Source organism: Mesorhizobium sp. M4B.F.Ca.ET.214.01.1.1 (assembly GCF_004791545.1).
Lineage (GTDB): Bacteria > Pseudomonadota > Alphaproteobacteria > Rhizobiales > Rhizobiaceae > Mesorhizobium > Mesorhizobium abyssinicae.
The window spans coordinates 226,018-283,688 of sequence record NZ_SRUX01000006.1 but is presented as its reverse complement, the minus strand read 5'-3'; the positions used below and the strand labels follow the sequence as shown (position 1 = coordinate 283,688).

44 protein-coding genes and 6 pseudogenes (1 of these 50 running past the window's edge) are annotated in these 57,671 nt (G+C 58.9%); 28 read left to right on the top strand and 22 right to left on the bottom strand.

The window, feature by feature from the left end; genetic code table 11:
* The 3 genes from EN857_RS14845 to EN857_RS14835 form a co-directional block, all read left to right on the top strand.
* Nucleotides 1–704, top strand: partial view of an adenosylmethionine--8-amino-7-oxononanoate transaminase gene (locus EN857_RS14845; RefSeq protein WP_091595819.1) — the 3' portion only. The gene continues 562 nt to the left of window position 1, outside the view; the window shows 704 of its 1,266 coding nt (coding positions 563–1,266); the start codon falls outside the window, past its left edge; its stop codon occupies nucleotides 702–704.
* Complete coding sequence (locus tag EN857_RS14840; protein ID WP_091595821.1) at nucleotides 701–1,684, top strand: beta-ketoacyl-ACP synthase III; 984 nt, start codon at nucleotides 701–703, stop codon at nucleotides 1,682–1,684. The genes EN857_RS14845 and EN857_RS14840 overlap by 4 nt, the downstream gene beginning before the upstream one ends.
* 173 nt (nucleotides 1,685–1,857) lie before the next feature.
* A complete protein-coding gene (locus tag EN857_RS14835) occupies nucleotides 1,858–3,501 on the top strand; it encodes an MFS transporter (RefSeq protein ID WP_029354881.1) in 1,644 nt (547 codons plus the stop codon).
* A 230-nt stretch (nucleotides 3,502–3,731) separates the two neighbouring features.
* On the opposite strand, the pseudogene hemN reads toward EN857_RS14835, so the two are convergent.
* Both hemN and EN857_RS14825 read right to left on the bottom strand, forming a co-directional pair.
* A pseudogene (gene hemN, locus EN857_RS14830) lies at nucleotides 3,732–5,059 on the bottom strand (oxygen-independent coproporphyrinogen III oxidase).
* A gap of 495 nt (nucleotides 5,060–5,554) precedes the next feature.
* A complete protein-coding gene (locus tag EN857_RS14825; RefSeq protein WP_091595902.1) occupies nucleotides 5,555–5,911 on the bottom strand; it encodes a hypothetical protein in 357 nt (118 codons plus the stop codon).
* A gap of 682 nt (nucleotides 5,912–6,593) precedes the next feature.
* Here EN857_RS14825 and EN857_RS14820 point away from each other — a divergent pair.
* The gene (locus EN857_RS14820) at nucleotides 6,594–7,733 is read left to right on the top strand and encodes a porin (protein WP_091595823.1); all 1,140 of its coding nucleotides are present in this window, start codon (nucleotides 6,594–6,596) and stop codon (nucleotides 7,731–7,733) included.
* Between the two features lie 489 nt (nucleotides 7,734–8,222).
* Here the strand turns inward: EN857_RS14820 and EN857_RS14815 are convergent, their stop codons facing one another.
* From EN857_RS14815 to EN857_RS14800, 4 genes are all read right to left on the bottom strand, one after another.
* A complete protein-coding gene (locus EN857_RS14815; protein ID WP_091595825.1) occupies nucleotides 8,223–10,094 on the bottom strand; it encodes an acyltransferase family protein in 1,872 nt (623 codons plus the stop codon).
* An 84-nt stretch (nucleotides 10,095–10,178) separates the two neighbouring features.
* Nucleotides 10,179–10,739, bottom strand: coding sequence for a CpaD family pilus assembly lipoprotein (locus tag EN857_RS14810; RefSeq protein WP_236473720.1), 561 nt, complete (start codon nucleotides 10,737–10,739; stop codon nucleotides 10,179–10,181).
* A 12-nt stretch (nucleotides 10,740–10,751) separates the two neighbouring features.
* The gene (locus EN857_RS14805) at nucleotides 10,752–12,173 is read right to left on the bottom strand and encodes a type II and III secretion system protein family protein (RefSeq protein WP_051695798.1); all 1,422 of its coding nucleotides are present in this window, start codon (nucleotides 12,171–12,173) and stop codon (nucleotides 10,752–10,754) included.
* 71 nt (nucleotides 12,174–12,244) lie between these two features.
* Entirely contained in the window at nucleotides 12,245–12,931 is a 687-nt protein-coding gene (locus EN857_RS14800) for a response regulator transcription factor (protein ID WP_029354874.1), read from the bottom strand.
* Between the two features lie 607 nt (nucleotides 12,932–13,538).
* On the opposite strand from EN857_RS14800, the gene EN857_RS34745 reads away from it, so the two are divergent.
* The gene (locus EN857_RS34745) at nucleotides 13,539–14,027 is read left to right on the top strand and encodes a hypothetical protein (RefSeq protein ID WP_164747350.1); all 489 of its coding nucleotides are present in this window, start codon (nucleotides 13,539–13,541) and stop codon (nucleotides 14,025–14,027) included.
* A 580-nt stretch (nucleotides 14,028–14,607) separates the two neighbouring features.
* Here the strand turns inward: EN857_RS34745 and tdh are convergent.
* The 7 genes from tdh to EN857_RS14755 form a co-directional block, all read right to left on the bottom strand.
* Complete coding sequence (gene tdh, locus EN857_RS14790; RefSeq protein ID WP_126057764.1) at nucleotides 14,608–15,642, bottom strand: L-threonine 3-dehydrogenase; 1,035 nt, start codon at nucleotides 15,640–15,642, stop codon at nucleotides 14,608–14,610.
* Nucleotides 15,643–15,707: 65 nt separating this feature from the next.
* The gene (locus tag EN857_RS14785) at nucleotides 15,708–16,847 is read right to left on the bottom strand and encodes an adenosine kinase (RefSeq protein WP_236370636.1); all 1,140 of its coding nucleotides are present in this window, start codon (nucleotides 16,845–16,847) and stop codon (nucleotides 15,708–15,710) included.
* Entirely contained in the window at nucleotides 16,822–17,997 is a 1,176-nt protein-coding gene (metK, locus tag EN857_RS14780) for a methionine adenosyltransferase (protein WP_063169265.1), read from the bottom strand. Before metK ends, EN857_RS14785 begins: the two co-directional genes overlap by 26 nt.
* 57 nt (nucleotides 17,998–18,054) lie before the next feature.
* Nucleotides 18,055–19,392: a serine hydroxymethyltransferase gene (glyA, locus tag EN857_RS14775; protein WP_091595829.1), complete on the bottom strand. Its 1,338-nt coding sequence runs from the start codon at nucleotides 19,390–19,392 to the stop codon at nucleotides 18,055–18,057.
* Between the two features lie 37 nt (nucleotides 19,393–19,429).
* Nucleotides 19,430–19,774: a helix-turn-helix domain-containing protein gene (locus EN857_RS14770; RefSeq protein ID WP_091595831.1), complete on the bottom strand. Its 345-nt coding sequence runs from the start codon at nucleotides 19,772–19,774 to the stop codon at nucleotides 19,430–19,432.
* A 1,056-nt stretch (nucleotides 19,775–20,830) separates the two neighbouring features.
* The gene (locus EN857_RS14760) at nucleotides 20,831–22,642 is read right to left on the bottom strand and encodes an HrpF/NolX family T3SS translocon protein (RefSeq protein WP_236370748.1); all 1,812 of its coding nucleotides are present in this window, start codon (nucleotides 22,640–22,642) and stop codon (nucleotides 20,831–20,833) included.
* 427 nt (nucleotides 22,643–23,069) lie between these two features.
* Complete coding sequence (locus EN857_RS14755) at nucleotides 23,070–23,768, bottom strand: secretin N-terminal domain-containing protein (RefSeq protein WP_091595837.1); 699 nt, start codon at nucleotides 23,766–23,768, stop codon at nucleotides 23,070–23,072.
* Nucleotides 23,769–23,954: 186 nt separating this feature from the next.
* Between EN857_RS14755 and EN857_RS14750 the strand changes: the two genes are divergently transcribed.
* The 12 genes from EN857_RS14750 (at nucleotide 23,955) to EN857_RS14695 (ending at nucleotide 33,512) form a co-directional block, all read left to right on the top strand.
* Nucleotides 23,955–24,464 (top strand): nodulation protein NolB, encoded by a 510-nt coding sequence (locus EN857_RS14750; protein WP_029354864.1) that lies wholly within the window; start codon nucleotides 23,955–23,957, stop codon nucleotides 24,462–24,464.
* Nucleotides 24,465–24,473: 9 nt separating this feature from the next.
* Nucleotides 24,474–25,337 (top strand): type III secretion inner membrane ring lipoprotein SctJ, encoded by an 864-nt coding sequence (gene sctJ / locus EN857_RS14745; protein WP_091595839.1) that lies wholly within the window; start codon nucleotides 24,474–24,476, stop codon nucleotides 25,335–25,337.
* Nucleotides 25,282–25,977: a nodulation protein NolU gene (locus EN857_RS14740; protein ID WP_268931536.1), complete on the top strand. Its 696-nt coding sequence runs from the start codon at nucleotides 25,282–25,284 to the stop codon at nucleotides 25,975–25,977. The genes sctJ and EN857_RS14740 overlap by 56 nt, the downstream gene beginning before the upstream one ends.
* Entirely contained in the window at nucleotides 25,974–26,597 is a 624-nt protein-coding gene (gene sctL, locus EN857_RS14735) for a type III secretion system stator protein SctL (protein ID WP_091595841.1), read from the top strand. The genes EN857_RS14740 and sctL overlap by 4 nt, the downstream gene beginning before the upstream one ends.
* On the top strand, nucleotides 26,594–27,952 hold the full coding sequence (gene sctN, locus EN857_RS14730) for a type III secretion system ATPase SctN (protein WP_024505372.1): 1,359 nt from the start codon (nucleotides 26,594–26,596) through the stop codon (nucleotides 27,950–27,952). Before sctL ends, sctN begins: the two co-directional genes overlap by 4 nt.
* Nucleotides 27,928–28,440, top strand: coding sequence for a hypothetical protein (locus tag EN857_RS14725; RefSeq protein WP_091595843.1), 513 nt, complete (start codon nucleotides 27,928–27,930; stop codon nucleotides 28,438–28,440). Before sctN ends, EN857_RS14725 begins: the two co-directional genes overlap by 25 nt.
* 53 nt (nucleotides 28,441–28,493) lie before the next feature.
* A complete protein-coding gene (sctQ, locus tag EN857_RS14720) occupies nucleotides 28,494–29,558 on the top strand; it encodes a type III secretion system cytoplasmic ring protein SctQ (protein WP_036267419.1) in 1,065 nt (354 codons plus the stop codon).
* On the top strand, nucleotides 29,551–30,216 hold the full coding sequence (sctR, locus tag EN857_RS14715) for a type III secretion system export apparatus subunit SctR (protein ID WP_029354851.1): 666 nt from the start codon (nucleotides 29,551–29,553) through the stop codon (nucleotides 30,214–30,216). Before sctQ ends, sctR begins: the two co-directional genes overlap by 8 nt.
* Nucleotides 30,217–30,218: 2 nt before the next feature.
* Nucleotides 30,219–30,494, top strand: a complete 276-nt coding sequence (locus EN857_RS14710) for an EscS/YscS/HrcS family type III secretion system export apparatus protein (RefSeq protein ID WP_024505375.1) — start codon at nucleotides 30,219–30,221, stop codon at nucleotides 30,492–30,494.
* A gap of 8 nt (nucleotides 30,495–30,502) precedes the next feature.
* Complete coding sequence (sctT, locus tag EN857_RS14705; RefSeq protein WP_091595845.1) at nucleotides 30,503–31,321, top strand: type III secretion system export apparatus subunit SctT; 819 nt, start codon at nucleotides 30,503–30,505, stop codon at nucleotides 31,319–31,321.
* Complete coding sequence (locus EN857_RS14700) at nucleotides 31,318–32,355, top strand: EscU/YscU/HrcU family type III secretion system export apparatus switch protein (RefSeq protein WP_029354843.1); 1,038 nt, start codon at nucleotides 31,318–31,320, stop codon at nucleotides 32,353–32,355. Before sctT ends, EN857_RS14700 begins: the two co-directional genes overlap by 4 nt.
* A 356-nt stretch (nucleotides 32,356–32,711) precedes the next feature.
* Nucleotides 32,712–33,512, top strand: coding sequence for an Effector protein NopP (locus EN857_RS14695; protein WP_091595847.1), 801 nt, complete (start codon nucleotides 32,712–32,714; stop codon nucleotides 33,510–33,512).
* A gap of 542 nt (nucleotides 33,513–34,054) precedes the next feature.
* Here EN857_RS14695 and EN857_RS14690 read toward each other — a convergent pair.
* Nucleotides 34,055–36,169: a hypothetical protein gene (locus tag EN857_RS14690; RefSeq protein WP_029354840.1), complete on the bottom strand. Its 2,115-nt coding sequence runs from the start codon at nucleotides 36,167–36,169 to the stop codon at nucleotides 34,055–34,057.
* 1,346 nt (nucleotides 36,170–37,515) lie between these two features.
* Between EN857_RS14690 and EN857_RS34740 the strand changes: the two genes are divergently transcribed.
* From EN857_RS34740 to EN857_RS14660, 6 genes are all read left to right on the top strand, one after another.
* Nucleotides 37,516–37,845 (top strand): hypothetical protein, encoded by a 330-nt coding sequence (locus tag EN857_RS34740; RefSeq protein ID WP_091595908.1) that lies wholly within the window; start codon nucleotides 37,516–37,518, stop codon nucleotides 37,843–37,845.
* Nucleotides 37,846–37,917: 72 nt separating this feature from the next.
* Nucleotides 37,918–38,160, top strand: coding sequence for a nodulation protein NopA (locus tag EN857_RS35705; protein WP_224570034.1), 243 nt, complete (start codon nucleotides 37,918–37,920; stop codon nucleotides 38,158–38,160).
* 116 nt (nucleotides 38,161–38,276) lie between these two features.
* The gene (locus EN857_RS14675) at nucleotides 38,277–39,167 is read left to right on the top strand and encodes an EscD/YscD/HrpQ family type III secretion system periplasmic domain-containing protein (RefSeq protein WP_029354836.1); all 891 of its coding nucleotides are present in this window, start codon (nucleotides 38,277–38,279) and stop codon (nucleotides 39,165–39,167) included.
* 232 nt (nucleotides 39,168–39,399) lie between these two features.
* Nucleotides 39,400–41,463 (top strand): type III secretion system export apparatus subunit SctV, encoded by a 2,064-nt coding sequence (gene sctV, locus EN857_RS14670; RefSeq protein WP_029354834.1) that lies wholly within the window; start codon nucleotides 39,400–39,402, stop codon nucleotides 41,461–41,463.
* A gap of 53 nt (nucleotides 41,464–41,516) precedes the next feature.
* The gene (locus EN857_RS14665; RefSeq protein ID WP_101918715.1) at nucleotides 41,517–42,050 is read left to right on the top strand and encodes a tetratricopeptide repeat protein; all 534 of its coding nucleotides are present in this window, start codon (nucleotides 41,517–41,519) and stop codon (nucleotides 42,048–42,050) included.
* Between the two features lie 466 nt (nucleotides 42,051–42,516).
* Nucleotides 42,517–42,987 (top strand): MucR family transcriptional regulator, encoded by a 471-nt coding sequence (locus EN857_RS14660; RefSeq protein ID WP_029354830.1) that lies wholly within the window; start codon nucleotides 42,517–42,519, stop codon nucleotides 42,985–42,987.
* Between the two features lie 222 nt (nucleotides 42,988–43,209).
* Here the strand turns inward: EN857_RS14660 and EN857_RS14655 are convergent, their stop codons facing one another.
* Entirely contained in the window at nucleotides 43,210–43,422 is a 213-nt protein-coding gene (locus EN857_RS14655) for a cold-shock protein (RefSeq protein ID WP_008874821.1), read from the bottom strand.
* Nucleotides 43,423–45,111: 1,689 nt separating this feature from the next.
* Between EN857_RS14655 and EN857_RS14650 the strand changes: the two are divergent.
* The 3 genes and pseudogenes from EN857_RS14650 to EN857_RS14640 form a co-directional block, all read left to right on the top strand.
* Nucleotides 45,112–46,416 (top strand): annotated as a pseudogene (locus EN857_RS14650) (pitrilysin family protein); the annotation flags it as partial.
* A gap of 9 nt (nucleotides 46,417–46,425) precedes the next feature.
* A complete protein-coding gene (locus EN857_RS14645) occupies nucleotides 46,426–47,691 on the top strand; it encodes a pitrilysin family protein (protein WP_348629325.1) in 1,266 nt (421 codons plus the stop codon).
* 405 nt (nucleotides 47,692–48,096) lie between these two features.
* The gene (locus EN857_RS14640; RefSeq protein WP_135858819.1) at nucleotides 48,097–49,572 is read left to right on the top strand and encodes an NAD-dependent succinate-semialdehyde dehydrogenase; all 1,476 of its coding nucleotides are present in this window, start codon (nucleotides 48,097–48,099) and stop codon (nucleotides 49,570–49,572) included.
* A gap of 738 nt (nucleotides 49,573–50,310) precedes the next feature.
* On the opposite strand, the pseudogene EN857_RS14635 reads toward EN857_RS14640, so the two are convergent.
* A pseudogene (locus tag EN857_RS14635) lies at nucleotides 50,311–51,443 on the bottom strand (IS256 family transposase).
* Between the two features lie 298 nt (nucleotides 51,444–51,741).
* On the bottom strand, nucleotides 51,742–52,257 hold the full coding sequence (locus EN857_RS14630; RefSeq protein ID WP_245329899.1) for a DUF2285 domain-containing protein: 516 nt from the start codon (nucleotides 52,255–52,257) through the stop codon (nucleotides 51,742–51,744).
* Between the two features lie 815 nt (nucleotides 52,258–53,072).
* Between EN857_RS14630 and EN857_RS14625 the strand changes: the two genes are divergently transcribed.
* Both EN857_RS14625 and EN857_RS14620 read left to right on the top strand, forming a co-directional pair.
* Complete coding sequence (locus tag EN857_RS14625; RefSeq protein WP_281007607.1) at nucleotides 53,073–53,549, top strand: transposase; 477 nt, start codon at nucleotides 53,073–53,075, stop codon at nucleotides 53,547–53,549.
* A 550-nt stretch (nucleotides 53,550–54,099) separates the two neighbouring features.
* Nucleotides 54,100–54,759, top strand: a complete 660-nt coding sequence (locus EN857_RS14620) for a tyrosine-type recombinase/integrase (protein WP_135897638.1) — start codon at nucleotides 54,100–54,102, stop codon at nucleotides 54,757–54,759.
* Here EN857_RS14620 and EN857_RS14615 read toward each other — a convergent pair.
* The 5 genes and pseudogenes from EN857_RS14615 to EN857_RS35245 all read right to left on the bottom strand — a co-directional run.
* Nucleotides 54,722–55,357, bottom strand: coding sequence for a hypothetical protein (locus EN857_RS14615; protein ID WP_127239674.1), 636 nt, complete (start codon nucleotides 55,355–55,357; stop codon nucleotides 54,722–54,724). The two genes, EN857_RS14620 and EN857_RS14615, sit on opposite strands and share 38 nt — an antisense overlap.
* Before the next feature lie 192 nt (nucleotides 55,358–55,549).
* Nucleotides 55,550–55,867, bottom strand: a pseudogene (locus EN857_RS35700) (ATP-binding protein); the annotation flags it as partial.
* Nucleotides 55,800–56,080: pseudogene (locus EN857_RS35695) on the bottom strand (IS21 family transposase); the annotation flags it as partial. The pseudogenes EN857_RS35700 and EN857_RS35695, both read right to left, overlap by 68 nt.
* Nucleotides 56,081–56,609: 529 nt before the next feature.
* Complete coding sequence (locus EN857_RS14595; protein WP_127239674.1) at nucleotides 56,610–57,245, bottom strand: hypothetical protein; 636 nt, start codon at nucleotides 57,243–57,245, stop codon at nucleotides 56,610–56,612.
* 192 nt (nucleotides 57,246–57,437) lie between these two features.
* Nucleotides 57,438–57,671: pseudogene (locus EN857_RS35245) on the bottom strand (ATP-binding protein); the annotation flags it as partial.

Here is a 57,671-nt window from a genome sequence, read left to right as displayed (position 1 = left end):
ACCGGCGCGCCGCCGCGCTGATCGTCGAGCCGCTCGTGCTCGGCGCCGGCGGCATGCTCATGTATCCGGCCTGGGTTCTGACCGAATTGAAGAGGATCACTGAGGCCGCCGGCACGCTGCTGATCGCCGATGAAGTGATGACCGGCTGGGGGCGCACCGGAACCATGTTCGCCTGCGAACAGGCGTCCGTCTCGCCGGACATCCTGTGCACCTCGAAAGGTCTGACCGGTGGTACCATCCCGCTGGCCGCCACGATCGCCACCGATGCCATCTTCCAGGCTCACTATTCCGAGGATCGCAAGAAGACGTTTTTCCATTCGAGCTCCTACACCGCCAATCCGATTGCATGCGCGGCGGCACTTGCCAATGTCGAGATCTGGCACGACGAGCCGGTGGCCGATCGGATCGCGGCCTTGAGCGAGCGACAGGCCGCCGGGCTTCGACGCTTTCGCGACAACCCTCGCTTCACCGATTGCCGGACAACCGGCACCATCGCGGCACTCGACCTACGCACCGGCTCAGCCGGTTATCTGGCCGAGATCGGGCCAAAACTGCGCGCTTTTTTTCTTGAGCGCGGCCTGCTCGTGCGCCCGCTCGGCAATGTCCTGTACCTTCTGCCGCCCTATTGCATTACCGGCAACGAGTTGGATGGGCTCTATGACGCCATCGAGGAGGCCGGCGAACGCTTCGGCTCAAAGCCATGAGCCGATCATCGCGCATTCTCGGGCTTGGCCATCATGCGCCCGCGCGCAAGGTGGAGAATCCGGAAATCGAAGATCGTCTCGGGCTTGAACCCGGCTGGATCGAGCGGCGCACCGGGATACGGTCGCGCTTCTGGGCAGCGGACGAAGACACGCTGTCGGCCCTTGCCGCGCACGCCGGCGACATGGCGCTGACCAATGCCGGTATCGACCGCGGCGACATCGGCCTGCTGTTGCTCGCTACCTCCACACCCGATCATCTTCTGCCGCCAAGCGCGCCCCTGGTCGCACATCGGCTGGGACTAGGTCGCGCCGGCGCGATCGACCTGACCGGCGCTTGCGCCGGCTTCATCTATGCGCTGATGTTCGCCGACGGGTTCACTCGCCTGCATGGCAAAGCGAGCCTTGTCATTGCCGCCAACATCCTCAGCCGCCGCATCAATCCGGCCGAGCGCGCCAGCGCCGTGCTGTTTGCCGATGCCGCCGGCGCGGTGGTGATCGGTCCGTGCGATGACCCGGATCGAGGCATTCTCGGCGCTTCGGTGGATTCGGACGGCTCGCGTTACGGGCTGATCCAGATTCCTGCCGGTGGAAGCAACAATCCGTTCCATGGCGGCCTCGACCTCGAGCAGACCCGGATGACGATCACCGATGGCCGCGAAGTGTTCGCCAAGGCCGTGGAGATGATGACCGCCTGCTCGAGAGATGCGCTCACTGCTGCCCGACTGAGGCCGCAAGACCTCGATCGTTTCGTGCCGCATCAGGCCAATGCTCGCATTTTCGACGCGGTCGGCAGGAACCTCGGCATCACAGATCACTCGATGGTCAAGACGATCGCCGAATATGGCAACTCTTCCGCCGCGACGATCCCGCTCTCGTTGTCGCTCGCCCATCGGGCGCAGCCGTTTCGGCCTGGCGAGAAAGTCCTCTTGGCGGCAGCGGGTGCGGGTCTCAGCGGCGGCGCGCTTGTCGTGGGAATTTAGCAAAGCAACGCTTGCGCATAGGACTGCTCATGAATGAGACTATGAGAATGGCTCAATACGCAAATAGTCGCCGGCAAGCTCCATAGAGCTGGGTTCCGTGCGGTGCTCCGCGATGTCTAAGTATCGACCCACTTGCTCAAATCGCAGCGCTCATCGAAGGCCAGCAAAACCTCATGCAGAGCGAAAATCCTCAACCGCCCGTTTCAAAGACGCTCGCCCCATTTCGAAACAAGGTGTTTCGCTCAATTTGGACGGCCACCCAGATTTCCAGCCTCGGTTGGCTAGTGCAAACGGTCGCCATCAGTTGGCTTATGGCAACGATTTCAGCGTCCGACCTTATGGTGGCTCTCGTCCAGGCCGCATCCACACTGCCGGTGTTCTTCCTCTCAGTTTTCGCCGGAGCCATTGCCGACAACTTCAGCCGCCGGTGGGTGATGTTTGCGGGACACTGCCTGATAGCATCGGCGTCGATGACGCTGATGATTTCTGTGGGTCTGGGATTTGTCAGTCCTTGGCTGATTCTCGGGTTAGGTTTCCTGGCCGGCTGCGGCTTTGCCTTGAATGATCCGGCCTGGCACGCTTCGGTCGGCGATATCCTTCACAAACGCGACATTCCGGCCGCAGTGACGCTTATGTCCGTCGGATACAACATTGTGCGCAGCGTTGGTCCGGCCTTAGGGGGCGTGATCCTGGCCGTCTTTGGGCCGCTGGCCGCTTTCGCCTTGGCTGCGGTGAGTGATCTGGCGCCTATAAGCGCGATATGGCGCACCAAATGGGAGGTCCGCTCTTCGCCTCTCCCTCGTGAGAGAATGACGACGGCAATTCATGACGGAGTGCGCTTTACGGCGATGTCTTTGGAGATCAGGGCAGCGACCGCCCGAGCAGCTCTTTTCGGATTGGCAAGCATCTCCATTCTGGCGTTGCTCCCTCTCGTCGTCCGGGATCAGTTGAAGAGTGGGCCAATTGTCTACGGTATCTTATTGGCCGGCTTCGGCATGGGTGCTTTCATCGCGGGCATGGGCAACGGCTTCTTGAGGAAGGTCACGTCTCAAAACAGGCTGGTGGCCTTCGCCTCTGTGGCTTGTGCAGTCTGTTGCCTCTCCCTTGCCCTGACATCGTCGGTTCCTGTGGCGGCCATTTCGCTGGCGCTCGGCGGAGCGGGTTGGCTTATCACCTGGACGGGCATTGACGTGTCGGTGCAGTTGGCAAGCCCAAGGTGGGTTGTAGGCCGCACGCTCTCCATTTACTACGCCTTGAGCGCAGGCGGTATGGCTGCTGGCAGCTGGATCTGGGGTTCTGTCGCGCAAAACTATTCCTTGACCTCAGCATTGGAGGGCGCCGCGGGCGCTCTGTTGCTGGTTGCAGCAGCGGGGATCGTGTTGCCGGTCCGTCCCTGGGAAGAAACGGATCAAGAAAGTTCAGTTTTTCATCCGCCGGACGTGGCTCTCGATCTGAAACCCAGAAGTGGCCCTATCGTGGCCAAGGTCGAGTATTTGATATCGGAGGAAAATATCGAGGCCTTTCTGGGCTACATGCGCACGCGGCGACACGTCCAGAGCCGTGCCGGTGCACGAAACTGGACGCTCCAGCGAAATCTGCAAACACCGTCACTTTGGACGGAGACATTCCGCACCCCCACCTGGATGGACTTTCTCCGCCTAAATCATCGACTCACCGCAGCAGATAAGGAAGTCGGCCAGCATCTCCTGTCACTGCATGAAGGAGAGGTGCCTCCGCAGACAGTGCTTTCGATTGAACGAACGACCGAGGCAATTCGTACCCGTACCTCGACAATCTTTTCTCGTCCTCCAAGATGACGCCATCAAGCTGCTATCCAGGGACAGGGTGGATCACCGGTGCTTTGCAGAGCACAGCCTCACGCCGAGAGCAGCGTGCTCCGAGTTGTGCGATCGAGCGCACCCAGGCGAGATGATGATGAACGCGGCGTCAAGTGGAGTCCCCTGCATGCGCTTGCGGAGTCTTCTGCGAGAGCCCATGCCGACGAGCGCCAAACAAGGTCTGATGCCTTCGGAGTCGTGGCCTCAACTCATCGATTCGCGAGAAAAGCATCGAATGCAGCAGCAACGGCGCGAACAACAAAGCGGTGCTCCGGCCGCACGCGGATGAAGCCGTTTTCGACGTCCACGATCCCCTCCTCAGCCAGCGTCACCAAACGCTCAACTGAATCGAGAAAACGAGCTGGTTCGATTTCGTGGGCGGCACAGATGGTCGGCACGTCGGCCTCCAAATCGCACATCAGTCGCTCGATGATTGCTGCGCGCACCCGGTCATCGTCGGTCAGCCGGTGGCCCTTTGATGTCGCCAGACGTCCACTTGCGATGTGCCGGGCGTAAGAATCCCGTGTTACTTCGTTCTGAACGTACCCCTCGCCGACTCGGCCAATAGCCGACGCGCCGAAGCCGATCACGGTTTTGCAAGTATCGGCCGAGTATCCCAGCGAATTACGCCGCAGGCGCCCGGTCTTCTGCGCTAGCGCGAGTTCGTCGTCCGGCAGAGCGAAATGATCGAGCCCGATCTCCCGGTAGCCGGCGCCAACCAGTGTCTCGGCGACAGCTGCAGCCTGTTCGGCGCGAACATCGCCGTCCGGTAGACCTGCCTGCTCGATTAGGCGCTGATTCTTTATCACGGAAGGAATATGCGCGTAGCCGAACACCGCAAACCGGTTGGGGCGCATGGCGACCGCAGCCATCGCGGTCTGGATGCAGGACTGCACAGTCTGTTTCGGGAGACCGAAGATGAGATCGAAGTTGATATGGCCAACGCCATGCCGGCGGAGATTTTCGACGGCAGCGGCCGTCTGCACCTTACTCTGGATCCGATTGATCGCCTTTTGCACATCGGGATCAAAGCTCTGCACGCCGATGCTCGCGCGGTTGACACCGGTAGCTGCCAAGGGTTCGGCCATTTCCGGTGTGAACGTTCGGGGATCGATCTCCACGGCGATCGCAGCAGTTTTGCTGAAAGCGAAGTGGCGGCGTAGAAATTCCATCAGCGCCAAGTGCTCGGCTGGCCCGATAAGGTGAGGCGTTCCGCCGCCGAAATGCACATCGCTCACCGGCAGCCCTTGCCGAACTTGCTCCGACACCAAACTGATCTCCTGACGCAGCACGCCAAATAATTAAGGATCGGGCCGTTGCGACGGGTGACGGCGGTAGGGAAGCCGCAATACCAGCACATGGATCGGCAAAACGGAATGTGGAAATAGAGCGACACCGATTCGTCGGCCGGGAGGCCCCCCAGCCATTCCTCATAATCGTCAGCACCAACCGCCGCAGAGAAGTCTGGCACAGTCGGATAGATGGTATACCAAGGCGGCCGGGGGTCCCGGTACTTTGTCAGGATTGAGGTGTGCAAGGAGCTGTCGTCCCACGTCGCTGATCCATCATTGTTTCGTTGCGCGCTCGTCCTGTCTCTGACCTAAGTCAGTGCGTCCCGCTTTCTCCGCGTTTTCAAGGCGGAGGCGGCGATGTCGCAGTCTCGCTTGGACAGGACGGTATCAACCGAGCGCGCGTGCCATGGTCCGCCTGAGGTGATGGTGCGGTGCCGCATTCAACGTTTGAGTACGTGACGCCGATGCAGTGTGCTTGAGGCGTCTGCGGAAGAACTTTGCAATGCGAAATTCATGTCCGACGCCAAACGTCGCAACGCACCTGTCAAGCCTCGGTCAGACGCCATCCAGGTCCAGCCAGCGGCCTTCCCTGCCGGCCGAAAAACCATACCGGCTTTAGCCACCGAGACGCTCTAAAGCTGACGTCCGCTCATTTGATGAAAGGAAGGCGCCGCTAGGGGGTGCACAAGGCTCCCCAGCTTGACGTCGCTTCGAGCGATGAGCGGCGGTGTGGCTTGTCGTCAAGCGCCGGGCAGCGTGCCCCCTACCGATATCCCGAAAAGATCGACCAAGATCGCCATCCCGACGCCACACGCGGTCTGGATGAGGCCGACCATGAAAATGCGATTGGCGCGTTCGTAGATGGGGCGGCGCAAGGAACTCATGTCGAGCAGCATGGACAGCGCTCTCATCTGCAGTGCGATGCCGAGCAGGATCGGCACTACGGCGAACAGATCGTAGAGTTGCCATGGCAAGGGGTTCGCCGCCCAATGAGTGAGGAAGCCGAGCGAAAAGGCAAGCAGGATACCCACGGCAGTGATTGTGCCGTTGCGGAAAATGGTCTCGATCAGTTCTTCCTTCGGATCGTGCTCGTCCAAGCGGCTTCCTTTCGTTGCTCTTTCCGTCGAGACTAAGTTCTCGAGAATGCTGTTCATCGCCAATTACTCGAGGCGAGCCCTAGGCAACCGTTTCAGGGTGCGATCCCTTCTCGCTATCGGCCGCGCAATGTACCTGCACGGCGAACTTACAGCGGCGAAAAGGTGCTTCGGCCACCATGCGACACATCGGACGTGGACGCCCTCTGTTCCTGGCGCAGCCCTTGCGGACCGCACGCGCGCAGTAATCCTTCTCGGTAGCGCATGAAGCGGCCTCCGTTGCGGTCAGACGGGAAGCCGTCGCTGTTAAACGAGACTGTCACATATCGAACATGGCGAACCGTGTCGCACATTGCTTTTCGCAGTGACCCTCAAAAAAAGTGATTCCAGCGAGACGAAGGCGCGTCGGCCCAATTTTGGTGTCGGCCGCATCTACGCTTCAGGTTGGCATGTCGCTTGCTGCTCTATTCCGAGGCTGCAGCGGTCTGACCGGAGTGTTTCACATATAAACGATAATGAATCTCCTAGCAGAAAACACTATTCTAAGTACATGTGGCTTTTACGCTGGATAACCTCCCATGTCAAGCGCTTTTACGTCCACAAATTGGAGACAACACGCACAAAATTTAGAGTAAAGCTTGCTCTTACGCCTCTATCCTTTTTATTCCTTCATGGAGATCTAGACATGTACATCAAGATTCGTCTTCTCGGCTTAACTGCTCTGATCGCCGCCTCCGTCGTTCGAGCAGCTGGCGCCGAGCGGGAACCGGCCGAGTACATCAAGATCTGCGACGTCCTCGGCTCGGGGTATTTCTATATTCCCAACACCGAGACCTGCCTGCGCATCGGCGGCTATGTCCGTTATGATATCGGCCTGGGTGATGTCCGATCGTATGACAGCGCAAGAACCTCGGATGTGAGAACTGGCGAGGACCAAGGCACTTGGCGAAACAACACACGCTTCACGTTCAAAACTTGGAGCGGCCAGCAGACCGAGCTCGGCGCGTTGACGACCTATACCGAAACCCACGTGAATTTTGGCAATAGCGCTAACTCGCGTGACAGTCCTCAGAACTATGGTTTCAACAGCGGCCTCGCACTGGCTTCTGCCTGGGTCGAGCTGGGGGGCCTGCGAGTTGGCAAGGACGGGTCGGCCTTCGATACGTTTGTAAGCTACGCTGGCAACGTTCTCGATAGTATGCTCGTTCGGTCGGCCGGCTTCGACACCAACGTGGCTCAGTACTACTTCGACGCCGGCAACGGCATTTCGACCGTGATTTCGCTCGAACAAGGATCGGGCTCAGCCGGTACTATCGACAGCTATATTCCGCACGTTGTCGCCGGCTTGAAATACACGCAAGGCTGGGGCTCGATCACCGGCGTCGCGGCTTATGACAGCAACTACGAAGCTTTGGCCGGCAAGATCCGTGTCGACGTCGCTGTCACAAACCAGCTGTCGCTGTTTGGACTGTTCGGCTACGGTTCCAATGGCAGTCTCAACGAGGACTCAAACGGCGCAATCGCCAATCATGTGCGCGGCTCGTACAAAATCTGGAACGGCCAGTGGGCTTTCTGGGCGGGCGCCACCTACGAGTTTGACGAGAAAACTTCGTTCAACTTTCAGGTCTCGAGTGATCAGCTCAAGAATTCTGGTTTGGCTGCAAACGTCGTCTATATGGTCGTTCCTGGCTTCACGGTCACAGCCGAGGTCGATTACGACCGCTACGGCAACTTTGGCGTCGGCCCTGCCGACCCTACCACCGTCAAGGGCACGAGCAAGCCGAACAGCGTCGGCGGCATTCTCCGCTTCCAACGCTCATTTTGAAATCTCTCCAGCCGCGAGCATCTCTGGCAAAGGCACTTGCCTCGACAACGCACGCATAGAGAGCTTCTTTCGCCATCCTTGAAGTCTGCATCGACCGTCCACGGCCCATCGTACCAACTTGAGACTGAAAGGGGTGAGCCCTGTGTAATACAGCCTAGCCCTTGACCTGCCCAATGAACCGGCCAGGGGTGGTCAGTTCAAATTCGGGGCCGTTTAGAGGGCAGTGTGAGGCCGTGTCAGGTAAGTGCCACTGCTATGTCGGGACCGCGACACGCCTGTCGCTGTGGATGGCTGGAATTGCCCTTCGCGGCGCCATTCATTCTCTCAACATTTACGTGATAATGCACGCTTAGTCCGATCCGCGTGGCAGCACCCATCCTAGGTCGCTATCGGGTGGCCTTAAACCTGAACAGCTCCATCGTCGCGGCTGCTGCCGAAGCAGGAGCAATCACAGGGACCCGCACTGGTGCTTGTCAGCCGTCTGACCCGCTACTTCGTCTTAGGAAGAGCATTGTCTTTGCCAAAAGCCGGCCAGTATTTCGAGATTGCCAGTGTGGCGCCGGCTGAAGAGAAATGACCATAGTCGAAATACATAAACTCTCCTCTGTCGGAATAGGGGCAGCGTCCTGCGCTGCACAGGAATTTCAGCGGATCGATGAATGTGGCGCCTTTGGTAAATGAGCGCACACGTTCGTTGATGCCGGGGTCCATCGCCATCGGCCAGGACGTATCGTCCAGATTTTGGCGCTTGGCGAAGAACGCAATTTTCCGGACGTCAGTTGGGAACTGCGGAGACTGGCCGATGACAAACACGCGCACGCCCAGGGCACGAAGCGTATCGATTGTTTGCTGAAGACCGTCGAAGCCTCTGACCTCATAGTCACTCCATTTACCGCTGAGGATAACCGTCTTGATGTCCGCTTCCAAGATGATGTCCAAGGCCTTGCGATTGAACCGGACACAATCAAGACGAGCGTAAGAGTAGTAAGAGAGTATCGGCGGGCAGCCGGCGTACGTATATTCCACGATGTTCGCCTGCAACCGATTTATGTTAGCACCCAGGCCGGAAACATAGTGCGCGGCGAAGGAGTCGCCCCACAAAAAAACCGTTGTTGGAAAACCGCGAGTGCGCGTGCAATCCTCCATATTCCAGCTTTCGATCCGGCTGGTGCCCTCGTTGAAACAGATGCCATTCCTCCAGTCCCCGACGGAAATGCGCCGCTGGACATAGTCCGGAAACCGTTGCGGAAAGCCGTTGCCGAGCGCCCCCGCCGCTCCGCCGGCACAAAGAACAACGATCGCGAGCGCTGAAAAGGCAAAGATAGGCCCCGGGGCGGTGAAGGCCCTCTTCTGTCGAAACGGCTGCTCTACAAACTTCCAGGAGAATGCAGCCAATGCGAGGCTTGCTACCAACATCGCACCGGTCATCAAAGGATCGAGTTTTTGGAACGAAAGATAATGCGCGAACGCATTGAGCGGCCAGTGAACAAGATACAAAGAATACGAGATGAGCCCAATCCAGACCAGCGGCCGGACTTCGAGCATGCGGCTGGCGACCGTCGAGGGGGAATTTTGGCCAACATAGATCAGAAGGGCCGTTCCGATGCATGGATACAAGGCGTTGTAGCCTGGGAACGGGTCGCTCTCCGAAAGCGCGAAGAACCCGATGGCGAGAAGGCCAAATCCGGCCAACCCCACCGACTCCATCAGGAATCTGTTGCCCAACGGCGGGGGGCGTTTGAGCATGAGCAGGGCGCCCAACATGAGTTCCCAGATTCGGGTCGGCAGCAGATAGAATCCGGCGGTGGGCGCCAGCGATGTCGCCATCACCGCCATTACGAAGCTGCAGAGAATTATCGGAAGAAGTGTCGTCAGCCAGCGCTTCCCGATGTAGCGATAGATTAGGAACATCAGGATTGGGGCGAAGATGTAGTACTGCTCCTCTACGGAAAGCGACCAGGTGTGCAACAGTGGTCGAAGCGCGGCATCGATCGAGAAGTAACTTGACGTTTTCCAGAAAAAAACGTTCGACCAGAAGGTCGAGGCAGCTATGATGCTAAGACCGAATTCGCGCAGATCCGATGGCAGAAGAATGAACAATGCGGCAATGCAGGTGAGAAGCATCACAAAGACGAGAGCCGGCAGAATGCGCCGGGCACGGCGCCAGTAGAAGTTGACGATCGAAAATTGGCCGCGTTCAAGGTCATCCAAGAGGCTTCCGCTGATAAGGTAGCCGGAGATGACGAAGAAGATATCAACCCCGCTAAAGCCACCCGGGATCGCCGAAATTCCGAAATGAAAGAGTACGACCGGAAGTACAGCAACAGCCCTAAGGCCCGCGATATCGCGCCTATATTGCATCCAGCGGTTCCTTTGATTTTAGATCAGGACGAGATTGGAAGCTTTCAATCTCCGGTAGGAGTGCTGCCAAGATAAGGGCCGGTATCAGCCACCTTTATCCGTCCCGAACGTTCTGTAAGTGGCAACTGGTACAGAAGCACGATCGCCATCGCCGGACTTGACGGCCTGATTGTCGAGCAGATCGCGCGGATCGTTGACCATCACGGCCAGGTTAAATCCTGTCGAACAACCAAGCGGCTGTTTGAAGGATTCTTCATTGGGTAAGGCACCATATGAGGGACAGACCGGCGGACGGGCGTGATAGACAATCGCCTCAATTCGCACTGAGCCGGCGTCGTGTTGATCGAGCAATTGAATGTTGTCTGCTTCGATTGCCAACTGCCTGGCCTGATGGGCTACCCCTGCGCTGAGCTGGGGCGAACCGCTGATGAGGAGGTGGAGGGCATCGAATCGGCCGCGACTGGCCTTGTTTAGGAAATCACGCAAACGCTGCCGTTCGGAAGCGCGCAGGCTTTGCAACGTCAGGAGGGTGGTCTCCTCTCGGACAAGCATTGATGCCGATGGTTCGACATCAACTGGCGTAGTGCTTGTGCAGCCACTTACGCTTGGTGCCAGAGCGACAAAGAGGACTATAAAACGCAACATCATTGGACGACACTATTCGATGATGAAGCCGAGACCGCCCTGGGCGCTTGGCGCGCCCGCACGGATAGCAGCGCGGTCTCGCGGGGGACTTGCCACGGAATTCGTCGGAGCGCCCCCTCCGTTCAAAGCCGGTGCCGCCCGCTCCGTAGGTGCGCTCATCTGGTTTGGGTTGGAGCCTGGTCTTACAATGTAAGGCGTAACTAGAATGACCAGTTCTGACTCCTCTTTTTGAAACGAGGACGAGCGAAAAAGCGGTCCCAGGATCGGCATTTCTCCGAGCCAGGGAAAGGCCCTGACATCATTGTTGACGTTCCGCCTGATTAGACCGCCGATTGCGAAGCTCTGCCCACTGGCGAGTTCGACGACCGTATCGGCTCGGCGCGTGGAAACTGCCGGCACGGAAATTCCGTTGATTTGCACGGCACCTTGCGTCGACAGTTCACTGACTTCGGGCGTTACGTGAATGTTGATTTGATTGTTGCTGAGAACTGTCGGCACAAATTCCAGACTGACGCCGAAGTGACGGAATTCAACCGATACCTGCCTGTTTTCCTGCAGGACAGGAATGGGAAATTCGCCGCCAGCTAGAAAGCTGGCTTTTTCACCCGACATAGCGGTGAGGTTCGGCTCAGCCAGGACGGAAGCTATATGCTCCTTGGCGAGCGCGTCGAGAACCGCGCTGACGTTGACGACACCGTTGTCGAATCCGATTTCTGCTGTACCGCCACCCTGGGTTGAACCAGATCCAGCGCTTGCACCGCTTCCGCTTAGAACGCCCACTTTGAAATTGCCGATTTGACCGAAGGCGGACAGGTTGACGCCAAGTGACTTCATGGCGCTGCGTGAGACTTCGGCTACGCGCACGCTGAGGTTAACTTGCAGGGATCCAGCGACCTTGATGTTGTTGACGACTTGCGCTCCGTCGCCCAGATATTGCTCAGTGACTCTTTTTGCGGTGTCGGCGACCTCTGCGTCGGGCGCCGTCCCGCTAAGGATTGCGCCGCGCGGCGTATAGTTGACGCGGATGGGATAGTCGCCGACCTGCTCCCGCAACATGGCGCGTAAATCCCCGATCGGTTGCGTGACAACGATACGCAATTCGGCGAGAGGCTCGCCGTTGCCGTCCAAGGCGAATAGGCTGGTCCGCCCCGATTTCTTGCCAAAGACGAAGATTGTTTTGCTCGATGGTGCCTGAAAATCCGCGATCGTCGGGTCAGCAACAAAGATGGTCGTGGCTGGCGCGGGCAGATGAACGGTCTCCCCGAGCGAAGAGGAAAGGGTCAGCGTGGCATTGATGCTATTCGAAGCCGCACGCGGCGCGCCTTTGTCCTGCTTGTTTTGCGCCGCGACACCAAGTGGGAAAGTCACAATAAGCGCGCAGAGGAGATGGCCCAGGTAACGGGGCACTGCAGGTCTCGGAACCTTGATGGCGATCGCCCGCCAATTGAGCGCAGGGCAAGGATGTTGAAGGATCAGCAAAATAGATCTTCTTTCGATTCGACAAACTATGCGGATGACGCGTCAGTCAATTCTAGAATGTAGCCAATGCCACGGATGGTCTTGATCCGTGGCGTTGCACCTGATCTGGTCAGATGTCCACGTAAACGATAGATTCCGACTTCAAGCGCGTTGGCAGACACGTCGTCGTTGAACGAATAGAGGTGATCTTCCAACTGCGCACGGGGCACGATGCGGCCTGCCCGGTTAAGCAGATGCTCTAGAATACAGAGTTCGCGACGTGCGATCATCATTGGGTGCCCAGCAACGAAAACCTGCCGGGCGACCGGATCGAAGTTGAGATTGCCAAATACGAGCCTCAGGTCGGTCATCTGTGACGCCCGGCGCAGAATGGCTCTCATTCTGGCGATAAGCTCATCGGTAGAGACGGGTTTGAGCAGAAAGTCGTCCGCACCACCGTTGAAGATCGCAATTCGCTTATCGAGATCGTTAAGGCTGCTCATAATGACGGCAGGAACTGAATGCCCGTGGGTCCTCAACTGCCTCAGCCAACCCAAGCCATCGCCATCTGGCAGAGCCAATTCCAGCAGGAGAATTTCATAGCTGGCGCAAGAAAATGCACTCGAGGCCAGTTCCAGAGTACCAACGACATCAACGACGAAGCCGCCATCCCCGAGCGCAAGTCGCATGGCGCGCGCAAGATCCGCATGATGATCCACGAGCAGCGTTCGCATTTCATCTCCTATCGAAGAGAGACGCGTCACCGGCGGCCATCTGATCGGAGCACACGGCGCACAACTCGTCGCATCTCTCGGAACAGGTCCGAGTTGGAGGGACATGCAAGTCGCTCGGTGGCAATAGGCGCGGGTGAGGACCAACTGACGGGCTCAAATACGCCGGTCGGCGAACCCACGACGCCAGCAACCCGCGTGCGATTTCTCGTTGCATCATCTCTCCTACGTGCAGCCCCTGCGCTCGCAAGGCAGCGTCGCGGCCCAGAGCCCGATTCCCACAGAGGGTAGGGTTAGCTTTCGAGAAACTGATTGAACAAATCGATTATTTGGATCGAATGCATCCACGGTATGGATGCAGCGCCGCATCTTCAACGACTGCGGCTTCCTGATGGATTGTTGTGTCTGTCGTGCTCTGCTATTTCGCTGTCCTTCAAGGCTGGCGAGTCTGGTGGAACCTGCGCGTCATTGGCTGTGGTAGCTTGATGCTCAAAAATGGAGCGCCCCGCGGAAAGCCGCTCTCAGATTTCCAAAAAGCCTTGCTGGTCCAAAAGAGCACTTCGCATCTCGACACCAAAATGGGCGAGGAAAACTGACGTCTGACAGGGATGTGTATGCAACAGCCGATTTGCGGCACCAGGAAACGACCGCGTTCAGGCTGGAGATCGACGACCAACGGCTCCTCGATTTCCGCATTCAGGCCACGACGATCGACCGCTTTCCAAGCTCTTCCTGTGCGGGCGGATGCCGGCAAACAGCAGCACAGGGTCAGGGAAACCGCGAGCGGGCCTGCTTGATCGCCATGATCACATTGCCGCTGTTGCGCGTGCGGACCGGAATGCATTCGGTCCAGCCGGTGGCAATTTCGGTCAGCACCATCGTCTGCACGAAGCTCCCCGACCAAGACGTGCCCGAATGCGCTCAACAAAGCCGGGCGGCGGATCTTTCCAATCGCCGAGGTGCGGGCTTGCACCGAGCGGCGAACTGCCGAACTCATTCCTGCCCGGCGGCGCTGGCCGCCGCGAGCGACGATGCGGACCTCAGCCGCTCCGAAGCCTCCCACAACACGATGAGCGCCTCGCGGACATCGCTGCCGTAACAGCGGCTGCGGCTCTTGCTCGCAGACGGCCTCTGCTCACGACGGTTCATAAGACGGATCGCGCGCGCTTGCGATAATAGCCGATTACCGCCCCGAACTCATTCAGAATGCGCCGCTTGTCAACGCCGCGATAACGCTCCACGATCGCCGCTTCAGTTCCGACCGTGTCGCCATGCTGAGCCGCGCCATACTTCCCCCGAACCGGAATGGCACGACCTGTCCAATGCGGCTCGTTGCCTTCGTTAATTCGCTGACCGGAAAGGTACCGGAAGTCGTCTAACGCATCTTACCCGCTGAAACGGCGGCAACACCTCGACCTCAATCGCAGATCTTAGGAAATAGACGATCGCGTGGGGGCCTGTGAGCATCCGTTCACCGGATTTCCGTCATCGGCTGAGGCGAATTGCCACCATCGACCGTTATCGGATGGGCCGCGATACGTCGCCGTATCATGATTAGGGGGCGCACCTAGCGGAGCCATAGCTCTCCACCCAGCCATGTTCCCCTCGTTGGAAGATGTCCGGCGGACCAGAGGGGTGCTGTCCCGTCAGCTTTTCCTGAAGAGCGGCCAAGGCAATCCCTACCAATCCATCACCACCTTCCCCGAATTGCCGCTCTTCATCGCCTCGAAACCGTCGAGGTAGTCATCGACCCCGATGCGGTGTGTGATCAGGCCCGACACGTCGAGAGGACCCTGCACCAGCGCGATCATCTTGTACCAGGTCTCGAACATCTCGCGGCCGTAGATGCCCTTGAGATGCAGCATCTTGAAGATGACCTTGTTCCAGTCGATCTCGAAGCCGGTCCGCGCAATGCCCAGAATGGCGATCTTGCCGCCATTGTTCATGGTATCGATCATGTCGCGGAAGGCGGGGGCTGCGCCCGACATTTCGAGGCCGACGTCAAACCCCTCGGTCATGCCGAGCGCCGGCATGACGTCGCGCAGCTTTTCCTTCGAGGCGTCGACGACATGCTGGACGCCGAGCTTTTTCGCCAGTGCCAGCCGCACCGGGTTGATGTCAGTGATGACCACTTTGCGCGCACCGACGCATTGGGCGACGAGCGCGCCCATGATGCCGATCGGCCCGGCGCCAGTCACCAGCACGTCCTCGCCGACCAGATCGAAGGACAATGCGGTGTGGACGGCATTGCCCAAGGGATCGAAGATCGCGGCAATCTCATCGGGCACATCGTCGGGGATCGGCACGACATTGTGCTGCGGGATCGCCAGATACTCGCCGAACGCGCCCGGACGGTTGACGCCGACGCCGAGTGTGTTGCGGCACAGATGCCCTCGCCCGGCGCGACAGTTGCGGCAATGGCCGCAGACGATGTGGCCTTCGCCCGATACACGCTGGCCGACCTTGTATTCGGTGACCGCTGCGCCGAAATCGGCAACGGTGCCGACGAATTCATGGCCCGTCACCATCGGCACCGGCACCGTCTTCTGCGCCCACTGGTCCCAATTGTAGATGTGCACGTCGGTGCCGCAGATCGCCGTCTTCTTGATCTTGATCAGCACGTCGTTGGGGCCGATTTCCGGCACCGGCACCTCTTCCATCCAGATGCCCGGTTCGGCCTTGGCCTTCACAAGCGCCTTCATCATGTTCGACATCAGGATTTCCCTATTCCGTGATTGCGCTTCTGGCGAGATAGCCTGCACAACGGGAAGGTAGGCCACTAACTCGTTTGAACGTCCGGAATGGTCAGCCCCGCCTGCTCGGCCTCGCGGCGCAAATTCTGACGGGGCCTGGGGCCGATCTGCTGGATCACCAATCCGGCTGCCAGTGAGCCAAGGTCGCCGCAGGTCTGCAAGTCACGGCCTTGCGTGTAGCCATGCAGGAAGCCGGCGGCATAGAGATCGCCGGCGCCCGTCGTGTCGATCAGCTCCTTGATGGCGGTCGCCTTGATCACCACGGTCTCGTCGCCGCGCACGATCACCGAGCCTTTTTCCGATCGGGTCACGGCGGCGATGCGGCAATCCTTGCGAATCTGCGCCAGCGCTTCGTCGAACGACGCCGTCTGGTAAAGCGATTTGATCTCGTGGCTGTTGGCAAAGACGATGTCGACGGTACCCGAACGCATCAGCTCGAGGAACTCGTCGCGGTAGCGGTCGACGCAGAACGAATCCGACAGGGTCATCGACACTTCGCGGCCTGCCGCGTGCGCCAGCATCGCCGTCTGGCGGATTGCTTCCTTGGCGCGCGGCGGATCCCACAGATAGCCTTCGAAATAGGTGACCTTGGCGCCAGAGGCCTTGTCCGCCTCGACATCCTCAGGCCCGAGCTCGACGCAGGCGCCGAGATAGGTGTTCATCGAGCGCTCGCCGTCGGGCGTGACGAAGATCATCGAGCGCGCCGTCGGCGGTTCACCCTTGAGCGGCGTGGTGTCGAAGGCGACGCCTTGCGCATGGATGTCGTGGGCGTAGATTTCGCCCAGCGCATCGTTGGAGACCTTGCCGAAGAAGGCGGCGCGGCCGCCAAAGCTGGCGACGCCGGCCGCCGTGTTGCCGGCGCTGCCGCCGGAGGCCTCGATCGCCGGACCCATGCGGCTGTAGAGCAGCTCGGCGCGCCTTGTGTCGATGAGGTTCATCGCTCCCTTGATGATGCCGTTGGTCTCGAGGAATGCCTCGTCGCACTGGGCGATGATGTCGACAATGGCATTACCGATGCAGAGCACGTCATAATCCGCATCAAAATCTCCGCCAAAAACCCGAGCCGGCTTCTTGCCATGCCGGCCGGGCGTGGTCTCGCGAGTTGAAATGGGTTGCCGCATGCGCTTGATCCAGCCGCCCTCACGCAGCTGCCGGTCCTGCTTCACGCAGCAAATCGTCAGCTTTGTCCGTCTTCTCCCAGGTGAACTCAGGCTCTTCACGCCCGAAGTGTCCGTATGTCGCCGTCTTGCGGTATATCGGGCGTAAGAGATCAAGCATCTTGATGATGCCTTTCGGTCGGAGATTGAAAACCTCGAGAACAAGGCGCTCGATCCTTTTTTCCTCGATCCTTGCGGTTCCGAAAGTATTGACCATGACAGAAACCGGACTGGCCACGCCGATCGCGTAGGCAAGCTGAACCTCGCAGACCTCCGCAAGGCCGCTGGCAACGATGTTCTTCGCGACATACCGGGCGGCATAGGCCGCCGAGCGGTCAACCTTGGATGGGTCCTTGCCCGAAAAGGCACCGCCGCCGTGACGCCCGGTCCCACCGTAGGAATCGACGATGATCTTCCGTCCTGTGAGGCCGCAGTCGCCGGCAGGCCCACCGACCACGAACCGCCCTGTTGGGTTGACCAGAAATCTGATCCCCGAAGTATCCAGGTGGGCCGGCAGGACCGGTTTTATGATCTCCTCAATGACGCCTTCGCGGACCGTGGCTTGTGAGACCGCTTCGTCATGCTGCGTCGACAGGACTATGGTATCCAGCGCCACCGGGCGGAGCCCTTCGTAGCGTACGGACACTTGAGATTTCACGTCCGGACGCAGCCAGCCAAGCTGTCCCGCTTTCCGGACCTCGGCCTGTCTTTTCGTCAAATGGTGAGCGAGTTGGATCGGCAGGGGCATCAATGTATCCGTCTCGTTGCATGCGAATCCAAACATGATGCCCTGATCCCCTGCCCCCTGCCCGAGATCCTGCCCTCGTCCTTCATCAACGCCCTGGCTTATGTCGGGCGACTGCTCGGTGAGGGCCAGAACAACGGCGCAACGTCGACCATCAAAGCCAATCGCATCATCGTCGTAGCCAATATCGAGTATCGTATCGCGGGCGACTTGGCTGTAATCGATGTGGGCATGGCTGGTGATCTCGCCAGCCACAACGACCATCCCCGTCTTCACCAACACTTCACAGGCGACGCGCGCCTTCGGATCGGTGCGCAGGACCGCATCGAGAATGGCATCGGAGATGTTGTCTGCCATCTTATCGGGGTGTCCCGCGCCGACGGATTCGGAAGAGAACACGAACTGCCTGGTCATAAAAATGCCCTCGCTTCAAGTGCTGGAGTTAGTGAGGAGTTTCTGGATTGGGGTGGCTTATCGGTCGGGGATGCCGGGAACATCGAACGCAGTGCAGAAGTCGGCAACGTCTCTTCGTACGCTCGCATGAACTTCCTGGTCATCGGGCTGGCGGCAGACCGAGTCGATGAAAGCGGCGATCTGCACCATCTCCGTTTCGCGCATGCCCATGGACGTCACCGCTGGCGTCCCTAAGCGGATGCCGCTTGTCAGCGCCGGATGCCGCCGGTCGCCCGGGACCATATTGAAATTCGCAATGATGCCTGCACGCGATAAGCGCTCCGCATAGGCTTTGCCTGACAGCGGCCGGTCCCGAAGATCAAGGATCAGCATGTGATTGTCAGTGCCCCCGGTGACGAGTTCATAACCTCGCTCCAGAAGCGCCTGGGCCAGAGCCTTGGCGTTGTGGACGATCTGCTGACCGTAGACACGAAAGGACGAGTTCGCTGCTTCCTGCAAAGCGACGGCAAGCGCGGCGATAGTATTCATATGCGGTCCGCCTTGCAGAAGAGGGAACACGGCGCGGTCTATACGTTTGGCCAGATTGTGTTTGCTCTTCGGATGATGGAGGGGCTGATAACGGTCTTCATTCCTTGATAAAATGAAGCCACCCCGGGGACCGCGGATCGACTTGTGAGAGGTGCTGGTGACCACATCGCAATGGGGCACGGGGTTCGGATGCACTCCTGCGACAACCAGGCCGCTGATGTGGGCGATGTCAGCCACCAGATACGAGTTCACCTCCGAAGCAATTTCGGCCATTGCCGCGTAGTCAAAAATACGCGGATAAGCAGTTCCGCCGACCCAAATTAGCTTCGGGCGTTCCCGCTTGGCGGTCTCGCGCAAGTGGTCATAGTCAATTTGCTGTGTCTTTTCGTGCAGCCTGTACGGGACGCGCTGATAATCGCTGCCGGAAAAATTGACGGACCAACCGTGAGTCAGATGGCCGCCTTCGGGTAAAGGCAAGCCCATCACTTTGTCACGGGGGCTCAAAAGCGCGCGATAGACAGCCTGGTTGGCTGGCGAGCCTGAATAAGGCTGGACGTTGGCGTGTTCACTGCCAAATAGCGCTTTCAGGCGCTCGATCGCGAGGGTCTCAAGCTCATCGACGATCTCGTTTCCGGCGTAGTAGCGCGCACCGGGGTATCCCTCGGCATACTTGTTGGTGAAAATCGACCCGGTCGCTTCCAACACCGCCGAGGAGGCAAAGTTCTCGGAGGCGATCAGTTTGAGAGTTGTCCGCTCCTGGCGCTCCTGTCTTAGAAGCAGTTCGCGAACGCGGGAGTCGACGGCGGCTAAGTGAGGCCGCCCGTAAGTGTCGGGCTGCGCGATGGCGCCGCCGGCGGAGTTATCCATGGTAGTCGCGCTCCATTTGGACTGATCTATTTCACGATCAAGCAGGCGGTCCCTTCAACCGCGCGTCTTGTATTGCTTCCAGGCGTTGTAGGTCTCTTTTATGATGACCATCATCGTGGGGCAGGAGATCGACCACCAATTGAGCCAGCCCGCCATCCTTGCCTCCTGCTTGCATATGGTACGAAGACTGCGGACGTTGTTCGTTGCAGCAAAGAAAGTTGGCTCTGACCAGCCGCCGGACGTGGCGTCGAACCTGCTCGCGAGGCAGACTGGTAATATCGGCCAGCTCGCCGACGGTTAGATCCGCATGCGCGCAAAGGCCCAGGATTCGAAGGCGATCAAGATGCGCTGCCGTCCTTACGCGATTTACCAGTGTCAACATTGGTTGGCATCAACCCGGACGGGATGCAGCAAGCCGCTAGCCCTTCTATCCCCATCAATCCGCATGAGATCTCTTCTCGTCATTTGCTGTAAATCCGCTGGTATGGATGCTAATGGAAGATGGATCACAGTCCTTTCTACGACTAAGACGCCAGATATTGGGGCTAATGTACCACCTGACAGGAGACTACGCTCACGAACATTATGTGAATTTTTTTTAACGTTGCTGAGAATCAAGGGTGAGGTTTGGCGAATGTCTCGCCGTCGACTGTCGAATCCTGCCCGACGGGATTATGGGGTGCGTAGCCTGCTTGTCCTTTCCACATGACCAGCGACGATGGGGCGAAGGCGGCAGACATAGCTCTGGAGCATGCTGCGGTGTCTTTGGCCTGAAGCCGAGGAAGGCGGACCGTGGCTTCCGCGCCGCTGCCGGGAGCCCCCGAACAGGCCAAGTGGATCAGCCGGGTGTTGCCGTCATAGAGCGTGAGACCCAAAGCTGGCCAGCCGCGCCCTGAGGCTGACGCACCGCTCAGCGTCCACCTTGCTCTCGAAGCCCATCGGCATAGCGCCGATAACGACTTGACCGCGTGCGTGTCGACGAGCGATCGGTGAGCGCAAGGATCGAGGGTGCAGTGCAGGATAATGCTGTTTTAAATCAGCGCTGTTTTCAGCCGACTGCCTTGAGCGTGGGCACAAGGATATAGGCCGCAGGAGATCATCGTCTGGCTGTTCGGGAGGCCGCCCTGGGCGCGCGACAGCCGTTCCTTCGGCTGCGCCAGCTCCGCCACCATCCGCGCCGTGCCTTCCGGAGACCATTCCCGCTGCCGGCCGGCGCCCGTGAAAACCTCGACCCGGCGCACCGGCTCGAGATGGCTGGGCTCAGCGTAACTCTGAAGTCGTCATATACCGAAGCCTTCACAGACTTCGGACATCTCCCTCACAGTCCGATCAAGATGGCGTCAGGAACACCGCTTGCGTTGATGCGGATGAACCCCTGCTTGTGCCACAATGACCCTTATCTCAGCGCGCGAGCCAAAGCTTCCGCGCAAGGCGACGGCTAGGATAAGGCAATGCCGACGAAGGGCACATTGCTTGCCACACTCTGGAATGATGGCATGCTCGGAAGGCCTAGGTTTTGCTCAGGGCCGCCTGCAAGGCGCGCTTGGAGGTTATTCACATAGCCTTCTGCGTAGTCCTGCGCCGTCGAGACCGAAAGATCAATGCCTGCCGCCAAGGCCTCTTCCATCAGGTGCTTTACGAGCCCATTTCGAATGGCCAGCTTGACCTCGGGGCCTGCGATAAGGCCGATCGCCTGCGCGGCCATATTGAGGCCAGCTTCCTCCAGCGCTCGCTTCATATCGCCTCCGTTAATGGCCGTACGCAGGAGATTGGCTGCTTGCGACTCAGCCTCGAGAACCATCGAGGCAAGATCGGCTACTTGTCCGAGGCCCGGAATGAAGCTGAGCAGTCCCACCGCCGTTGCCGCCAAGTCGAGCACTTTCGTCTCGATTTTGAGCACGGAGTCGACGACGTGCATGACGGCCCCGCCGTTCTTTTTGGCTGACTTAATGTCAGGCTGGTCCATCAGGCCCATCTTCATGTCCGCGACGGCATTCTGCTCTTCTGCGGTTTGGGCGCCGTGGGTGATTGGCTGCTGAACGTTGCGGTTCGCAGACGACATGTTTGTGCAAAAATGGGCAAAGTCTTTTTTGCTGATATTGCCGGAATCAACCGTATGCCCGCCGCCAAAGTCGAAGAATTTATGATGGGTCTTATAGCCCGTGATCGAATTGTTCAGGAGGCCAAACAAAAGAGGATCTGAAAGGAGCTGAGAGGCTGCTTCCCGCACTTTCGGATCAAGGCTCTTGTCGTCTTTCATTTTCGCCAGTTTGTCGCGAGTCAGAACACCGCTTCCAAAGAACGTGTCCTGATGGTCCTTGATCATCTCGACCGTATTCAGCTCAGTTTGCGTGAGGCTCATCGACGATGAGGCGACTTGCAGGAAATCCTCTTTGTGCATCTTCCCTTTCGAGCCACCGCACAACTGGTTCCAAGCATCGGGGTGATCGAGGAAATATTGCGCCGCCGCAATGACCTGGGGCGGAAATTTGCCGTTTTTCGATTCGCCGCCGACCATTTTCTTGAACTCATCCAGACTCAGGTCCTTGGACAGATTTTCGGAGTACCGGTAAAACTCCCGCAAGGCATCGCTCAAGGTCATGACCGAAGGCTGCAAACCTCCGCTGCCGTCGGATGGTATGTAGTTCTGCTCGTAGCTTTGCGCTTGGGCTTCCTGAAATGCAGCAACTTGTGGGTGGTGGTTTGAAAATCCGGCCAAGTCCTTGGCGTTGATCTTGCCTCCACAGCGGCCGTCGCCCTGCGAGCCAATCGCATAAAAAAGTCCCGAATCCTGCTGCAGTCCCTTGATCGCCGCTTTCAGATCCGGTGGCGTAGAGGGATCATTGGCTTTCTCGGTCAACGACTTCCAACTAAGCGGGCATTGGTCCTTGTGACGGTTGAGTACCGCAACAATCTGCAACTCAGCCGTGGTCAGCGACCCACCGTTCCACGTGATTCCGGGGCTCGGCCTGGGAGCCGGCTCGATCTTCGGGGTGACGCGGAGCAGATGTTGGGCTTCAGTCGCCTTGGAGCGTTGCGATTGGTCCTCCTTGAGAGCCGCCCTCATATGTGGCGGCAGCAGATCCAGTGGGTGTTGCTCCAAGCCCTTCAATGTCGATTCGACATCCGGTGCCAGATGGCCCAAAGGGTCCTGCCGCAATTTATCCATTGTCGAATCAAGATTCGACGTTGGCAGATCCCCTTGCGCGAAAGAGCCGGGCTTGTTTGCCAGCACACAAGTGGACAGCATCGCTTCGAAGCACGATGCACTTTGCTGATGCTGGGTCGCAAAATGGGAAACTTTCAGGCCCGGCCAACCCCTTGCGGACTGTAGCGAATTTGAGCGGTAGAAAGTTGAAAGATTGCTGGCCGACATTGTGCATCCTCAGACGTGACGTTGAAATCCCCACAAGAGACCCCGACAGAAGATCCCTTGCGTTTCACAAAATTCGACAATTCCAAGCGTCGGCAGGTCACGAATGCGCCTGCCCTGCCTTCAATTGCTGTGTTCCGGGCCGGCTCCAAGGTTCGGTCCAACACAATGGCCGGAGTCACCGCGAGAGCTGCCGGGACTCATCATGAGCGGATTAGCTTTCGAGAAACTGACGAGTTTGCGAAGAGTTCACAAAGGGGTAGCCGCAGTCATGTTCTTCAGAGCTGCGGCAAATCCTCAATGTTCATTTCTTGCCCAGCTCAGGCTTCCCGCCAACGCTATCCTGTTGTGGGATGTCAGAAGAATAAGAAGCATCCGGTCGTCCGTCGCGAACGACCGTAGTGGAGGAGCCGCGAAACAAGATCAGCACTGATTCCTTTGGCGTGGCCGCTATGTGAGTCTGCGCCTGCGCCTCCGCCACCAAGCCGTTAAAGGTCTGCTCCACGAGTGCGACGAAGCGCGGTGGACCGGAAACGAAGACGAGGCCATTGCCTGGCACGGGTTTGACCACATAGCGCTCGTCGGAGATATCAAGCTTGTCGAGAGCCCCCTTGAACGCATCGAAGCGAATCGACGTCATCAAAAGCATTCGAGTTTGCGATTCTTGTGCAGCAGACACATAGAGCACAAGGCCGTCATAGTACCATTGGAGACCGTAAAGGTTCGTCAAGCGGTCGAGGAACGCGCGCGGTGGCAAATCAGGCATACGTCCGCGAATTCGCCCCTTCACCGCAGGACTGATGTTGACCCTGATATTCAGGTTGTTGCCGAATTCCTGCAACGCTGCAGCGAGTTCCTGATCCAGAACCGTGTATCTATAGGGTGTCGCCGGAAGGGACAGCGGGACTGCGTGCGCCGGGTGAATCCCGGTGGACAGAAAAAACCCGGCACAGAGAAGTCTCAAAACATGCAGGGTGACGGGTTGGATAAGCGTTCTCGGCATGTCGCACTGATAAACCAAACGCTGAAATCATCACAAGTGACTAAATTGCCGAAGAGATTTTAGATGTCGAAATGACGCCGCCGTTAGTCAGCTTGTTGTCAGCTTGCCCCCCTAGGAGTGTTGCGCCGACACCGGGTGATGAATGGGCGGGGCCCGCCCGGTCAGAGAGAGCAACCGAGTCCTTACATGATGATGCCTGTCACGTCGATCTCTGCCACTCTAACGGCTGGCCTCCCCAGGGTCGGATCACCGTCGATTGTCGAGCAGGCCCAGTTTGAGCGCGCCTTAGGGCATGCAGCCGACTCGCTGAAAAACAATGCCGCCGCGGAGCCAGCGAGTGCGGCGCCAGTTGCTGCGGCGATGGATGTTCAGCGCGCGGCTGCGCCGACGAGCGGCATGGGCGATCGCGTGTTGCAGACGATTTCCTCCCTATATCCACACAACACTGTTTCCTTCCCCGCGCTCGACCATGACATAGCCCTTTCGAAGGGCGCTCTACCGGGACCGGCGCAGAAGCTTCCCGTCGCAGGTGAGGCGGGAACCGGAATCTCGGGCATTCCTCAACAAGGGCAAGACTTCGAAACGATGATGGCTGGTCTTCGGGATGTTTACAACGGCGTCACCCAGGTGGCGCTTATCTCCAAAGGCGTCAGCGGCGTCACATCATCCGTGAATAAACTTTTGAAGGAAGGCTGAACCGCGCGCATGATTGGCTTGGCCGAGGGCGAAATCATGCGTGGCCTGTCAGGGTGGCGGTCGGTTAGACTTGTCATGCTGCTAGTTCTCGTCGCCCTCAGTGCTTGCAAAACCGACCTCTACACGCAATTGCAAGAGCGTGAGGCAAATGAAATGCTCGCACTTCTTGAAGACAACGGGGTCGCCGCGATCCGGGTGGTCGCCAAGGATGGGACCAGCACGATCCAGGTTGACGAAAAGCTGCTCGCCTTCTCAATCAACCTTCTGAACGCCAAGGGGTTGCCGCGCCAATCCTTCAAGAACCTCGGTGAGATATTCCAAGGATCAGGCCTGATTGCCTCGCCGACCGAGGAGCGTGCCCGTTACGTGTATGCCCTGAGCGAAGAGTTGTCGCGGACGATCAGCGATATCGATGGCGTTTTTTCTGTACGTGTTCACGTCGTGCTGCCGCATAACGACCTTGTGCGAGCCGGCGCCACGCCATCCTCGGCCGCGGTGTTTATCAGGCACGACGCCAAAACAAATGTCGCGGCTCTGCTGCCAAAGATAAAGATGCTGGTAGCCGACAGCATCGAAGGCTTGTCCTACGATAAGGTGGAAGTGGTTTTGGTGCCGGTAGAACGGTCCGCACACGAGCAACGGCCCGATCCGACTGCTGTTTTGCCACAAGCATCAACACCTCTTCCTGCGCCAATTCTGGCGACCGTGACAGGTTTTGCCGCAGCCGTATTCGCAGTGGCCTGTTATCTCTTGGTCAGCGTTGCTACGCGTCGGCGCAAGCAATCAACCGGCGTTTCCAAGGTCGAGGGGCGCCGGGATGCTTCTGCTGTCGAGGCCATTCGCAAAAGAATGCCTGCAATTGGACGTGGGTGACATCTCATTGCCAATGCCTATACAGACCGCCCGACCTGATGGTCCGCACCAATTGCGTTTTCCGGGCGCGAGCGAGCTTGCGGCTTCGGCCCATCCGACCCGTCTAGCGGCGCGTCTTGATCCAGCGTTATCGGCAGAAACGTTAGTGAAGTTGCAGAAGTGTTCCAGACTGCATCCAAGGCTGGCAGAATTGCTGGGCAACTATGACGTGGATCTGAACCACATCGGCTGCAGGCCGGACCTTCTACGCGGGCACGATCCATATCGAGCTGCCCTTCTTGCTGGTAGTATCTGGCATGCCCGTTCGCTGGTCGCGTTTGTCTCTCAGCCTGAGCTTGCCATCCTTGTTAAACGCATCGGCGTGGATGCACACGCATTCGGAATCCGACACCTGCTGCATGCCGTTGAGAACAGACTGATCGCGGACCCAGAAAAACTCGCTCAGCAAATCGAATACGATGGACATGCATGTCTTGGGGCTTGGCTCCAGGACAGTTCAGCGACCGAGCGTAACCGCGTGCTTCTTCGGTTGCCCGAGGGGACTGCCGCGGAGACTCCAGCACCTGAGCATTGGACCGCCGCCGGCCAATTGCTTTCACTTGTACTAGCTCATTTTGAGACAGAGACCCCGGTGAAATGACAGCCGAACTTTCCGAGGGGCCAATAGCGCCGCAGATGCGTCCAATCGGACCACTGATACCCGCGAGCGAGCTCGAAACCTGGCACAGCGCCGCGCAAGCGCTTGCCGCGGCAGAACGGCATCGGCAGCGCGTTCGAAACTGGGCACGCGCCGTTTACCAGCGGGCGTGGGTGCGCGGCCACATGGAGGGCTCGAATGCAGGCACCGAGGAGATGGCAGGGCTGATTGCGGAGACAATCTCCGAAATCGCGCGACGAAAGGCGGCTCTGGAGCAGGAATTGCCGCAGCTCGTGATGGAAATATTGAGCGATCTTATCGGCGCTTTCGATCCGGGCGAGCTACTGGTGAGGGCTGTTCGTCACGCCATAGAGTGTCAATACAGCGGCGCCGAAGTTTGCCTTCATGTTTCTCCCATGCAAGTCGACATGCTTGCACGAGAGTTTGCTCGATGCGACGGCCAGGATGGTCGACCAAGGGTGCGGATCGAGCCCGACCCGACGTTGTCGCCGCAACGGTGCGTGCTGTGGAGCGAGTACGGCAATGTCGACCTGGGACTTGACGCCCAGATGCGCGCGCTGCGCCTTGGTTTCGGGACGCTATGTGAAAAAGGCGAGCTATGAGAAAGCCCGTCCCAGAACATAACGCTGACGCCGACACTCGAGCTCTCGTTCCAGCAATCTCGTCTTTGAGGGCTGCGGCCAAGCGAATTGACACGCGTGCGGTGCGCGGTCGGATCACGCGGGCTATCGGCACACTGGTTCATGCCGTCTTGCCAGATACTCGTATTGGGGAACTTTGCCTCCTAGAGGACCCGCGAACCGGGCTGTCGCTCGAGGCCGAGGTGATCGGCCTGTCGGGTGATGGTGTATTGCTGACACCGATCGGGGACTTGGTGGGCCTATCCAGCCGCGCAGAGGTCGTGGCCACTGGCCGAATGCGTGAGGTGCCCGTCGGCGGCGATTTGCTCGGTCGCGTGATCGACAGTCGTTGCCGCCCATTGGACGGCAAAGGCGAAATCAAGACCGTCGAAACTCGGCCCCTGCATGGCAGAGCCCCCAATCCGATGACGAGGCGCATGATTGAGCGGCCATTCCCGCTTGGGGTCCGTGTCCTCGATGGTCTGCTGACGTGCGGCGAGGGCCAGCGGATCGGGATTTATGGCGAGCCAGGTGGTGGCAAGTCGACGCTGTTGTCACAGATCGTAAAGGGTGCCGCCGCTGACGTCGTCATAGTGGCGCTCATAGGCGAACGTGGACGGGAAGTTCGTGAATTCATCGAAAGGAATCTTGGTGAAGAGGGCCTTCTCCGTACGGTCGTCGTGGTTGAAACCTCCGACCGCTCGGCGGTGGAGCGTGCGCAATGCGCTCCAATGGCGACTGCGCTCGCGGAATATTTTCGCGATCAGGGCCTACGCGTTGCTCTCATGCTGGATTCGCTGACGCGCTTCTGCCGCGCTATGCGCGAAATAGGCCTTGCTGCGGGTGAGCCGCCGACGCGACGGGGCTTTCCTCCTTCCGTTTTTGGCATGCTGCCAGGCCTGCTCGAGCGCGCCGGCATGGGTGAGCGGGGCTCAATCACGGCCTTCTATACGGTGCTTGTAGAGGGTGATGGCACGGGTGATCCAATCGCCGAGGAATCGCGTGGTATTCTCGATGGCCATGTCATCCTCTCACGCGCTATTGCGGCGCGATCGCATTTCCCCGCTATTGATGTGCTGCAGAGTCGCAGCCGCGTCATGGATGCAGTCGTTTCGGGGACACATCGCAAGGCAGCATCCATTTTCCGCGAGCTCCTATCGCGCTATGCCGAGACCGAGTTCTTGATCAATGTTGGCGAATACAAGCCAGGTGGAGATCCCCTGACTGACCGGGCCGTCGCGTCAATCGACGAACTGAGGGAGTTTCTGCGCCAGAGCGAAGATGACGCGTCAGATTTCGAGGAGACGGTCGCATGGATGTCGCGTCTGACCGCGTGAACTGGGTTCAGTCTTCGAGGTTACGGCTTCTGAAGGAAATGCAAGAGCGTCGTGCCCTTGGCGAGCTGTCCAAGAAGGAAGCCCAGCGCGATGTGGCCGCCTCAGCCGTACAAAATGCCGCTAGGGAGCTTGCAATGATACAGCAACATTGTTCAAGAACAGAAGCAGCGCTCTATCAGCATCTGATGTCACTCGACAACTTGTCTAGCGCAGCGCTCGACCGTCACCGCCTTCACACTGAACAGCTTGCCGCTGAGATCACTTCCAGACGGCAGATGCTTGATGATGCCCAAATCGCTCAAGAGGAGGCTGAGATGGCGGCGTCCAGGACGAGGGAGCTATGGGTCATATGTTCGGCGGCAAGGGACAAATGGCAACAAATCGAGGACGACGTGCGGCGCGCCGTCGAGACTCATTCGGAGGCCGCAGCCGAGATCGAGGCCGACGACGAGATACTGCTGAAATATGCGAGGGGGTCGCTTGCCTAAATGCCGCGCAACCGGATCCGACAGTCGCAAGAGGTCGTCCGAATGACACGACCGTGCAGTCTTTGATAGCCGCTGCGGTCACACCCGCCATGTTCGAACCAGTTCTGAAACTGTCCCGCACGGTTGTCTCGTGGCTCAATGATACAGCAGCGCCCCGCACGCCGTTTCAAAGCCGGATCAACGAGGTGCCGCTATCGGTGCGAACGGCAGGGCTTGTCTGGCAGCAGGAACCTGCTGCCATTCCGATGCTTGACTGCGTCTGGAGAGTGGGAGCCGAAACGGTCATCTTGTCGCTGTCGCGCCCGCTCGTAGAGGAGTTCATCACGACAGTGCAGAACGGCTTGGCCTTCCCTTCCGAGCCAACTGCTTCGCTTATTCTCGAACTCGCTCTTGAGCCGCTTGTCACTCGACTGGAGGAGACGACGCGTCTGAACGTGCAACTCGTGCGCGTATGCGAAGCCACGATGCTGGCTCCTCATCTTGAACTCGACATCATTTTCGGCGCGGTCAAGGGCAAGGGCCGTCTATTCCTGTTCACGCCTCTTGACGGCTTAGTACCGCCTGCGTTTCGCGCGCTAGGCGAACTGCTTGCCCAGTTGCCGCGGCAGCTGGGCGGGCTGCCTCCAGAGCTCCCGCTCATTGTTGCAGGAGAGGTCGGCACGCTTCGCCTTCCTGCGGCGCTTCTTCGAAGCGCATGTGTCGGTGATGCATTGTTGCCCGATATTGCGCCGTTCGGCCGCGGCCAGATCACCCTAGCTGTCGGCCAGTTGTGCGCCGGGGCGGATCTTGACGGCGATGAATTAATCTTGCGGGGGCCTTTCCGCCCGCGACCGTGTCCTTTGGAGAATGCGCATATGACACAACCCGGATCGCAACTGGAGCTTACTAAGGATCTCGACGATGTCGAGATCGTGCTTGTCTTTGAATGCGGCCGCTGGCCTATTTCTCTTGGGGAATTAAGAAGTGCCGGCGAAGGGCATATTTTTGAACTTGGATGGCCGATCGACGGCCCGGTCGACATAGTGGCCAATGGTCAGCGTATCGGGCGTGGCGACATTGTCCGCATCGGAGAAGAGCTGGGCATCAGGCTCCGTGGCGGGTTTGCATGCAATGAGTGAAGCTCAGCCGACAATCCTGGCGCTTCTTGCGGTTACCGCCGGACTCGGTCTGCTGGTTTTAGCAGTTGCCACGACAACGGCCTTTGTAAAGGTATCAATTGTTCTTTTCCTCGTCCGCAATGCGCTCGGGACCCAGACCATACCACCCAATGTGGTGCTGTACGCCGCGGCGATGATCCTCACTATGTTCGTTAGTGCGCCCGTTGCTGAGCAGACCTATGACCGCATGTCGGATCCCAAGCTCCACTATCAGACATTCGACGACTGGGTAAGCGCCGCTAAAGCCGGAAGTGAGCCCTTGCGCGAGCATCTCAAGAAATTCACAAATGAAGAGCAGCGGCGATTTTTCCTATCTTCGACAGAAAAGGTCTGGCCAGAGGAAATGCACGCTGCAGCCACGCCTGATGACTTTGCAATACTTGTACCGTCTTTCTTGCTATCAGAATTGAAGCGCGGATTTGAGATAGGATTTCTACTTTATCTGCCTTTTATTGTTATAGATCTGATAGTGACAACTATCTTGATGGCAATGGGTATGTCGATGGTCTCACCAACTGTTATATCTGTCCCGTTCAAGATCTTTTTGTTTGTTGCCATTGATGGTTGGTCAAAATTGATGCATGGGCTTGTGCTGAGTTATACGTTACCGGGAGGCTGATCATCACTGAATCCAGCATCATTACTCTTATGAGCCAATCACTGGTGGTTTTCATGATCTGGATTCTACCGCCGCTCATTGCATCAGTGGTTGTCGGCCTCGTCATCGGCATCCTCCAGGCGGCGACGCAGATCCAGGATGAAAGCTTGCCGCTCACCGTGAAGCTTCTGGTCGTTGTCGCGGTGATTGGGCTGTTTGCTCCTGTGCTAAGCGCCCCGCTCATAGAGCTAGCCGATCAGATCTTCACCGAGTTTCCCGCAATGACACTTAGCTACTAGTCCGCCCCATGGACGCGCCATCGGCCGATATTCAAATTCTGATCCAGACGGCTCTCGAACTCGTCGTTGCGGCAGGTCTTGGGGCAGCCCGCGCGATGGGCATCATGCTGATCTTTCCCGTATTCACACGCTCGCAGATCAGTGGGCTGATCCGGGGCTGTTTGGCTGTTGGCTTCGCACTACCATGCCTGGCACACGTCAGCGGCGGATTGCCGGCGCTGGATTCTGATACACGCCTGATCCAGCTAACCCTGCTCGGATTCAAGGAAGTTTTTGTCGGTGTACTCCTTGGCACTTTTCTTGGCATTCCGCTTTGGGGCCTTCAGGCTGCCGGGGAGCTTATCGACAACCAACGCGGCATCAGCAGCCCGACCGCTTCGGCCGATCCCGCGACGAACAGTCAGGCTTCCGCGATGGGCGTTTTTCTGGGGATCACTGCGATTGCCATATTCGTCGGATCAGGAGGCCTGGAAACTTTGATCAGTGTCCTGTACCGCAGCTACTTGATCTGGCCGGTGTATCAGTTTCACCCGACACTGAGCGGGCCAGGAGCAATGGAGTTGTTGGGGCTTCTCGACCGCATAATGCGCACGGCATTATTGGTATCGGGGCCTGTCGTGTTCTTCCTGATACTGATTGATATATCGATGATGCTGCTGCGTCGCTTTGCCCCGCAATTTAAGGCGAGCCAACTGTCTCCGGCAATCAAGAACATTGTCTTTCCAGTTCTCATGGTCACCTACGCTGCCTATCTGGTGGAGAGCATGAAACTGGAGGTCACACAAGCCAACGGCGCGCTGGAGTGGTTCGACAAATTGCTGCCATGAGCGACACAAGTGAAGAGAAGACACACGCCGCCAGCCCGAAGAAGTTAAGTGAAGCGCGCAAAAAAGGACAGCTGCCACGTAGCTCCGATTTCGTCCGCGCGGTCGGGACTTGCGCTGGGCTCGGCTACCTTTGGCTAAGAGGCAGCGTGATCGAGGACAAATGCCGGGAAGCGCTCCTATTAGCCACCAAGTTGCAGAGCCTACCTTTCGATACCGCGGTGCCGCAGGCATTGGTTGTGCTCGTCCAACTCACCGTCGCGGCTGTTGGCCCGCTGCTTGGAACCCTCGTCGCCGCGGTGATTTTGGCCAGCCTGCTAGCCAATGGTGGATTTGTCTTCTCTCTGGAGCCGATGAAGCTCAGCTTTAAGAAAATTGACCCCTTTGAAGGGCTGAAGCGCTTGGGGTCTGCTCGTTCCATGGTCGAAGTCTGCAAGACCATGTTCAAGGTATTGGTTCTCAGCGCAACCTTTTCCATTGTCCTTCTCGGGATGTGGAAGACAATGGTCCCTCTGCCGATCTGCGGCATGGGCTGTGTTGGCCTCATCTTTATGGAGACAAAATTGCTGATGGGAATTGGCGCCGGCGCACTGCTGGTCGGCGGACTGATCGATCTCCTGCTCCAGCGCGCGTTGTATCTGCGCGAAATGCGCATGACCAATACCGAAGTGACGCGCGAGTCGAAGGATCAGCAAGGAGCGCCAGAGTTGAAAGGTGAACAGCGTCGCATCCGCGAGGAGGCGGCCGACGAGCCTGCGCTTGGCGTGCATCGCGCCACGCTGGTCTTAACAGGAAGGGCGGTCCTGATCGGTCTGCGTTACGTTCGCGGTGAAACCGGGGTGCCGTTCTTAGTTTGCCGTGCCGAAGGTGAGCGCGTTTCACATGTGTTGAGTGAGGCGCGGGCACTACGCCTGACGATCGTCCATGACCATGTCTTAGCGCGTCAGCTGATAAGCACTACAAAACTCGGCCACGCGGTTCCTATGCAATATTTCCAGCCTGTCGCGAAAGCATTCTTTGCCGCAGGCTTGGCCTAGTCATTGGAAGTCCACGACTGCCCAGTTCAAAACTGACCTGGTTCCATGCTAGTGGCAAATGTCGGCTGGCCATCCGTGCCCCAGTGTCTCTGTCAGGCCAACCGCGCAACCGCGGGCCTGGGGCAATCACTCCCCTCGGATCTGCCACCCAGCAACTACGGCAAGTCCTCCGGGCATGACCTTTCAGCCTCTGCTGGCCGGTGCGTGGCGCAGTCCGAGGTTTTGAGGCCGGCAGTGCGGATTTGATTGGTGCAGCCGTTGGAATGCCCTCGTCAGCTAGTCGTCAACTAAGCGCCCTATGTTGAACAGCCGTGCTAACTTGAGCTCGGTTGCGAAACATAGGAGTACGAATCGTCATGTATGGTCGAATTGGCTCATCCGATAGTTACCGCGCGCATAATGCCGGCGAGCAATCGGATGCAGGAAGCGAAGGGTTCGCGGACACATTTGCCCGAATGCACTTATCCGGATCGGAAGGTAGCGGCGCCTCATCATCGGCGGCTCCCCAAGCATACTCCCTCAATTCCCGACCTCCTGTGGTGGAGATCAACAGGACTTCCTTCAGGAGACAGGTGAGGCAATTTCATGGTGATGAAATCACGCACATCGCCGACAATCCTCAAGAGTATTCGGAGTTCGTATCGTCACGAGCCAGGCGCACCGCGGACGTTGCTCAGCAATATGGCATCCGTCGAGATACGGAGCACGCGCGATATTTCAGTTACCAATTGGGAGACCGGAGTGCCGGACTGCTGAGAATGGAAGGCGGATTCAGCATGAACGAGTTCGAATCGGAAAGTTGGCGGGAACAATTTCCTGGTCGAACTGAGGTCACTTCCATAGTGGATCTTCAAGTCGCCCATCCGCTCGTCGAAAATGCGGGCGATATTCTGCTGGAGCATCAACTTCGGATAGACGGCGACCGACCGTTGCTGAATTGGCGTGCGGCTAATCCGGAAGCACAAGCGCGCGCGCAGACGATGGGGTTTGTTGAAGTGGATCATGGCGACCTGGTGCTTGACCCTACGCAGCATCCCGACAAATGGACGAAGAACAGTGCCGGTGAGTGGCAGCGTGCAGGCAAACCTCCACTCTATCTCCACAAAACCGAGGACAGCGACAGCAGCGATAGCGGGTCTGACGACGATTTCATGTGATTTGTCGACCCGCCGCCGAGCCTTGCAACTGGTGACGGTTGCAAGGCTGTTGGCAGTGAATGCTAATTGTCCGGCGACAGCCCCGCCTTAGCGCCAGCGCCGCCGAGCGATCCAGCCCATCTCCCAGACAATAAACTGCGGATGCGCATCGTGGGTGCTTGCGAGCGGATTGTATTCGGGCCGGAACTCCGCCTCTTGGATACGAGCTCTCCCGAATCCAATTTTCTCCACCACACCGTTGGGTCGTTGCGATGCGCCGATCCCGATCGGATCGGCTATGCCTGCTCCGCGCTCGCAGGAAGACCTTCCGCCTCGATCTTGGCGGCGCGATCTCGGCGATAAGTTGGATGGGAGGCAAGATACGCCGCCACGTCAACAGCAGGTAACGCGACATCGCAAATCGGCCCTGACGGTAGCCGATCGACTCCAATCGCCGGACCGCAACTCGCGCAGCGGCATTCGCGGTTTGGCCAGGAGAAATGCTCGCTGACTCACAGCGTGGCCGGCCGCATTCTGCCCTAGACCCCAAAGTACGTGCCCTGTCATGCAGCCTGCGCCGACGGGAGCTCGGCACGCGAATGGCGTGGTTGGCGGCCAAGCCCCGAGGTCAACAAGGACTTACAGAAAGCGGGGGTGAGTTTGCCGCGATGAATTATGACCTTCTCGCGACCGGACCTAGCATCGGCTTCCTCTCGCTCTCGATTGTAGCCGCGCTGTTCGTTGGATTTAACGTGGCAAGCGGTGAATTCGGAATCAGCCAGCCCTTCCAAGTTTCTGGCCATGACGGGGCGACTCGTGTGGATGTGCACCCACATCGGGCTCGGCATCGCACCATTGACCAGCATCTTGGGCTGCAGCTTCATCTCAAACAGCTTTCCTGGCTCGCCACGCAGCGCGACCGGTGCCTCCGGCGGCATCAATTCGTCGGCATTGCACAAATGTTCCAGGTATTTTTGCGCCGGAAATGCGTAGGTCTTCATGCAATCAGTCGTAATGCCGGCTTTTCCTTCATTCAATGCGTTGGCCTGTCCCAGCACCATGTTCAGCAACCCTTTGAGCTGGTCTGTGCGTTCGTGCACTTTGGGTAGCTGGGTGGAGGTGAGTAGCAGGCGTACATTACGCCCCTGCAACCCGGCGAGACAGGTTTGCATCTCAATGGCCTGGGCTCGCAGGTACTGGGCCACATCGTCCACGACCTTACCGGCCTCCTCAGGCTTCATCTGGCGCACTTGGGAGACGACGCTTTGCTGACCGGCCAGATCGAACTGCAAAAGTTCGTCCAATCGTTTGAGCCGCTCCGTCAATACCTCCATTGACAACGCGGCGCCCCCGATTGTCGAGCCTGCCCCCGACGAACTCGCAGCCACCTCTTGCGCTCTCACCTGTGTACTCGCAACTTGATCCGAGCGCGCGAGAACCTTGGCTGCTGGCACTGTGCCGGCGTTCGCAGCGACTGGTGTTGATGGCTGCCCGGCGGCAGAAGTCCCGGCGCGAGCTGCCGACTTATGCTTTGACTTCCCTTTCCTTCGCGCTGTAGTGCCTTCTGACACTGCAGCCGTACCAGCAGTGTCAGCCGGTATCGCAGCGCCTGCCCTGGCCGGCATCGCAGCGCCCGCCTGGGCCTGTGGCGCCATGATGGCTGACGGCGGAGACTGCAGGTTCAACAAGTGCATGGCATCGTGCGCAGTGATCCATGCATCGTCCACGATCCGTTCGAACAGTTTCAATGGGAGGCCGGCATCTGGGTAGGTATGGCTTAGCTTGGTATGCACCTCGTGCAACGCCAATCCAAAATCCGAAAGCCGCTCCATGATTTTTTCTACAACCGCGCAATCATGAGCGTTGAGTGCTTTGCCATCATCCATTATGCCCTTCGCCAAAGAGAGGGCGCGAAGAGCTTCTTGAACGGCGCTTGCCATCAGCTGCACCACTCCATTTCGACCGACGAGGAGTTCCTTCAAATCTGGCTCGAACCTGCTCGCCCGCAGTTCAATCTTGGCCCGCGCAAGACCGATCCGCTCACGGACCAGCCAGATCCTGACACTCAGTACCGAGCCGGCACGCAGCCGCAGTGCGCACCGCTCGGCTTCCCGCATCACGGGCGTTCCACTGGATAGGCTAGCGGTGGCAGCGCAGGCGGATCGCTGCCGTTCGGAGCGCCATGCCTTTTTTTCCCACCACTTAATTGCCGCCGTATGGTGGTTCTCCACATTTAAAATCAACAGCTCCTGCCGGTCCGCCTGGGAGTAGGAGTAGAGTTTATCGACCATACCTGCCGCTTTCTTGGTCTTTTTGTCCAATTTCGTGATCGTCGACAGGCCAAGTTTGTCTACTTCATTCGCGGCGTCGCACACGATCTGGCAACATCTACGCACCTTGTCGTCTGGCATAATTGTCTGCGCCTCAGCCGCAGGCAGGCTAGCGCGGTACTCCAGAATTGCTGAGGCTGCATCGACGACCCGACTGATCAGCTCCACCGCCTCCTCGGGGACGTCGGTTTTCCTGGCCGCAGCCTCGCAATCAGTCAGTTGTTGAACAAGACTGTTCATTCTGAGCTGTGTCGGACTGATATCTTCATTTGACGATGAGCTGGTGCCTTCCACCTGCGCGGTTGATAGTTGGCTACCGACCGGCGCCATGGCTTCGCCCTCAGACATGGAGGGAGAACCGCGCCGCCTTGCGGCTGCGCCACGTGGCGCTACGGTTCCGCGTGGTGGCGCAGCGGCTCCACGTGGCGGTGCGTTCAGGATTTGATCTTCGCCAATCGAGGCGCCTGGCAGACTTTCGCGGGCATCGCCTGGACCGCGCGCAACTGGAAGGGAGGAGGGCCTCCTATCGGCGTCCCCAGAGCGCATCTGCTCCACAACGGAATCGAATGACTGTCCACCTTCTCCCGCAGCAAGACTTGATTGCGAAAGGGAACTGCTCGCCCGCCCCGCGCGGCTGGCTCCAGTTTCAGCCTGCGATTTCCGTGGTCGGCCAATGCCCTTCATATTGCGTCTCCGTAGTAGGCGAGAATGTGCTGCTATTGTGCTGGCGGCTGACGAGACCAGCGGCATCTTTCGGTTAACGTCACGGTCAGCCAGACCCGCGACGGCGTAATGTTCCCGCCAAAGTGCTTCTCAGTAGCAGGCCAAGATTGGCCCGAGCTCACAGGACTTTCGCAACGTTGCCATCGATGTCCTGAGATTATCAGCGCTTCAGTCCGCCGATTTCCAGGAACAGCGAATGAAATCAGACCAACTCGGCTAGCTCCCCTTCCTAGACACGTGCCTGACGATTTTATTGAGGCGTCACTCCTCTCGTTCGCCACCGACAAAGTCACACATTTGCTTCAGAGAAGCGTGTGCGTTGCGTATCGCGCGGGAAACCTCGATCTATAGTTACAAAAAGTGTCGAGACGGGACCTTTGGATCCGAAGGTCAGGCACGGCCGGCCTAGATAGACCGCTTGGCTGACGATTAGCTGACGATGGGAGTTCTCACGAACAGGGCAAGAAAATCCGACCGCTTCAAGCTTTCGATATGGTGAGAAGAGGATCCGCACCGGCCTCCCAAAGCCGGCAGACCATCCCATGTTCGTACTCGCCGACCTTCTCGAAGCCAATGAGCTCACCGCGCCGGGCCGTGATGTGCAGGCGAGAGAATGGTGATGCAAAGACCGAGTTCCTGCTCGTTGCGTGCGCCCGTGGAGCCAGCAAGAATACGGTCATTGCGGTCATGCAGCACGTGGACCGTGTCTCCTGTTCGACACCACAGCATCGAGGATGCAAACGAGCTGCTGCGGCTGCCATTCGGTCGCGGCATGCGTGGACGGCGGGATTGGCCGAACAGCCGAGATCGTGGTCGACTGTTCGATGCGAGAGCAACATCCTGCAGAGCATACGTTTTTGCGCTGGCCGGTTTTTGTCAAAAGCCGTCAGGTTCTCGAAAGCTCCCGCCCTTAGCTTGATCGAGGTTAACCTTTAACACGTCGCCGCCAATGGCAAATGCCGGAGTACCTGATGATAGCAGCAATTGGGAGTGGAGTTGGCAACCTCGGGACTTCCTTGATCCGAAAGGGCCATGGGGATTCGAAATCCGAGCATTCTGGTGATGGCAAGCCGGCTGGTGGCAATGATGGCAAGCCAGCTGGTGGGAATGATGGCAAGCCAGCTGGCGGGAACGATCGGGCGGATAACCGGACCGTTTCAAATGATCAACTTCAAGACAACTCACAGTCTGCAGCACAAAGTGAAGCCTTCCAAAGTATCCTGCGATCGTTCGCGTTCCAATTCGCGAACGATGCGATGGCTGAGGCCGATGAAGCTTTGGATGACACAGAAGATGCCTGACGCGGGAAAATCCGGCGTGAGGTCATACAGGCCGTTATTGACGGCACAACTCCAACAGAAAAAGGAATGATCATGGCTGCAGTTGATAATAATAAGAAATCAGGCAATACCAATACCAGTAGCGCCGGCAATACCGATAAAACTAACAGTGGCACTCCCGGCAATACAAGCGGAGCTGATGCTACTGCTTTTCAGGCGCAAGTGCAAGAACTAACCAATGTTAGCTTGGAGGCGACGAAAAGGAGTGTCCAGTTGCGCACTCTAACGACCAATCTCCAGACCATCAAGAAGGCCGCCGACGAACGCGTTTCGTAATGTCGGAAGCGGCTTTTAGACTGCCCCTAGCGCGTCTCCTTATTGACGCGACGTAGTCCCGAAATGAGCCGCATGGCAATTGCCGTGCGGCTTCTATCCTGTTTGAGAGATGCTCTGTGGATGACGCCGTTTCCCTCCGTTTCGAAGTGCTTTCGGGGCTCTATTGCGGACTGACCGGCAAGACGGATCTTCAAACGTGTTTAATCGGCAGCGGCTTCGATGCCGATTTGGTCTTTGTCGAGCAAGGACTGGCACCGCATCATCTTCGTGTAACTCTTCTTGGCAAGTCGATCGAACTCGAGGCGCTTGCACCCGGACTCAGTATCGAGGGCAACCGGAATATCGCCGCAGGCCAGTCCGTTGTTGTGCCCCTTCCTGCCGTCCTGCTCGTAGGCGAGATGTCCATTGCTTGGTCCGTGCAGGATGCAGAGCCGCCTGGTTCGACCGGCATACCGCGCCTACCGATCGGTGTGCTCGCCATGGTCATAATCAGCTCACTCGGGATCGGCGCGCTTTCGGGCATGTTCTCCTATCTTGGCAATGCAAGTGGATCGAGCCCCAATTCACTTCGGGCTGAAGTCGCGTCCAGAACGATCAGTCACCGCGCTGACAATGAACTTACGGGGGCAGCGGCCAAAGAGCTGCAGGAGGAAGTCGATCGAGCGGGTCTTCTCGACGTCAAGATTGGCTCCGCAAAGGGTGTTGTGACCGCCGAGGGCACCGTCACGTCTGAATCGGTCATCAGCTGGCAGAAGCTTCAGCAATCGTTCGATCGTCGCACCAAGGGTACTCTAACACTGGTGAACGGAGTGCTCATCAAAGAGGAGAAGGCGCCATCCGCAATCGCGGTCGAAGCTGTGTGGCATGGGGCCCAACCGTATCTTGTCATCGACAGCGAGAAGTATTTTGTCGGGGCCATTTTAGCTGATGGATGGGTAGTCGATCGTATTGAGGACAGCCGTGTGCTGCTGAGCAGGAATGGCCGCATTGCTGCTCTCCCATATTGAAAGCTCGCAGGCCCCATCAAGCAGCACTCTATGGCCAGCCAAACATCCTGTGGCGCTCGGTGCTGACAAGCTGGCTGCGTTGGAAACATTTGCTGCCCAGCCATTTCGCGCCTGTTTGTGGCTCTCATGCAGGGTCACGCGCTGGCCAAGGCCGAGGCGCCTTCGGAGTTCGAAAGCTACGTTTCAGGGCGTAACAGCAGAGTAAGTCTCAACCGATTGCAAAGGTGTCTCGATGGCCAACGTCCTGCGTGACTTCATCAAGCGTGCGCCGGCCAGCCCGGATTTAATGGTTGCGTTGATGCTGCTTCTGGCTGTCGCGATGATGGTCATGCCTATCCCGGTCGTGGTGGTCGACGCACTGATAGGATTCAATATGGGGTTGGCCATACTGCTGATGATGGTTGCCCTGTATGTCAGTACTCCACTTGATTTTTCCTCTTTGCCCGGCGTTATTTTGATTTCCACTGTATTCCGTCTCGCGCTGACGGTCGCAACGACGCGACTGATCCTGGCCGAGGGGGAGGCCGGCAGCATTATTCATACCTTTGGCGATTTCGTCATCTCAGGCAATATCGTGGTGGGTTTCGTCATATTTCTGGTCGTCACCATGGTGCAATTCATGGTCCTCGCGAAGGGTGCCGAACGGGTGGCAGAAGTGGCGGCGCGTTTCACGCTGGATGCTCTGCCGGGCAAGCAAATGGCGGTCGACGCAGAGCTACGCAACGGCCACATCGATGCCAACGAATCCCGCCGGCGGCGCGCCGAATTGGAGAAGGAAAGCCAACTATATGGCGCGATGGACGGCGCGATGAAATTTGTGAAGGGCGATTCCATCGCCGGGCTGGTGGTTATCTGCATCAACATGCTGGGTGGAATTTCGATCGGTCTGCTCTCCAAGGGCATGTCCTTCGGCGAGGTGCTGCATCACTATACTCTGCTGACGATAGGCGATGCATTGATATCGCAGATTCCGGCCCTTCTGCTCTCCATTACTGCGGCGACCATCGTCACCCGTGTGACTGGGACGGCGAGGATCAACCTCGGTACCGAAATGGTCAGTCAGCTCACGGCCAGTACTCGAGCCTTGCGGCTGGCGGCCGGCGTCCTGGTCGTGATGGGGTTCGTTCCTGGGTTTCCCCTCCCCGTCTTTCTGATGCTGGCCGCAGTGTTCGCTGCGGTAAGCATTGTCAAGGCTGATGTGCTGGGCGCCGGCACTGCCGATGCGAAAGATGGAACTGCAGCGGAGCCTAAGCAAGCCGCGCCTGCGAAGGAATTCCCGATCGCATTTTTTTTAGCGCCAAATCTTATGCAGGCGATCGATCAAGCCGAATTGCAAAAACATATTGGGCGCGTTTCGCTCCTGGTCACAGCCGATCTGGGCATTATCGTTCCCCGCATCCCTGTCTTGGTTGACGAGCAGCTGCCTACATCGCAATTCCGGATAGATGTCGAGGGCGTGCCAGTCGAACAGGACGCGATAGATCCAAGCCAGATGACGCTCCGAGCCGATGTAGCGCACGTCGACTCGAGCGGTATCCCCCTTAGGCGTGAGCCGAAAACGGACAGACTCCCGGTCGAACATACCCCTGCACAGGCCCTTACGGGCGCCGGCACGGAGCATTGGGCTCCCGGCGAACTCCTCGCCTTGCGCGTCCATGCAACGTTGACCCGCTACGCACCGCGATTGGTGGGCATCCAAGAGACCCGACATTTCCTGGGCCGAATGGAGCAGGAATATTCTGATCTTGTGAAAGAGGTGCTGCGCACGACGCCGATTCCTCGGATTGCCGATGTTCTGCGCCGCCTCCTGGAGGAAGGTATCCCAATCCGCCACACCCGTCTCGTGTTGGAGGCATTGGCCGAATGGAGCGAGCGTGAGCAAAACGTTGCCCTGCTGACGGAATATGTCCGTTCTGGTTTGAAGCGACAGATCTGCCACCGCTATGCCAACACCGAGGGCATCGTGTCCGCCCTGGTCGTCGAACGCGAGAGCGAGGATGTGATGCGTGGCGCGGTTCGAGATTCGGATGCAGGCCCCTATCTCGCACTGGAGGATCGGCAAAGCGAAGCGATGCTATCACAGATACGTCAGGTCCTTTCGAACACAGAACCGGGTCAAACCCGCCCTATTCTGTTGACGTCAATGGATGTCCGACGTTTCGTCCGCGGCTTTCTGACGCGAAACGGGATCGATCTCGCCGTGCTGTCTTATCAAGACCTCGCCTCCGACTTTACAATTCGCCCGGCAGGATCCGTCAAACTCCCGCACGGATCGAACAGCGGATTGTTAGAGTAGTTCCACCTTTCCTAACTGAACGCGACCCGCCTCCCTGATAACCGAGAGATAATATGAAATTTGTTAGAAATACAGTTTCTCCATCGCCTATGTTTCTGCGCCGGAGCTCACTTCTTTTTGCCGTACTCGCCATTCTGCCTTTGGGCGGTTGCGCCAGCTGGCAAAAGCCCGCTCTTTCCGTGCAGGAGACATCTTCCCCAGAGTTGCTCAGCGCCGATCAAATCGATCCGGCTATGCGCGAACGCATTTTGCGCGAAGTTGGTCAGGATGTTCAAGAGCGGGCTTTGCGGGATGAGGTGAAGCAGCACCCGGACAATGTTGATGCGGCGATACGGCTTACAAAAGCCTTGGTGGCCCAGAAGCGCCCGCACGAAGCGGTTGAGGTGCTCGACAGCGTCTTGGTTGCAGCCCCAGCAAACGTACGTGCATTGAATGCGAAGGGCGTGATCTTGGACATTGAGGGGCGGCATGACGCGGCACAGGCCCTGTATCGGCGAGCTCTCGAAACCGAGCCAGGGAATCAGATGGTGCAGCATAACTTCAATCTGTCGCTTGCCTTAACGGCAAGTCCGAACAGCCAAGGTTAGCACGATCGCAATAGGTGGGCACAGCGCATGTGCAGCCTATTCCCCGGCTCGAGACGCGCTCGGCTCCCATCATAGATGGCCTCTGAAGAGAGCCATATCTGCGCAAAGCTGTTGCTCCAGATCTGGCCGGCAGAGGTCGGCAGGAGAGCCGGATGACATCTCTCGGCCACCCGCAAGGCCATCCGCCTCGCTTCGTTGCCAGAGCGCCTTCGTGGTTGCCACGCGAGATACGCTCAGGATGGATTTGATTAATTCACGCGCGAATGCCTGCCTCTAACTTGGGGCAGGCGCGACCGCTCCCATAATGCAATACGCTGCCTCTAGGCCGATGGACGATGACGGGATACGTCCCCGAGACTTCAATGGTGGGGAGCAGCGCACCCGTCGATCCATTTGCTTTCAGCGGCAACCGCCACTATGTAGCGACACTTCGCCCGACTGTGTTTCAAGCTGCCCGGAGAAGTTTATGACAGAAGAAGCCCACAACACCGACATCCTCATCGAGCTCACTGCCGATGTTGTATCAGCCTACGTCTCCAACAACCCCGTCCCGGCGGGGGAGCTTCCTGCCCTGATCGCCCAAGTGCACGGGGCTCTAAAAGGCACGGCCGGACTAATACCGGCAGAAGAGCCTGTGCCTGTGAAAAAACCTGCTGTCCCGATCAAAAAGTCGATCGAACCGGACTACATCATTAGCCTTGAAGACGGCAAGAAATTCAAATCGCTAAAGCGCCATCTGTCGACGCACTATGGTCTGACCCCGGACGAATATCGCGCCAAATGGGGTCTGCCGTCGGATTATCCGATGGTGGCGCCGAACTACGCCGCTACGCGCTCCGCCTTGGCCAAGACCATAGGACTCGGCCGCAAACCGAAAGAGCCGGAAGCCCCGGTGCCGGCGCCGGCGAAACGGACCCGCAAAAAGGTCGCAGCCTAAATCCGTATCAACAGTCGTTCGGGACGCGCGGCAGCCGTAGGCCCAATCTGCGCGGAATCAAAAGGCGGGGACGAGCCCCGCCTTTCCCGTCCAAGAGCCTCATTCCAGAGGAATTCGCGACGGCTCCAGCAATCGCTGCCGCGGCATTACCTGGTTGCATGCTCCGGCCGTGTTTCGAGCCGGTCAATGCGTCCGGAGTATGCCGCATCCTTGCCGCACGCGTTAGCCAGCCTTGCTGAGGCTGCCTGCAGAGGACTTGCCGGTGCGGCGATCCTGTTCGACCTCGTAGTTTATCTTCTGGCCCTCATTAAGGGTCGACAGGCCCGCTCGTTCAACAGCGGAAATGTGGACAAAGACATCCTGACCGCCGTTGTCGGGCTGAATAAAACCAAAACCCTTGGTGCTGTTGAACCACTTCACCGTTCCAGTCGCCATATATCCATTCCTTTGTAACAAGTCGCAACTTAGGCAGGCCATTCACGCCAGCCTGATTTGTACACGAGACTTTAGGCGCAGCAAAATCGGAAAATTGCAAGGCCCACTCGACCGCCTGATCTCCAGCAGCACCTGCCACACACGCGAGGCGCGTGCCAGACGAGGCGTATGCCAGACGTTTCGTCGTGCGCTGTCGCTCAAACGTCGACAGAAACAATGACCCAACCCTGCAAACTCGGCACATCTTGTGGACGTGCTTGGGTCGCTGCTCGACCGCAATACCCGCTCCCGACCGATATCGTCGGCCAAAATGACGACGTTTTTGTCATCAGACCGAAAGATCAGGCGCGCAGCGACACTGCACACTCAAACCGAGACCCGCGAACCTCGATTAGCTTCGGCCTGCTACGAAGCGCGGTTGCCTGCTTCTGAGGCGGGCCATTGTCGGTTTGAATCAACTGTCGGGTTCGGAACCCCAGACTGTCGGCAAGTTGACAATGCGCGTTCAGACGGCACAAACCACCCGATCGATTGTGAGCGAGATGGTTTGGCAGATTGAGCAAGGGCGGGACTCAGCTATGCCGCCCAGGCTGCTGACAAGGCCAAAGCAGCGTAGGTGCGGAGTGAAATCCAAGGTCCACATGGGTCGTCGCGCGTCCCGTGCGCCTGGGAAGGCGCCGGCCCGGCCAAGCTTTTCCCAGATCGTCCGGATGACGCAAGCTTCGCTGAGCGTCAATGAACGTTCGGGCGATGACCAAAGGCGTCGTGCGTTGCAATCTGGACTGTCCAGGATATCAGGAGTTCCATGGCCTCAGCCCGCTTGGCTGGCCACACTTGAAGCTCCAACATACCGGCTGGCACAGGCCAATTGGACTCTGCGCTGCCCTCAATGCGCTGGTGGCACGGTCAATGCTTGTCTATCGATCCGGCCGCCCATGCGTGATGCTGTCGGTCGACGTTCGCAAACCAGACCCTCGGCGAACCCAGCGAAGGGGCTCGCCGGTACGACGAGGGACCTTACCTCTTTATGCGCGGCATCATTGTCGAGGATGACATGTTGCCTTACACGTCGTCCCCTCGCGCTCGGGGCTTTGAGGGGCGGATGAAGTCCTGATGGCGGTGGCACTGCTGCATGTTTGCGTAAGACCCATCAGTCACGATCGCGTTGTCCTTCGATGTCGCGGTGCTGATAGGCGGGCAGATCGGTGTGCGCGGCGCCCGCCAAAGGATCGTCGTCACGCCGGAGGAGGCGAGCGCCGTAGCCGGCGCGCCGGCGAAAGGCGCTTTCTGTCGGATGCCCGACAATGTCGGATATCGCAAGTATCAAGGTTGGATCAAACCTTGCAAATCGGGGCTTTCTTACTTGGCACGGCGCATGCTCAGGTATCCGCAAACACCCAATGGATAACGAGCAGACTTCCCATGGCCTCACCAAAATACTGCCGAACGTTCCCCGGACGCATCCAAAGATGAGGCCCGCGTCAGGCCCGGCAACACGCTGACGGCTCATCTGGCTCGGCGTCGCGTGCCGATCCACTTTCTCCCAATAGGCGTCGGGAGACATAGAGCCTTCAAAATGAGGAACAAATCACTTTGCCAGGAACCCAGCCCATAATCCCACTCTCCCTATCAGAACTACCAAGCAAGCCCCGCACTCACGGGCTTCGCAGGACGTCCGTTGCGACCGAGTTGGGCGGCGCGAGGACGGCTCCGATCCCCGTCGCATGGGAGGACGGCAAGGCGACGGATTTCGTGCTCGACAACGGCATGGAGGTGGTCGTCATTCCCAACCACCGGGCGCCGATCGTCACCCACATGGTGTGGTACAAGATCGGCAGCGCCGACGAGCCGCCGGGCAAATCCGGCATTGCCCATTTTTTCGAGCATCTGATGTTCAAGGCGACGACCAACCATGCGGCCGGCGAATTCGACCGCGCAGTGTTCGAGATCGGCGGCTCGCAAAATGCCTTCACCTCCTCCGACTACACCGCCTTCTATCAGACAGTGGCGCCGTCGGCGCTCGAGCTGATGATGAGCTTCGAGGCCGACCGAATGCGAAACCTCATCCTCACCGACGATGTCGTCAAGACCGAGCGCGACGTGGTCATCGAGGAGCGCCGCTCAAGCACCGACACCAACCCGCAGGACGTGCTCCATGAGGAGATCGACGCGACGCTGTGGCAGAACCAGCCCTATCGCATCCCGATCATCGGCTGGATGCAGGAGATCGAGCAGCTGAACCGCGTCGACGCCACCGCCTTCTATGAAAAATACTACTGGCCCAACAACTCCGTGCTGATCGTGGCCGGCGATGTCGAGCCGGAGACGGTGAAGGTGCTGGCCGAGAAGACCTATGGCAAGGTGGCGCGCGGGCCCGACCTGCCGCCGCGCATCCGGCCGGTTGAGCCCGAGCAGAACACCAGGCGCACCGTCACGCTCTCCGACGCCCGCGTCAGCGTGCCCAGTTTTTCGACGCAGTGGGTGGTGCCGTCTTACCATACCGCCAAGCCGGGCGAGGCCGAAGCGCTCGACCTGCTGTCCGAAATTCTCGGCGGCGGTAACCGCAGCCGGCTCTACCAGGCGCTCGCTGTCCAGCAAGGTATCGCTTCCAGCGCCTGCGCCTATTTCCAGGGCACCATGCTCGACGACACCAGGTTCGCCATCTATGGCGCGCCGCGCGGCGATGCCAAGCTGGCCGATCTCGAAGCGGCGGCCGCTGCCGAAGTCGCTCGCATTGCCAAGGATGGTGTCAGCAGCGAGGAACTGGGCAAGGCCAAGGAGCGCTTTGTGCGCGATATGATCTTTGCCGAAGACGACCAGGACGACCTCGCCTGCATATACGGCTCGACGCTGGCCACCGGCGGCACCGTGAAAGATGTCGAGGAACGGCCGTCTCGCATCCGCAGGGTTACCGCCGCGCAAATCAAAGCAGTTGCCGCCCGCTATCTCGCGTTCGACCGTTCGACCACGGGCTATCTCTTGCCCAAGACGGAGAATGAAGAGATGACGCTCGGCGCTCAGCCCCATGCTGCGATGAACATCCAGGAGGTGAAGTCCGAAAAGGGCATGATCGCCTGGCTGGTGGAGGACCACACAGTGGAAATCGTCAACATCGGCTTTGCCTTCAACGGCGGCATCACGCAGGACCCGGTCGGGAAGGAGGGGATGGCCAATCTGATGGCCGGCCTGTTCATCGAAGGCGCCGGTAATTACGACAGCGATGCCTTCCAGATGAAGCTCGACGATGCCGGCGCCGAGATGGGTTTGGAGGCGCAAAGACACTACATCTGCGGATCGGTGTGCATGCTTCCCAAACAGCAGGACGCCGCGTTCGGCCTGCTTCGGCTCGCACTCAACGCGCCGCGCTTCGACCAGGGGCCGATCGATCGCGTCCGCGCCGAGATTGTCTCCGACATCGTCGGCAGCGAGCGCGACCCTGACGCAATCGCTCAGCGCAGATGGCTGCGCGCGATCTATGGCACGCATCCTTTTTCGAGGCCGGGAGAAGGCACAAAAGAGAGCCTCGCCGGCATCACGCCGTCCGACCTCCTCGCCTTCCACAAGGCGATTTTCGCTCGCGACGGGCTCCATATTGCCGTGGTCGGTGACATTGATGCAAACACGCTGAGGGAAAGGCTCGACCAGCTGTTTGGTGACTTGCCTGAGCAACAAACCCTCGCCCCCGTCGCCGATGTCGTACCGAAGCTCGGCCAACTGGTGGAGGAGAACTGCGACCTGCCGCAGACTTCGCTGCGATTGGCCTGGCCTGGCGTGAAGCGTAGCGCGCCGGATCACTTCGCCACCGTGCTGATGAATGACATCCTCGGCGGCTCGGGCATGACTTCCCGCCTTTTCGAGGAGGTGCGCGAAAAACGCGGCCTTGCCTATCACGTCAGCTCTGAACTGACCCTTGACAAGCTTCTGGTTACGACAGAGACACGCTCGGACTGCGCCGCCCAAACGCTGAGCATCGTGCGAGATGTGGTAAAGCAGATGGCGCAGCAAGGACCGACCGGGGCCGAGCTCAAGGCGGCGAAGAAGCACCTGATCGGCACCTATGCCATTGACCGTCTGGGCTCGACCAGCTCGATTGCAGACCGGCTCCTGGATTTGCAGATTCACAAGGCCGACGTCGACTACAACCAGCGTCGCGCCCGCAGCATCGGTCGGGTGACGCTCAAACAGGTCAAGGCGGCGGCCAAGAAGCTGCTTTCGGCCGAGCCCGCCATTTTGGTGGTCGGCCCGCCGCTGGGCGGCAAGGATGAGTAAAGAAACTCATCTCGCCTTCCTTCTTCCTTGGGGCTTCTCGTGGGAAGAGCGAATATGGAGGCCGGTGGGCCAAGCAGATCATGCAGACCCGCGGAGTCGTTTCGCGGGCCTTGCGCGGCATTGGCGGTCCAGGGGCCTCTCGCCGAAACGGCGCTCCTCAGCATGTATGCCGCCTTTTGCAGAATACACTCGCACGCCACCAGCAGGCAGCGGGTGGACGAAGCAAACATCCGGCTGCTCAATCCATCAACTGATGAACCGCGGGCACTCAAACTAACGGAACTGTTGTCGTATGTTTGGTCTACCAGCTGCTTTGCCGAGGCCCTAGGACGAACCCGCTGGTGCAGAATACACACCGACGGCCTGTCGACCTGGATGTTCGCTGCGTTGAGGAGGAATCCGGTATTGCCCCTGTGCCTGCCGATGATCCGCCGTCTGAAATCCCCGCACCTGTTTGGAGCCATCGACCGCCTGCCGGCACTTGGCAGACCGGTTGGCAATAAGACGTTCGAGGTCGTCAATCCGTCGACCGGCGAAGTTTTGGCAGAGCTTCCTGATATGGGCGTGGAGGAGACACGTGCTGCGGTAGACAAGGCCTATGTTGCGCAGTCGGGGTGGGCCGCGTTGACTGCCCGAGAGCGTAGCGACGTTCTTTGGCGATGGCATCAGCTGATCATCGACCAGGCAGGCGATCTCGCCGCGATTCTGACTGCGGAAATGGGCAAGCCGCTTGCCGAAGCCATGTCAGAGGTATCGCATGCGGCGGCGTATCTGCAATGGTATGCCGAGGAGGCCAATCGCGTCTATGGCGAGACGATCTCGGCACCCTCGACAGACCGCCGAATGCTAGTGATCAAGCAGCCCATCGGCGTTGTTGGCACGATCACGCCATGGAATTTCCCGGCCTCCATGGTGGCGCGCAAAATCTCGCCGGCCTTGGCTGCGGGCTGCACGATCGTGCTCAAGCCCGCTGAACAGACGCCGCTCGTGGCTGGCGCAATGTTCGCCCTTGCCCATCAGGCCGGCTTTCCCGATGGCGTGGTCAACCTGATCTATGCGTCCGAAGGTGATCGCGTCGGCCGTGAACTCTGCACCAATTCCAAGATCCGCAAGATCAGCTTCACCGGTTCGACCGAGGTCGGGCGGCTGCTGATGCGTCAGTGCTCTGACCAGATCAAGAAGGTTAGCCTTGAGCTCGGCGGCAACGCACCTTTCATCATCTTCGATGATGCCGACATCGACGCTGCTGTTGACGGTGCGATCCAGGCGAAGTTTCGCAATGCCGGCCAGACCTGCGTTTCGGCGAACCGTATTTACGTCCAATCGAGCGTTCACGATGAGTTCGTCAAGAAATTCGTGGAGAAAGTCCGGCACTTGTCGGTTGGCGACGGATTCGGTGCCGGAGTAGACATCGGACCGCTCATCGACAGGCATGCTCTGGCCAAGATCGAGTCTCACATCGCAGATGCCATTGCGAAAGGCGGCACAATACGATGTGGGGGCCAACGTATCGGCAAGAATGGCACGTTTTTCGAACCCACGGTCCTCACCGAGATTTCCAGCGTCATGGCAGTCGCGCAAGAGGAGACATTCGGGCCGCTGGCGCCGATCATTCGCTTCAACGATGCGGACCAGGTCGTGCGCGAAGCCAATGACACGATCTACGGCCTTGCCGCATACTTCTATGCGTCCAACATGAAGCGGGTCTGGCGTGTGGCAGAGGCTCTGGAATATGGCATGGTTGGCATAAACACGGGACGCATGTCCTCGGAGGCGGCACCGTTTGGCGGCATGAAGCAATCCGGCATCGGGCGGGAGGGTTCCCGCCATGGCCTCGAGGACTATCTGGAAATGAAATATCTCTGCATGGGCGGGATTTGAAACCTGCTGCACTGTCTCTCCGCCCACCGGCCGCCCACCGGGGGCGGCCTGCGGTCAATGCCGCCACCTAATTTGAAGTTCCAAACGCCGTTGACCTGAAACACGGATGCCCGGCAGGAGACTGAGCTCGCTGCCGGGCCGGACATGCCTTGGGAGGGCATAAGTCAGCGCTCCTAGGGCCGATGGGGCCACTCAGTTCGTGCGCCTTTTGCCGATTGCGTTGCATGTGCCGTGCCAAGCCAAAAAGCATTGATAAACCGCCGATGGATCAGCTTTTGCCCTGTTGCGCACTCTACATTGTGGGATATGCGACAATGCCCAAGCGGTTGGATCGTCGTGTTGCAGACCCCCAGACGGGTCATGATTGCTATTCTTAGGACAGTGCGCAGCAAGCGCTACCCGCTGTACTACAGGCACACCATTTCCATAATCAAGCGGTGAGTGCGATGTCTGACCGAGCTGTCGGTCCAGGGGACAGTGTTAAGTTCTAAATCCCTCCATACAGTTGCACCTTCAACGATCGCCGGTCCAACAGGTCTGCATGTCCGGACTCAAAGGATCTTGGCTGCTATGGCGACATTGCGGTGCACGCCGCTTTCCGACCACTGATGTGGGTCCAGTTCGAGGCCGGCCCTAATGAACCACCGCCTTGGCACCCTCGCCGATCTCGATCGTGCCCACTGGCGTGGTGTAGGTAACGGCATTGGTCGCCGTGCTCTCCGGCAAGGGCCGGACTAATCAGCGCGCCACTGCCGGCAGGCTGATGAGCGGATCATCGCTCATCTGGCTGATGGTCTCAAGGGTCATGTAGCGGGCCCGCTGCACGGCCCATTCATCCGACGACCTCGGTCCTGCGCTTGATCTCGCCGTTGAGGCGCTCGATCGGGTGTGGTGCTATGCAGCTTGGCACGGTGCTCCTTGGGGAAAGTCATGTAGGCAAGCACGTCGGTTTCGGCGTCGTCCTTGATTGTCGCCAGCTTCGGCACCCTCGGCCGGATCTGGTCGGCGACGGCGCGCCACTGCGTGCTTGCGGCCTCGGGCGTTTCCTGGGCGGTGGCGATGAAAGCGGAGACGACGCGGCGCCTGCTCTTGCCGGCATGAGCCAGCACGTTCCTCATGAAGTGGACGCGGCACCTCTGCCATGTCGCGCACAGCACCTTGGTGACGGCCGCCTTGATGCCTTCATGGGCATCGGAGACGACCAGCTTGACGCCGCGCAGGCCGCGACGGGTCAGCTTGCGCAAAAACTCCGTCCAGATCGGCTCGGCCTCAGACGTGCCGACCTCCATGCCCAGCACTTCGCGCCGGCCGTCTGCGTTGACACCGACGGCGATGATGACGGCGACCGAGACGATGCGTCCGCCGCGGCGCACCTTCAGGTAGGTGGCATCGATCCACAGATAGGGCCAGTCGCCCTCGATGGGCCTGTCGAGGAAGGCCTTCACCTTGCCGTCGATCTCCTCGCACAGCCGGCTGACCTGGCTCTTGGAGACGCCGCTCATGCCCATCGCCTTGACCAGGTCGTCGACCGAGCGCGTCGAGATACCCTGGACGTAGGCCTCCTGGATGACGGCGATCAGCGCCTTCTCGGCCATGCGCCGCGGCTCAAGGAAGCTCGGGAAGTAAGAGCCCTTCCTGAGCTTGGGGATGCGCAGCTCGACGGTGCCGGCCCGCGTCTCCCAGTCTCTGTCGCGGTAGCCGTTGCGCTGGACAAGCCGCAGCGGGTTCTTCTCGCCATGGGCCGCGCCGGTGGCGGCGCCCACCTCCAGCTCCATCAGCCGCTCGGCGGCAAAGCCGATCATCTCGCGCAGGATATCGGCATCGGGGGTCTTCTCTACGAGCGTGCGCAGGTTCATCATGTCGTTGGTCATCGGTGGTTCCTTCGAATCAGGTTGTGTCAGCAACCCAACCCTACCGAAGAACATCGATGACCGCCGCTGCGCCGCTCGCTCGCTACAGCGCTGTTGAGGGCGCGCTCGCGAGCGGCTTCGCTATCGCCGACCTACACCACGCGGTGGGACACGACCCCGATCTCATTTCGGCATCGACAAGTTAGGCCAGAGCGCACCTTGCAAGGCGCCATGCAGACCTGTCGGCGGGCGAACTGTTGGTGACGGGTCAGCTGCGAGCGAACGTCATCCACTGACGCACAGCGTGGACTGTCGCTTTTCAAATTAGGAAATCTCTGTAGCCACCATTCATGAGCGCGCGGCCACGCGAGACGGCCCGACGGATGCGGTCGCGCAGATGATCGCGAGGATCCGCCCAGTCGGCATGGACGCGCCGTTGACCGATGAGAACTTCGGCGAGCTCGCGATGTGGTGCTCCGGCGAGCGAACCGTCGAGCGCACGAAGAACGAAGGACAAACGGACGCCACGCTTTTCCGGCGCAAACAAGCGGGGGGGCAACTGTTGCCCTAGACTGAGAGCATTGAGGCACTCCAGTCCCCTCAGTCGATGCTTTAAAAGCACCGCGGGCCAGATGGCTTGAGTATGCAGGCAAACAGGGTGGAGGATATTCGCGCCCGAGACGGCGAGCTGCAGCGCGTGGTCCGCATTGCGAAGAAGAACATGCTGGCTCTTGTCGGGCGCCAGCAGGACGGTTGCACGACAGGGCAATGCCGAGAGTTCGAACGGCGGTGTCGGCGACGAGGCAGGCAACCGTTCCGCAATGACCGGCAGCACATGGACGCACCAGAGCGGACACCAGAATACGACCGAAGCCCGGCCACAAGACTCCGCGAAACAGAACACCCCAGCGTGACAGGTCGCCGACCGACGCGACCATATCGAGAAAGGGTTGGAGAGACCAAGTCTTGCAATGCTGGCGCGCAGCGGTCAGATCGCGCTGGAACGCCGGGTTGCGGCGTAAGAACTCCCAAGCCCACTCCCGCAGCGTCAGGCCAGCGGTGTAGTCGTATGATCTTTCATCCCGCCAATCTGCCTGATCCGCGCCAGTCAGGAGATTCATGACTGACACCCCCTGCCCGCGCCTGCGTGCGTCGAAACATTATGCCACTTCGCAAAGCACCGGCGAAGGCAGCAGACGTCGAAGGCACCTTTTTGTTGAAGCGTTCGGCATTGGCACTGGCGACGACACAAGATGTGCCCAAATTGCCACCAGACCGTCGAACGGGCACAGCGACGGCCAGCGCGACCAGGGCACGCCAAGGGAATTGATTCCGTAACGGTCATCGGCTCCTGCGTCGCGATCCAGACGTTCCTTGAAGGCGCAGTAGCGGGGCAGTGGATCGCACGCTGCTTGTCGGCAAGTTGTCGTAGCGGCGGCGCCATAGGCACGGTCATCGGAGGGTCTCCTGCGGCAAGTTTTCGCCATTGGAGGCCAATCTCCCCGCTATGGCAGCCTGTGCAGTTGCACAGGTGAAGCGGACCAATCAGGGGGAGCTATGGCGGAAACTGGGTGATGACGGTTTGAGGAGAGCGGCGTATCGAGGCGGGTGACGAAGCCTGCCAGTACCTCTCAAGGAGAGCGATACGCCATGAACGAGACTATCAACATTGTTTGCCTTCGTCAGCCCGACGAAATCGGTGATACCCTGACGGATGTACTTCGCAGCGGCGCGCGCAAATTGCTTGCGCAGGCGATCGAGATGGAAGCCGAGGCGTATGCTAAGGCGGTCGACTGCCTGACGAAGGATCAGAATGCGTCGCTGGCGTTCTACGATTTCCCCGCCGAACACTGGGATCATCTGCGAAGGTCCAATCCCATCGAAAGCGTCTTTGCGACCGTTCGCCACCGCACGGTGCGTACCAAGGGCTCGCTATCCTCGAAAACCGCCCAGCTGATGGTCTTCAAGCTGGTCATGGCCGCGGCCAGGACGTGGCGACGATTGAAAGGACAAAATCAGTTGCCGGAACTCATCGCAGGTGCCAGGTTCCTGGACGGAATCGAGGTCATCGAAAACGAAGCCGCAGAGCGCCGCTTGATCAGCCTCGTCACCCAAATTCCAGCATAGCTCCATCGGAACTGCCAGCCTTCCTTGCCGATCAGGCGCAGATCAGCGCTGACGATACCGAGGACGGCGACGGCGATCACCTCCAGGTCGCCGAGTAACGACCCTCAAAACACCGCACTGGGCCCGGCCGTCCCATCGGGCCTTTTCTGTTTCTGGACAAGGAGCAAACATATGTCCGCAAGCGACATTTACGAGAATGCCCCACCCGGGAAGCCTGATCAACTATGGTGATCGTGCCCCCAAACCGCTCGCCCGACAGGACCGTCTCATGAACGCCCTTCCCGCACGAGCCGCCGGCATTCCGGCTGGCTTCCTCGATCAGACCGCGTCCGACCGGACCAGCCGCGCCACCCGGATTCTGCATGCCGCCGACCAGATCACGCCCTTTCTCGAACGGGGTCGGCCGATCGACGCGAATGCAAGGGAGCGGGCTTTGCAAAGACCGGCAAGGCAGAATGGGATTCCTGGGAACTGGTCGAGGCCAGCCTGAACCGGTATCTTGTGCCTGCCCTCGGGAGTCGCTCTATCCACCATGTGACCGACACCGACATTGCTAACATCACCAAGAAGATCGTCGCCGGGGGTCACCCGCAAGCGGCTAACACGGCCTTCTGGTATATGCGGGCATTTTTCAACTGGTGTCGCAAACCGCCGCAACGGCTCACCGCGGTTTCCCCGCGAACGGATTGGAAAAGCCGGTACGGGCTGTGAGCCCGAACCGAGCGATATCGGCTATTCGTTCGGCCCCATCGTCAAGCTGCTCATGCTGACCGGACAGAGGCGTACGGAAGTTGCCGCGATGCGTTGGTCTGAACTCAGCCTTGAAGCCGGAACATGGGAACTATCGGGTGACCGCACGAAGAACGAAGAGCCTACGCTTATTCCGCTGTCCACACTGGCGGTGTCGGTCCCCCAGTCGTACCGAAGACCAATGACACGTTTGTTTTCCCTGCGAGGGGCAACGGCTTTGGAGAACTGGACCCTTCACGATCTGCGCAGGACGCTCGCGACAAATCTCGGCAGGCGGCAGGTATTGCCACACGTCATCGAGCACATACTGAATCACAAGGCGGCGTCCCTGACAGACATAGGCGAAATCTACAATCTCTATACCTACGTCAAGGAGAAGCGCGAGGTGTTGCAGATGTGGTCAAATCACATCGAATGGATGATCAAGCAGGCGGCGGAAATGGACGCTCTGGCGGCGTAGCTACTGGCTTGGGCGGAAGATGCGGCGCAACAATCGTCAGAGCCTCATCGAATTGGAGATCATGCTTGACCAGCAAATGCGCGGCCAATGCTTCGATGGCCGACCAGTGATCGAGTACTAGCCGGGCCGTGCGATCTTCGATCCGCCCCCAATCGGGGCGGCGCGGCATCAGGAACCGCAACTCACCATAGATTCGCTTGGCATCCGCGTAGTCGCTGCTCCCCTCATTCTCGTCGGACGCATTCATCGCCATATCGAACGGGTCCAGATAGCCTTCGAATGCGGATTCTGCAAAAGGACCTGCCAGACAAGTAACTATCTCCCGGATCGCACCATCGCGTTCCAAATATCGATCCATATCGTCCTCGAAAATCGGCTTTCGCTTCGAGGTGAATCCTTGCGCTGAATAAAAACACTTGCTCATGACAACACCAAGGTAATCTCCGTCACCGGGGTGGGGGTAAATACTAACACTTGAGAAAGCAGGGAATTCACGGTCGTCGTCGAACATCTGACGCTTCAAAACGATGCCGGCCACCGCGTGCCCGGCTTCGTGGTGCGCCACAGACGGGAGAAGATATTGGGAGGCTACATTCATGCGGTGCGGCTCTCAGGTCTAGTTTGCTTTTGCGCATAGGACCGCAACCGTCGTGCCAACTGGGAAAATCGTTTCGGACAATGCGATCGCTCCGATAGCGTTGTGTCTCCTGTCTGACATTGTTGGGAAGTCGACACGCGCCCGTCGCAATGCGGTCGACCTTCCGCGCGAGTTGGGTGACCCGTGAAGGCGGCCGACCAGGACGATGTTGCGCTGATCGGCGACGAAGGCGCCGCCGGGCGAGATCGCGCATCAGGGGTTCGGTGGCCGGCGTGTCGGCGAAGTCGAAGTCGTCGATGTCCTTGGCCAGCGGCAACTTGGCGACGGCGAACTGGTATTTGATGGAGCGGGCCTGCTTCTCCGATATCTCGGCCTGCAAGAGATCACCGACAATCCTGGGCGGCTCGTGCCGTCGCTTGATGGCGACGCGCCCATGATCTCGTCATAGGCGCTGCGCATTCCGTAGAGCTTCAGCGCTCCCATCAGTTCCAGTACCTCGGTGCGTTCCATGGCTGTTTGTCCTCCTGAGACTGTCATAGCGGGCCCAGTCGGCGACCGCTCGTGAGCTAGCTTCAGCGCCTGGGGAATGGAAAGGATCGTGCCCGGCGCCGGATCGCGGCTGCGGGCCAGGATGTTGAGGATCACCGGCGCCGACGATGCGCCGTGCTCGATGGCTTCCTGACAGGCGGCCTCGACCGCGCTCAATCCGTCGGTCAGCCCGGACCAGCCGCGCCACCCGGATTCTGCATGCCGCCGACCAGATCACGCCCTTCCTCGAACGGGGTCGGCCGATCGGTGCGAGCGCTCTTCGTCCGATCATGACCCACGCCTTCGACGGCAGCGATGCGGAGGGATGCTGGGTCTGGAAAGTTGCCGCGATGCGTTGGTCTGAACTCAACCTTGAAGCCGGAACATGGGACCTATCGGCGGACCGCACGAAGAACGAAGAGCCTACGCTTATTCCGCTGTCCACACTGGCGGTGTCGGTCCCCCAGTCGGTACCGAAGACCAATGACACGTTTGTTTTCCCTGCGAGGGGCAACGGCTTTGGAGAACTGGACCCTTCACGATCTGCGCAGGACGCTCGCGACAAATCTCGGCAGGCGGCAGGTATTGCCACACGTCATCGAGCACATACTGAATCACAAGGCGGCGTCCCTGACAGACATAGGCGAAATCTACAATCTCTATACCTACGTCAAGGAGTAGCGCGAGGTGTTGCAGATGTAGTCAAATCACATCGAATGGATGATCAAGCAGGCGGCGGAAATGGACGCTCTGGCGGCGTAGCTACTGGCTTGGGCGGAAGATGCGGCGCAACAATCGTCAGAGCCTCATCGAATTGGAGATCATGCTTGACCAGCAAATGCGCGGCCAATGCTTCGATGGCCGACCAGTGATCGAGTACTAGCCGGGCCGTGCGATCTTCGATCCGCCCCCAATCGGGGCGGCGCGGCATCAGGAACCGCAACTCACCATAGATTCGCTTGGCATCCGCGTAGTCGCTGCTCCCCTCATTCTCGTCGGACGCATTCATCGCCATATCGAACGGGTCCAGATAGCCTTCGAATGCGGATTCTGCAAAAGGACCTGCCAGACAAGTAACTATCTCCCGGATCGCACCATCGCGTTCCAAATATCGATCCATATCGTCCTCGAAAATCGGCTTTCGCTTCGAGGTGAATCCTTGCGCTGAATAAAAACACTTGCTCATGACAACACCAAGGTAATCTCCGTCACCGGGGTGGGGGTAAATACTAACACTTGAGAAAGCAGGGAATTCACGGTCGTCGTCGAACATCTGACGCTTCAAAACGATGCCGGCCACCGCGTGCCCGGCTTCGTGGTGCGCCACAGACGGGAGAAGATATTGGGAGGCTACATTCATGCGGTGCGGCTCTCAGGTCTAGTTTGCTTTTGCGCATAGGACCGCAACCGTCGTGCCAACTGGGAAAATCGTTTCGGACAATGCGATCGCTCCGATAGCGTTGTGTCTCCTGTCTGACATTGTTGGGAAGTCGACACGCGCCCGTCGCAATGCGGTCGACCTTCCGCGCGAGTTGGGTGACCCGTGAAGGCGGCCGACCAGGACGATGTTGCGCTGATCGGCGACGAAGGCGCCGCCGGGCGAGATCGCGCATCAGGGGTTCGGTGACCGGCGTGTCGGCGAAGTCGAAGTCGTCGATGTCCTTGGCCAGCGGCAACTTGGCGACGGCGAACTGGTATTTGATGGAGCGGGCCTGCTTCTCCGATATCTCGGCCTGCAAGAGATCACCGACAATCCTGGGCGGCTCGTGCCGTCGCTTGATGGCAA

What these genes read in the sequence shown, in the direction of transcription:
- sctR (WP_029354851.1), top strand. Translation starts at nt 29,551, where the DNA reads ATGAGTGAAGCTCAGCCGACAATCCTGGCGCTTCTTGCGGTTACCGCC.
- EN857_RS14840 (WP_091595821.1), top strand. Translation starts at nt 701, where the DNA reads ATGAGCCGATCATCGCGCATTCTCGGGCTTGGCCATCATGCGCCCGCG.
- EN857_RS14595 (WP_127239674.1), bottom strand. Translation starts at nt 57,245, where the DNA reads ATGAATGTAGCCTCCCAATATCTTCTCCCGTCTGTGGCGCACCACGAA.
- glyA (WP_091595829.1), bottom strand. Translation starts at nt 19,392, where the DNA reads ATGGATAACTCCGCCGGCGGCGCCATCGCGCAGCCCGACACTTACGGG.
- EN857_RS14755 (WP_091595837.1), bottom strand. Translation starts at nt 23,768, where the DNA reads ATGCCGAGAACGCTTATCCAACCCGTCACCCTGCATGTTTTGAGACTT.
- sctN (WP_024505372.1), top strand. Translation starts at nt 26,594, where the DNA reads ATGAGAAAGCCCGTCCCAGAACATAACGCTGACGCCGACACTCGAGCT.
- EN857_RS14695 (WP_091595847.1), top strand. Translation starts at nt 32,712, where the DNA reads ATGTATGGTCGAATTGGCTCATCCGATAGTTACCGCGCGCATAATGCC.
- EN857_RS14760 (WP_236370748.1), bottom strand. Translation starts at nt 22,642, where the DNA reads ATGCTGTCCACTTGTGTGCTGGCAAACAAGCCCGGCTCTTTCGCGCAA.
- EN857_RS34740 (WP_091595908.1), top strand. Translation starts at nt 37,516, where the DNA reads ATGATAGCAGCAATTGGGAGTGGAGTTGGCAACCTCGGGACTTCCTTG.
- EN857_RS14655 (WP_008874821.1), bottom strand. Translation starts at nt 43,422, where the DNA reads ATGGCGACTGGAACGGTGAAGTGGTTCAACAGCACCAAGGGTTTTGGT.
- sctJ (WP_091595839.1), top strand. Translation starts at nt 24,474, where the DNA reads ATGATTGGCTTGGCCGAGGGCGAAATCATGCGTGGCCTGTCAGGGTGG.
- EN857_RS14820 (WP_091595823.1), top strand. Translation starts at nt 6,594, where the DNA reads ATGTACATCAAGATTCGTCTTCTCGGCTTAACTGCTCTGATCGCCGCC.
- EN857_RS14835 (WP_029354881.1), top strand. Translation starts at nt 1,858, where the DNA reads ATGCAGAGCGAAAATCCTCAACCGCCCGTTTCAAAGACGCTCGCCCCA.
- EN857_RS14625 (WP_281007607.1), top strand. Translation starts at nt 53,073, where the DNA reads ATGAACGAGACTATCAACATTGTTTGCCTTCGTCAGCCCGACGAAATC.
- sctV (WP_029354834.1), top strand. Translation starts at nt 39,400, where the DNA reads ATGGCCAACGTCCTGCGTGACTTCATCAAGCGTGCGCCGGCCAGCCCG.
- EN857_RS14645 (WP_348629325.1), top strand. Translation starts at nt 46,426, where the DNA reads ATGACGCTCGGCGCTCAGCCCCATGCTGCGATGAACATCCAGGAGGTG.
- EN857_RS14660 (WP_029354830.1), top strand. Translation starts at nt 42,517, where the DNA reads ATGACAGAAGAAGCCCACAACACCGACATCCTCATCGAGCTCACTGCC.
- EN857_RS14690 (WP_029354840.1), bottom strand. Translation starts at nt 36,169, where the DNA reads ATGTCTGAGGGCGAAGCCATGGCGCCGGTCGGTAGCCAACTATCAACC.
- sctL (WP_091595841.1), top strand. Translation starts at nt 25,974, where the DNA reads ATGACAGCCGAACTTTCCGAGGGGCCAATAGCGCCGCAGATGCGTCCA.
- EN857_RS14700 (WP_029354843.1), top strand. Translation starts at nt 31,318, where the DNA reads ATGAGCGACACAAGTGAAGAGAAGACACACGCCGCCAGCCCGAAGAAG.
- EN857_RS14810 (WP_236473720.1), bottom strand. Translation starts at nt 10,739, where the DNA reads ATGTTGCGTTTTATAGTCCTCTTTGTCGCTCTGGCACCAAGCGTAAGT.
- EN857_RS14725 (WP_091595843.1), top strand. Translation starts at nt 27,928, where the DNA reads ATGGATGTCGCGTCTGACCGCGTGAACTGGGTTCAGTCTTCGAGGTTA.
- EN857_RS14615 (WP_127239674.1), bottom strand. Translation starts at nt 55,357, where the DNA reads ATGAATGTAGCCTCCCAATATCTTCTCCCGTCTGTGGCGCACCACGAA.
- EN857_RS14665 (WP_101918715.1), top strand. Translation starts at nt 41,517, where the DNA reads ATGAAATTTGTTAGAAATACAGTTTCTCCATCGCCTATGTTTCTGCGC.
- sctT (WP_091595845.1), top strand. Translation starts at nt 30,503, where the DNA reads ATGGACGCGCCATCGGCCGATATTCAAATTCTGATCCAGACGGCTCTC.
- EN857_RS14800 (WP_029354874.1), bottom strand. Translation starts at nt 12,931, where the DNA reads ATGCGAACGCTGCTCGTGGATCATCATGCGGATCTTGCGCGCGCCATG.
- EN857_RS14740 (WP_268931536.1), top strand. Translation starts at nt 25,282, where the DNA reads ATGCTTCTGCTGTCGAGGCCATTCGCAAAAGAATGCCTGCAATTGGAC.
- EN857_RS14815 (WP_091595825.1), bottom strand. Translation starts at nt 10,094, where the DNA reads ATGCAATATAGGCGCGATATCGCGGGCCTTAGGGCTGTTGCTGTACTT.
- EN857_RS14770 (WP_091595831.1), bottom strand. Translation starts at nt 19,774, where the DNA reads ATGTTGACACTGGTAAATCGCGTAAGGACGGCAGCGCATCTTGATCGC.
- EN857_RS35705 (WP_224570034.1), top strand. Translation starts at nt 37,918, where the DNA reads ATGGCTGCAGTTGATAATAATAAGAAATCAGGCAATACCAATACCAGT.
- EN857_RS14750 (WP_029354864.1), top strand. Translation starts at nt 23,955, where the DNA reads ATGATGATGCCTGTCACGTCGATCTCTGCCACTCTAACGGCTGGCCTC.
- tdh (WP_126057764.1), bottom strand. Translation starts at nt 15,642, where the DNA reads ATGTCGAACATGATGAAGGCGCTTGTGAAGGCCAAGGCCGAACCGGGC.
- metK (WP_063169265.1), bottom strand. Translation starts at nt 17,997, where the DNA reads ATGACCAGGCAGTTCGTGTTCTCTTCCGAATCCGTCGGCGCGGGACAC.